The organism is Bacillus sp. FSL R5-0603 (genome assembly GCF_038050295.1).
Lineage (GTDB): Bacteria > Bacillota > Bacilli > Bacillales > Bacillaceae > Bacillus > Bacillus subtilis.
Window position 1 is genome coordinate 150,344 of sequence record NZ_JBBOYP010000001.1, and the last position, 57,671, is coordinate 208,014.

The window sequence follows — 57,671 nt, forward strand, 5'->3', positions numbered from 1 at the left end:
CGGGTTAAAATTCAGAAAGTTCAATCGATTTTATACAAACGTCCTTGGTTTCCTTAATGAGCACATTTACGACAGCCCGTTTTCCTTAACAGAAACACGGATTTTATTTGAGATTTATAATACGCCTAATTGTACGGCAAAAGCTCTTCAGGATAAGCTGGGGCTTGACCGGGGATATGTCAGCAGGATTGTGAAGCAGTTTGAAAAAGAAGATTTGATTTATAAACAGAGGAGCAAAGATGACGCCCGCCACCATTACATTTTTGTCACAGAAACAGGAAAAACGATTTATAAAAAGCTGGAGGAGAAAGCCAACGAACAAGTAGAACTGATGCTGAAGGAAATCAACCAAAAGGAGCAGCACAGGCTTGCCGAGGCGATGGCAGAGATTGAAGCGATCCTTTCACAGTCGCTTTCTGCCAGAACATCAGAGATATCGATTAGAGATTATTTTCTTTCGGAGGATCTTCAACTCCTTATTGAGAAACAAAGACAATTTTACGCGGAGGCTCACGGTTGGGATGACACGTTTTTAGCTTATCTTCAGGAGACATTTGACGCTGACATCGAAAAAATATGGATTGCGGAAAGCGGCGGGAAATTTGCCGGCTCTGTCGGGTTGGTCAAGCATGATGAAAAGACAGTCCAGCTCAGATGGTTTCTGGTTGATGCGGATTTTCGGGGCAGGGGGCTCGGCACGCAATTGCTGGAGCATCTGGTTGCATACTGCCAAGACATGAAGTTTGACCGCATTTTCCTTTGGACGGTGAGCACCATGGCTGAGGCTCGTCCGCTCTATGAAAAATTTGGATTCAGGATAAGTGAAGTAAAACAAGAAGCGCCATTATGGGGACAGCAGCTGACAGAAGAACGGTGGGATTTGGAGCTGTCATGAAAAGACTGCATTATGCGTGGATCATCGTCTCCGTCACCTTTTTGATCTTATTGGCGGTTCAGGGGGTGCGGCTGTCGTTTGGTGCGTTTGTGGAGCCGTGGGAACGGCAATTTTCAATGGATAGAAGCACCATCTCGCTGATTTCGACGATGAGTTTTATTGTTTATGGCATATCACAGCCTGTGATCGGTCGGCTTGTGGACAAATGGGGTGCCCGGGCTGTTTTGGCATGGAGTGCGTTACTGACAGGAGTCAGCATTTTCTTAACATACCTAGTGACTTCGCCTTGGCAGCTGTTTCTGCTTTATGGGCTGGGTGTCTCGCTTGGAGTGGGCGGAGCATCGAATGTGGCGGCAAGTGTATTGGTCGTCAATTGGTTCAGCAAAAAGCGGGGACTAGCCTTTGGGATCATGGAAGCAGGCTTTGGCGCGGGGCAAATGCTTCTCGTTCCCGGCTCACTCATGTTGATCCATTGGTTTAGCTGGAAGCTGACGGTTGTGGTGTTGGGACTGCTGTTAATCGTGATTGTCTTTCCGGCTGCGCTGCTGATGCTGCGGAACAATCCTTCAGAAAAGAATACAGAGCCGATAGGCGGACTGGCTGCATCAGAAAAAGAAACAGCACCCAAAACAACAGCTCTTTCAGTGGCCGGGATGTTTCGTATGAGGCAATTCTGGTTCTTGATTTTTCCGTTTTTGATCTGTGGATTTACGACCGTGGGGCTGATGGATACCCATTTGATTCCGTTTTCTCATGATCATGGCTTTTCAACGACAGTCACGAGTGCTGCTGTCAGTCTGCTGGCAGGCTTTAATATTGCTGGCATCTTGCTGTCCGGAATTGTAGCGGACCGGTGGAGCAGCCGGAAAATCCTGTGCTTTTTATATGCGGTGCGGGCGCTGTCGATCGTGATTCTTATTTACAGCCACGAGCCCTACTTGCTTTTAGCCTTTGCGATTCTGTTTGGATTAGTGGACTTTGCAACGGTAGCACCGACTCAAATGCTCGCCACCCAGTACTTTCAAAACTACTCGATCGGCCTCATGATTGGCTGGCTGTCACTCGCCCATCAGATCGGATCGGCACTAGGTGCGTATGTGCCCGGCGTCATCTACACGGTAACGGGTGAGTATACACTGGCTTTTTATTTGTCGATTGGAATGCTCGTGCTTGCAAGCGTAATGAATGTGATGCTGAGGGAGCCAGCGGCGGTTACGCGTGACAGTGCGGCTGTGGTAGAGAAGTGATGAGAGCAGAGGATAAGCATCTCTGATTTGGGATTATTCAGAGATGCTTTTTTTGTATTTTTGTTCTAATACGAAGTCGATCATACCGACTATGCGGGCGTTTTCGGATTTTTGTTTGAAGCGTTCAGAAATTTGAACTTTTCTTGAAAATGGGGAAACAATAAAAACCCAAAAAAGGCCGATCAAGGCAAAAAACATTTGTACAGCTAATTCTATTAATTCATTAAAACGAGTGCTGAAAAAATAGAAGTATAACGTTATTAATGTCACAGTACATACGATTTTGGAAAGTGTGTTTGAATGTAAGCTGTGGTTCACTAAAGAATACCTTTAATTGATTCAGCATGATTAAATCATATTTGTTTAGGAAAATAAGAAGTTCTTTATCATCTTTTTATGTTCTAAAATAAAGTTGCTGTTTCTGTTTCTTTATATGTATGGTGGTCTACATTCAATATATACATCTCTTAAAGTATAAAAATTGAGTATTTCTTAGTAAGGATGAAACAAAACTACATGATTTTTTTGTTATATCTTTCAGTTAGAATAAAATCTATAACTCCTCTCATTCGCAAATATTCGGCTCTCTGTGCAAAGTGCAGAACAGTATGTAATTGTCCTTTTCTAGATATATTTAAAAGCTTTATCAAATCAATAAGGATTTTCAAGAAAATAATTAATAATAGAAAGATAAAAATGTGTGGTATGTCAATGTAATTGATTTGTCCTGAAAATAAAGAAGTTGCATAGACAACAATAATACTTCCGCAAAACATCAAACTCATATAATGTGGAAGGGAAAATGGACGAGTTGAAAAATATGCTTTTAATTGGCTTAGCATAGCATTATCTCTTGTATCTAAGTAGCCCAAAAGCTCTTTATCATTTTTACTAATTGTAAGAACATGATTCAATACAGCACTAAAATTCATTGAATCTTCATTATCAGAGGCAGTATGTTTATTAGCCTGTATGTTTTGTTGATCCATTTTATATTTTTTATAAAGTATTGCATTAATTAACTTGTTTTTCTCATAGAATTCAGATCGTTGATTAAGGGATGCTTTTCCTTTGTTTTCATTTCCTTTTTTTATGATTTTAGTATAAGTCATAAAAATACAAATGACTGTAAAAATAGAAAACACTGCAGGTGAAATATCTGAAAGAATAGTATTGGTGAAGACTTCTTTTGCTTGGATGAAAAGGAAAGAAGCTAAAGTCATAGATATAAACATGCATAAAACTGCTACTTTCACAAGAAACTGAAGCGGAAGAGAAGGTTCCGAATAATAGTGCTTCAACTGGTTGAGTGTCAGAGAATCTTGGCGAAAAAGATAATCTATTATCTCCTGCTGATTTTGCATCTGATTGATATCATGAGCGATGTTTTTTGTTTTTTCAAAAACTATTTGATCATTTTTCATTTTTGATAAACCTCCAAAAGACGATAGATAAACTAAAAAAACTGCATGAGCATATTTTAACTTATGTTCATGCAGTTTTGTATTAAAGTTAGCTAGTATAATAAGCAAAAATGGCCAGTAACATAGCAGATAATGCGGTAGCTACTTTGACTCCTTTATTGTTCGTTAAATCACTGCCTATATTCCCAATTAGTAAAAGTGCAGCAACACCTACAACAGGGAATAAATATTGATCATAAGACGGCCAATCTAACGCTAATTCACTCTCGGGAGACGTAACTGGTATTCCCTTGTACGTCTTTATTTTAAACGTAATCGTAGTCGTTAGTCCAGTTGTGACATTGTCACCTACTGGAATATCAGGTGTATAGATTTTAATTTGAATATTTAAAGATTCAGCTGTTGGATTTACGTAAACCTCCAAATAACCGTTGCGTACTGATAAGCTCAGACTATTTAAAAGGTTTTGATAAGAGTCGATTTGTGACGCAGTGAGAGACGTTTGAGTGTCGCCCAATAAACCCGTGATATAGGCACCTGGTTTACCATTTGTAATGGTAATTGTGTTTGGTGAACCTTCACTTGGTATGGTTGCCAGAAGTGAAGTTGATAGAATAATATCCAACTCAGGTGATGTGAAAATGGTTTCTGTCGTATCAAATTCAAACATTGCGTTTGCCAAACTTGTTAGATTTTCTAAAGCCGGAATGGTAGATAAAATGTCTGTCAGTGTACGCAGCCTTGCATCATATACCGGATCAGACGGCGGATTTACATTGCTTGCACCTGAGTCTCTTCCTGAAAATCCGTCTTTATCAATCCCGATGCTTCCAGAACCGCTTCCGATGGTTCCTTCATAAAATTGATCAAAGGCCCAGTTGTTTGGCATCGGATAGCCGAGATTGCCGCTAAATCCTGTTGACATATTTGCCACAAAACTATACTTTGTCAGTCCTGCTTCTGCTGTACGGATACAAATGTTTCTTGGTCCGTAAACCCCTATTTCATACTTAGGTGCTGTTGGAAATGTCTGCATTTTTGTAAATGCTGACTTAATCTCTTGGAAATAAGGAATGATTTTATCGGTCACTTCATAATCGTATGCATCAAAATCGACAGCGAAATAAATGGTCGTGCCTGACGGAAAACCTAATCTTCTAGCAGCAGAAGCGGCGCTATATGCATCTCTTGTGCCTTGGTCTTTGACAAAATAAGAAGATTCATAGCCGCCGTCTTGATAAATTGGGAAAACCTTCAATCCGGCATCGAGAATAACTGCAAGCTCTTTAGATGTCAGGGCTTTTGATGTGAGGCCGCTGCTTGTCCGCACATTTCCGGTCAAATATCTGCCAACCGTTTTATAACCGTTATTCCGCAGTGTTTGAGCTTTTTCTGCGGTTATAATTGTAGCAGTGTCACAAGCAGAAGCGGCGCGAGTTGTGTCTCCTGAGCTTGATAATAAAGCTTTAATGGTTGGCATATCTGCATAACCTGTTTGCGGCAGGCACATGAACTCTTGAAATGCTTTAACAGCTGAAACAACACCCACACCATATTTGCCGTCAAACTCACCAGGATCGAACGATTTTCCGTTACAATAGAGGGCGTACTGAACAATTAAGACAAATCCTGTTCTTGAATCGCCGGGAGTTAAAGTAGGGCACAAACTTGTGGTGCCGTTTCCGAAAAATCCATTGGCAACACTTGTGCTCATGCCTTCTTCTTTTTGTAGGGCATAAATAAGAGCTTTATTTGTATCGCGGCCATACAGTCCGTCACAAGGCATTAACCCGATATAGTCATTGTAGTCCCGATTTAAGTTTTGTTGAATCTGGCGAATTCTTGAATCACCCCCAGACACCAGCTTAAAAGCGCTCATGTCTAATAAGGCTTTCATAATTAACGTGGTGACAATCCCATCCTGTGTTGTCAGTCCGGCAGCTTTTTGAAATTCTTTTACCGCATTTTCTGTTTTTTCGTAAAAGACGCCTGTAAAACCGCCGGGATTAAAGCCTTTACACCATAAAGCCCCTTGTAAAATAAAATTCATGTTGCTTGGTTTTGAATCTGGAGCTTGGCGTTTAAGAGGTTTAAATAAGCGCTGTGTTGTCGGCCCGAAGTTATCGGCTGGCTCTGAGATACCCAATTCAATTTGAAGCGCCCGAGTCAGACCGTAGATCGTATCCCACCCAGTTTTCCCGCTTTCTTCTACAGGGTTATACCCATGTTTGCCGCTGTACGTATCGTTCAGCCATTGCTGTGTGATTAAGACCATTTCATCAACCATTTCGATTCCTCCTTTGTTAGATTGCGTTCATTTATAGGTGGCAAACGTAGGACAAAATAAAAAAATGGATGCCGTTAAGCATCCATTTTACATCCGTTTTCCAACAGCTTCGCTTTCGGTTTCATCTCCGAGATGTAGAGGCCTAAAAGCGTAAGGGCGCCTCCTAGAAGAGCGATCCATGTCATGTTTTCATGCAGGATCAGGACGGAGGCGGCGATTGTGATAACCGGGACCATGTATATATACGCACTGGATTTGACGGCTCCGAGCACGCCGACTGAATAATTCCAAGTGGCGAAGCACAGGGCAGAAGCGCCAATCCCTAAGAAAAGCATGTTGAGTATATTTGAAGCAGATGAAAATCGGCTTAGGTCAAAATGGAAGTCGAACAAAAATAAAGCGGGAACCATAAATAATAGGCCATACAAAAATACTCTCTGTGTCAGCTCGATGATGTGGTATTCGTAAGCGCTTAATTTTTTCATGAATATCGAGTATCCGCCAAACACGAGAGCAGCCCCGGCTGCCATGATGTCTCCGAGCGGATTTAGACGCAGTACCACATTGCCGTTAAACGTAATCAATAAAAGCCCGATCAGTGCCGAGACAAATCCAATCAAAAAAGTCAGACGCAGTTTTTCGCCTTCGAGCAGAAAATGGGCCAAAACCGCAGTGATCATCGGTATAATGGACACGATCATGCCGACATTGGATGCGTATGTATAGGTGAGAGCTATATTTTCTAATAGAAAGTATAAGGTTACGCCAAATAAACCAGCCCCGGCAAACAACAGCTCCTGCCGCCAATTTCTGAACGGAATCATGTTGGGACGGACGAGGATAAGAGCGATAAAGCCCATCAAAAACCGATAAAATAATATTTCCATTGGAGAGAAGTCAGCCAGCAGAACTTTTGTCGAAATAAAGGTCGTCCCCCAAATCAGAATGGTCACAATGGCTGCGATATGCCCCGAAGTTTCTCTTTGTATGTTCATCTGTGAAGCTCCTTTTCAAAAATCTTCATGTATTGCTTCGGCGTCAGCCCCACCTGCCGTTTAAAAAACTTCGTCATATGACTCTGATCGCTGAATCCTGTCTGAAATGCCGCATCAATCGGTCTTACTCCTTGTTCAAGGAGTTTTTTGGCTTGATTAATCCTGATTGTTTCCATGTAGCTATTAGGGGTAATGCCTTTTTGTTTTGTAAATGAACGCAATAAATGATACTTGCTCCAGCCTGTTAATTCACTCAAATCATTGAGTGTGACATTTTCGGCATAATGCTCTTCTAAAAATTCACAAACCATTTTGACTTCGTCTGATGGTTCTGGAACGCTGCTAAGGAACGTGACATCTGAATAATGGCGGATCAGCTCCTCTAATAGATGAAGAAACAGCTCCTCCTTACGCAAAGCTTGTTTTTCCTCGGATATCAAAATATGCAATTCCTGCAGGCTGGCTGTCAGCTCATGGCGGAATAACACATGCTGGGAGAAATAAGGGAGATGCCCGGAGCCAGTAATCTCTTTCACCGCCTTCTCCATGATATCCGGCATGACATTGATACACCGATAATCAAGCGTCCGGCCGTCAATCTGTTCACAGCTATGCGTGTCACGAGGGTTAAAGAGGAGAAGATCACCTGGATTGATGATATATTCTTGATCCTGACAGGCCAGATACCGTTGCCCTTTTTCAATAAATCCAATCACATAATAATCGTGAAAGTGGTTCGGGAACTTTTGCATAATTCCCTTGAAACGGTAGGCTTCTATATGAAGGTGTGGGTCAAGCTGCAGTGTGCGGGTTTCATTTTGCATGGGATGCCTCCTGTCGGTGTGGTGGACTTGGATTAAGTGTAGCATGATTTTGGGAGATTTCTTGTATGATGTTGCTGTTTAGGAATAGAGAAAGCAGACCGTTATTGGTCTGCTTTCGTTACCTTGTATGATTAAGTATTTTAACGTAAATCTAAATATCCCCATATTGCTCGATAATCGCTTTATCTGCACAATACTGATAAAATTCTTCTATTAATTTATCAACATCTTGCTTACGAGCTATTTTTTCTAACCAATCTCCTGGGATCCCATCTAGCTTATAATACATTCCTGCTATCGATCCTGTTATTGATGCTACAGTATCAGTATCTTCTCCTAAGTTCACTGCTGTTAGTACAGCCTCGGTAAATGAAGATGTAGTGCCGAAACACCAAATTGCCGCTTCTAAAGTATGAACGACATACCCGTCTGATCGAATTTCTTCTCTTGGTGTATTCAAAAAGCTTTTTTCAAAAATTCTTTTATAATGTGTTAACTCTTTATGGTATATATGTTCTTTTTTGAAATTCTCGTCGAAAAGCTCTTTCACTTCTCTTAAAGATGTATCAATTGAATTGTTATAATATAGCCTTAGTAATAGTTCAACATAAATAATGGAACCAACTATAGCACGCGGATGGGCATGGGTTATTTCAGTGTATTTCTTGATCATCTCTGCTTTTTTCACAAAATCGAATTCCTTATGCAAAATAAACACTAATGGTGAAATTCTCATTAATGCTCCATTTCCGTTATCAAATTCTGACTGACCGCCGCATTTTTCTGGCAGAACACCTTTCCTAAATCGGGTAATTGCTTCAACGGTCGTCCTGCCAATGTCAAACATTTCACCATACGGCGTCCAGTAACCTTCATCTTGATACAGTTTAAATTTCTGCATTAAATCATTTATGTTCCCTTTTTCAATCATATTCTCCATCAGGCACAAGGTCAGAGATGTATCGTCAGACCAGGTTCCAGGAGGTTGATTATAGGTGCCGTATCCTACCATATCCTGCACATGAAAATCTCCTCTTTTTTTGAATTCAACAGGGACTCCTAACATATCTCCTATAATGCCACCGTATATTGTTGGAAGAACTTTGTTTTTTATATTAAGTTTAAGAAAGCTCTTATTGTCATCTTCCCATCTATCTATCATTCTTCTGCCTCTCATTTTTTCACCCACTTAAATTAAGTCTAAAATAATATGTAACTTATTGTTGCTATCAACATGTGCGCTTTTAATAACCATCTCTTGCCCAAAATTTAAAAGTAACTCAGCTTCATTAGGAAAGTGGCTTATCTTTCCGAGATAGGCTGCATTGGTTCCTGCTGGAACATTTATTTCCCATGAGACTTCCATGTGATCAAAGGATGATTCCTTAACAATTGCTGTACTAACAAAACCATTGTCTCTGAAAATCTTTCCAATTAATGATTCAGCATTAATGTCTCCATATTTGTTAATTTCAATTAATGACTCTAAAGGTCTTAGGTCTGTTCCTCTATAAACTTGTAAATTGTGTGGAACTCGCGCTTTATCCAACCCATTCTTTATATTATAGATTGTATCTAAATCAATGCCATCTAAAGAATCACTAATTCCTCTTAGATAATCATTTATTTTTTTATAATCATCACCAGTATATTGCTTAATTGCTTCTTGTTCACTTGGGGTTAATGATTTAATCCAATCGTCATAATACTTGCTCCCCCATTGGTGTGCTTCCTCTACGGTTTTAATATCACGTGTAATTTTAGAATTTTCATTTGGTCCTACGCCACCTGATTTGCTATGGTCGCTGCTATTAATCTGGACAAAGTTTTCAAGTTTCTTATCAAAACCCTTCTCTAGTTTCGGAATAGGGCTTTCAATGTTCCCAACTCCTTGTATTGCAGATTCTAGTTGATTGTTACTTGGCAATTTGAAATAAGGTTTTGCTTTTTCAGTAATGTTCTTTGCTATAGATTTATGATCGTTCACAAAAGCCTTTGTTTCTTTTGTCACGAATTTCCCTGCTTTTGTTGCAGATGCCACTTTTCCGAGTCCCTTGGCGCCAAAAAGGGAAGCAACTGCGTAGGTGATGTAGTGGGAGCGGCTATAGACATCACCATGAACCATATTGTCGTTCCAAGATTTTTTAAATGAATCGACCATGTATTCAAAAGTTTCGGGAGCGCTATAAATGATATTTTGGAGTTCCTGTCCGGCTTTGACTTGTTCTTCGATGCCCATCTTGCCCTGTGCTCTATACGACCATATAGCAAGATCGTAAGCACCGACTGCGAGGTCGCATGCACCGGTAACGATATCCTTTCCGGCATCCCAAAGCCCGACAATTACACCTTTTCCTCCTTCGACAAGCATTTTTCCTGTTTGCTGCTGTGCTTTCATTTGAACGATGCTTGAATAATATTGTAATTGCTCAGCGCTCAGGTTGTCAGTGCCAATCTTTTCTGCAACTTTCAGGTATTCATCAGGATCAGTAGTTTTGTCGAGTTTTTTCTTGAGATACTCGATTTCTTCCTGTTTTTTTGCTTTGATGAACTGCTGAGCTTGTTTGTGTATATCCGCTTTGTTTTGATAAACATCTGTTTCGTGAAAGGCTTTTGCATTAAAACTTATTGGGTTGGTACTTCCGCCTTTGCTGGTGGCACCGGTCAGCGCTTCGAAAAATGCCCGAACCTCATGTTCTACAACTTCGGAGGCCTCGTAATCACTGTTCAGTTTCTCATCAAGGTTATGCAGATGTGTAATCGTTTTTTTTCGTTTTTTATCTGCTTTATCCAGTTTATCGGTGACTGTGGAATTGTCAAAGAGGGACAGCGGTAAAATGTCATCAATAGAATTCAGAATTGATTTAATTTCTTTTTGCTGTGCCTCTATAATACCGTCTGCTTTGACTAGACCATTATACAGTTCGTTATCGAGATAAGATTCCTCGATATATGCATCGTCATCAAATGTTGCTGCTTCAATAGCGGATGGAATATTTTTGAAAAAAGCGATTCTCATGTCAATGAGGTCCAGCCACAGATCCGCCCCTGTCGCTTGTTCCTTATAGAAGGCTTTAATTGCGTTAGCTCCTTTGCCTGTCATGGCATCATCCAAGTTTGCCATCTTTTTGAACTGTTTTTTCAATGTAGCCATGTGCTCTCTCAATGTTTGGTAGGCTTTAAGGCGCGTTTCGGCAGTTTCTAAAATCGTACTTACTTCAAGAATCTTCATTTAATACATGTCCTTTCGCCTGAATTTTCCTGTAAATATGGTACCATGGTGAATTTAGGAAAGGAGCGCAAACTGAGAAATCAAGGAAAAACAGTACTTTTTTACTGATTCTAATTATTCATTTTACTCGCAGATATAAAATCTACTGGAATCAGCTGTCGTACCCATTCTTGGTGGCTTCAAGATCTCAGTTTTTATATTGAAGATTTCAGGTGGTACTGTACGGTATGTGCGGAGTTCGCCAGCCATTTTTTTGTGGAAAGCCTTCTAATCATGCAACTCGTGATGAATTCTTATTTTATCTTTTTTAATAAAAATTTATTTTTCAAATATTTCAGTTATAATGGTTTGGAACAGATAGGAGGGGCAAAGATGTATCAATCAAAGAAGGTTTTATTGTTAGGTTCAGGTGAGTTAGGTAAAGAGGTAGTGATTGAAGCCCAGCGTCTTGGGGTACAGACGGTGGCAGTTGACAGTTACGAGCATGCTCCGGCGATGCAGGTCGCGCATAACAGTTATGTCGTTGATATGCTGGACCCAGAGCAGATCAGAACCATTATTGAGAAAGAAAAGCCGGATTTGATTGTGCCTGAGGTGGAGGCGATCGCGACGGATGAATTGCTGAAGCTTGAAGAAGAAGGGTTTCACGTCATCCCGAATGCCCGTGCGGCCAAGCTGACGATGGATCGGGAAGGCATCAGACGGCTTGCGGCGGAAACGCTTGGGCTTGCGACGGCTGGCTATGAATTTGCGAATACATATGATGAATTTATACAAGCGGCAGCACAGATCGGTTTTCCTTGTGTCGTTAAACCATTGATGAGTTCTTCTGGAAAAGGTCAAAGTATCTGCCGCTCTGAAGCGGATTTAGAGAGCTGCTGGGAGACGGCGATGGAAGGCGGACGGGTGAAAAACGGCCGCGTGATCGTTGAGGAGTTTATCCCATTCGAATCAGAAATCACACTCTTAACAGTACGTGCGGTTAACGGTACGGCATTTTGTGAGCCGATCGGTCATGTGCAAAAGGACGGGGATTATATCGAATCGTGGCAGCCGCATGATATGACAGAGCAGCAAATAGAAGAAGCGAAGCATATTGCGAAAACGATCACGGATGAGCTTGGCGGATACGGCCTGTTTGGTGTTGAGCTGTTCCTTGCGAAAGATAGGGTATATTTCAGTGAGGTATCTCCTCGTCCGCATGATACGGGTCTTGTCACGCTGGTGACGCAAAATTTGTCAGAATTTGCACTGCATGTCCGGGCGGTTCTCGGCTTTCCGATTACAGAAATCACACAGCTTTCTCCTGGCGCCAGCAGGCCCCTCAAAGCGCCGGAAGAATTAGCGGATTACACTGTTGAAGGATTGGAAAACGCACTGGCAGTCCCAAAGACTCAAGTGCGCGTCTTTGGAAAGCCGATAACGAAAGCCGAACGTCGTATGGCAGTTGCGCTCTCTGCTGCTGATTCAGTTGAAACGGCAAGAGAGAATGCAAAGAAAGCGTTGGACCAGCTAACGATAAAATAGAGTTTGAGCAGGTCTTGTCATGGGACAAGGCCTGTTTTTTTCTTTCTCCGTAAAAGTTTTATCATAAGAATCAGAAACCCGATTATAATGTAAAAGTCTTCCATCGATACGGGTGGTTGACACTAAAGGAGGGAGATGACAAAATGAAATTAGTTCCAAGATTCAGAAAACAATGGTTCGCTTACTTAACGGTTTTGTGTTTGGCTTTGGCAGCAGCGGTATCTTTTGGCGTACCGGCAAAAGCGGCAGAGAACCCGCAAACTTCTGTATCGAATACCGGTAAAGAAGCTGATGCTACGAAAAACCAAACGTCAAAAGCAGAACAGGTTTCCGCCCCTTATGAGGGAACCGGAAAAACAAGTAAATCGTTATACGGCGGCCAAACGGAACTGGAGAAAAATATTCAAACCTTACAGCCTTCGAGCATTATCGGAACTGATGAACGCACCAGAATCTCCAGCACGACATCTTTTCCATATAGAGCAACCGTTCAACTGTCAATCAAGTATCCCAACACTTCAAGCACTTATGGATGTACCGGATTTTTAGTCAATCCAAATACAGTCGTCACAGCTGGACATTGTGTGTACAGCCAGGATCATGGATGGGCTTCGACGATAACCGCCGCGCCGGGCCGCAATGGTTCGTCATACCCGTACGGTACTTATTCAGGCACGATGTTTTACTCCGTCAAAGGATGGACGGAAAGCAAAGACACCAATTATGATTACGGAGCTATTAAATTAAACGGTTCTCCTGGAAACACGGTTGGCTGGTACGGCTACCGGACTACAAACAGCAGCAGTCCCGTGGGCCTTTCCTCGTCAGTGACAGGATTCCCGTGTGACAAAACATTTGGCACGATGTGGTCTGATACAAAGCCGATTCGCTCCGCTGAAACGTATAAGCTGACCTATACAACCGATACGTACGGCTGCCAAAGCGGCTCGCCTGTTTATCGAAACTACAGTGATACAGGGCAGACAGCTATTGCCATTCACACGAACGGAGGATCGTCATATAACTTGGGAACAAGGGTGACGAACGATGTATTCAACAATATTCAATATTGGGCAAATCAATAAATACAGCAAACTAGCCATATTCATGTCTATTTTGTTTTTATGCGGGTGCAGTTCGCAGACGCATTCTTCTCCAAAAGAAACGACTATTCCTGTCACTCTTCATGTGGAGGATGCTAAGGGGCTGCCGGTCGAAGGGGTTCAAGTGACGATTGTCAAAGCGCCCTCTTCAGATGAGGAGCCGAGTACAGAGATTGGCGAGATACTCGGTAAAACAGACAAAAACGGAGATATAAAATGGGATACCGGCAGAAAAGGCGATTACTCAGTCGCGTTGACGAAGGGTGAAACATCAGTAACCCATCACATCTCGTTAACAGAGGATAAAAAAGATCATGCCATTCCATTAGTCTTCAAAGAATAGCAGTTTCCTTGATTTTAAGGAAACTGCCTTTTTTATTTATTGCAGGAAACCAAACTATATACTGGAAATTTATTATGTGAGATAATAAGAAATAGGTATTTTTTCTTACGAGACAAAAGGGGCGCTATCCCTTATTTTATATCAATCAAACCCGGAGGAAAAAGAAGAAAATGATACAAGATTCAATGCAGTTTGCCGCGGTTGAAAGTGGTCTGCGCTTTTACCAGGCATATGATCAAAGCCTTTCTTTGTGGCCGATTGAGTCGGAAGCATTCTATGTTTCTACTCGTTTTGGAAAAACACATATCATTGCAAGTGGGCCAAAGGACGCACCTTCGCTCATTTTGCTTCACGGAGGCCTTTTCAGCTCTGCGATGTGGTATCCGAATATCGCGGCGTTGAGCCGTCAATTTCGTACATATGCGGTCGATATAATAGGAGACAAAAATAAAAGTATACCATCAGCAGCCATGGAAACGAGAGCTGATTTTGCAGAATGGATGAAAGATGTCTTTGATTCTCTTGGACTTGAGACGGCACACCTGGCCGGCCTTTCGCTTGGCGGGTCCCATATCGTGAATTTCTTACTCCGCGCGCCTGAAAGAGTAGAGCGGGCGGTTGTTATGAGTCCCGCTGAAGCGTTTATTTCATTTCATCCGGATGTCTATAAATACGCTGCAGAGCTTACAGGGGCAAGAGGAGCTGAATCATATATCAAGTGGATCACAGATAACAGATATGATCTGCATCCTTTACTGCAAAGACAAATTGTGGCGGGCGTGGAATGGCAGGAGGAACAAAGGAGCCTGAAGCCGACAGAAAACGGCTTTCCGTACGTGTTCACAGACCAGGAATTGAAATCGATACAAGTCCCGGTACTTCTGATGTTCGGTGAGCACGAGGTCATGTACCATCAGCAAATGCCCTTTGAGCGGGCTTCGGTATTGGTGCCGGGAATTCAGGCTGAAATCGTAAAGAACGCCGGACATCTGTTATCTCTGGAGCAGCCAGAGTACGTCAATCAACGCGTCTTGTCCTTTTTATGCGGGGGGATAAAATAGTAAGGAACATGAAAAGATTGGCATTCATTTTTCAAAAGGTAACAAATGTTGTATAATAATAGAATTTGAATGCTGCTTTTTTTGGGAGCATTCTATGTTATCATGCTTATTGGAGAAAAATTTTTCCTGTAACGCTATTCGATCACTATCGTCAAATAATATAGATGGTTTTACAATTGGAGGTTTGGTTACACTGTGAATTACATCCCCTGTATGATTACGATAGGAAACTTCATTTGCGGATTGCTGGCGATTCATTCCTTGCTATATCACAACATTCATTCAGCAGTGCTTTTCATTTTTACAGGCATGTTCCTTGATTTCTTTGACGGGATGGCTGCTCGTAAGCTGAATGCCGTTTCTGATATGGGGAGAGAACTGGATTCGTTTGCCGATCTGGTTACGTTTGGAGTGGCTCCTTCTATGCTTGCTTACAGTGTCGCGTTGTATACCCTGCCATTTATCGGGATCTTATGCGCATTGACGTACAGCATTTGCGGAATGCTTCGCCTCTCTAAATTTAACATTGAACAAAGCAAGCTCCCGACATTTATCGGTATGCCGATTCCGTTTGCGGGCATGTGTCTCGTTATTCTAAGCTTCACCTATAACCCGATCCTTCTGGCAATCGGCACTTGCGGACTCTCATATTTGATGGTGAGTAAAATAAAATTCCCTCATTTTAAAAAACATGCGGCAGAAAACCTGGAGTCTGGGAGATGGAATTAGTTCAGCAGCTCATAGCGGATTACGGTTATCTCGCTATTTTTTTGATGCTGGTATTAGGAATTGTAGGATTGCCGATTCCAGATGAAGTGATGATGACCGTTGTTGGCTATTTCACGCATACCGATGTATTGAATTATGAGCTTTCGATATTGATTAGTTTTGTCGGGGCTTTGTTAGGTATGCTGATCAGCTACATGATTGGCAGAAAAGCTGGACGCCCGTTTATCGACAAGTACGGCAAGTGGGTCGGCTTAAAAGAAAAAAGAATGATGAAAGTGGAAAAATGGATGAAGAAATACGGTCCATATTCTCTTATTTTAGGTTATTTTATTCCCGGCGTCAGACATGTGACGTGCTACTTTTCGGGGATCGGCAAAATGGATCTGAAAACGTATGTTGCGTTTGCGGCAATCGGCGCCTTTTTATGGTGCTTTGTTTTTATTACAATCGGAAGGGTTATAGGGATTATTCATGTTTAATACGGCTGTAAAGATTCTGTATCGATCATTGATAGAGCTGACGAATCATCGTCTGTCATCCTATCTGATTAAAGGATTTTGCGAGTCGAAAATCAGCAAACCGGTCATTCCGCTTTTCTCAAAACATTTTCGGCTGAATTGGGATGATGTGGACGGTACGGCTGCTGATTACGGATCGCTGTCCGAATTGTTCATTCGTCAAATAAATCTGGAGCGGCGCCCTGTGTCAAAAGAGGCGCATGCGGTGGTCAGCCCTGTTGACGGTGTGGTTCAGACGGTAGGAATCATCAACCCGAATCAAACCTTTACGGTGAAGGGAAAAGATTACTCATTCGCTGAGCTGACCGGCTGTAAAAGCGCAGACCATCAATACAACGGCGGATATTTCGTCGTGCTGTATCTAAGCCCGAGGCATTATCACCGTTTCCATTCTCCGATCAGCTGCAGGTATCAAAAGCTGGCCGAGCTCGGAAATCGCTCATACCCGGTAAATCAACTAGGCTTAAAATACGGGAAAGATGTGCTGTCGAAAAATTATCGGTTTGTGTACGAGCTGAATAGCGGCAGCCGAAATGTCCTGATGATTCCTGTCGGCGCGATGAATATTAATTCTATCGTGCAGACGAATACCCGTGCTGAATTGGAGATCGGTGAGGAGCTGGGATACTTTTCATTCGGGTCAACCGTCATTTTGATTTTTGAAAAAGACGCGTTCCAGCCGTCCGCCCATTTAGCAGAAGGCCAAGAAGTCCAAGTCGGAGAACTGATAGGTTACGAAGAGTAAAAAGAGGAGCTTGCATAAACGCAGCGCCTCTTTTTTTGAAGAAAGGTGAGACTTATGGAGAAACAAATCATCAGCTGGATTACAGATTATCAGAACACCGGAGATGAAGCTGTCCTGCGGCAAGTGCGAGAAGTGTGCTGGCCGATCGTTGAAGCGGTTTTGCAAGAGAAGGCAATAGATGATGAACAAGCGAACAATTTGCGCGAAAAAGGAATCGAGCGGTTTCCATTCATCATCAGCAAATACCAAGCGGAGGTGCAGCTTCCGGTTGAGACATTTTTACGAAATACGTATCGGTTTTACTTTCATCAGGTGATGAGAGAATCCAGCTAAAGCTTCTTTCAACAGAGAAGCTTTTTTTGTTGGCAGGAAAAGGAAACTTTTTCTATATCTATCTCGTAATGACTAGAGAACCTAATTGGGGATTCACAGAAGAGCAGATGATCCTAAAGGAACAATATGACGGTGTCATTTGGCTGGAGCATATCACGCCATCTGTCATTATCAAGTGAGCGGTATCCTCTGTGCTATAACAGGTGGAGTGCACCTTTTGTTTGGTAGTTTTCAGATAACTACATCGATTAGTAAATGAATGGAAAATACTTGTGTGCCATGAGAAACCCTTGTGCCGCTTAGGTTTGTAAGAGCTTGGATATTTTTATCAGTCTGGGCGGATCTGTTCATCTTTGCGGCATTTTCCTGTATGATATAGTAAGAGTGTGCATAGCAACTAACTATAATTGAACAGGGTGTTTAAAACATGGAAAAACAATACAGAGTATTACTTTACTATAAATATGTTCCGATTGAAGATCCAGAGGCGTTTAGAGAGCAGCATCTGGCTTTTTGTAAGGAGCTTGGTTTGTTAGGCCGTATCCTTGTTTCTTCTGAAGGAATTAACGGTACGGTATCAGGTACGGTTGAACAGACTGAAAAATATATGGAAACAATGAAAGCTGATCCTCGTTTTGCGGACATGGTATTTAAAATTGATGAAGCAGAAGGCCATGCCTTCAAAAAAATCTTCGTCCGCCATAAAAAAGAGCTTGTAACGCTTCGTCTTGAAGATGATGTCGATCCGAACGAAACAACAGGCCAGCATTTGAAGCCTGCAGAATTTTATGAGAAGATGCAGGATCCAAACACAATTGTCATCGACGCGCGTAACGATTACGAGTATGACCTTGGCCATTTCAGAGGTGCGGTCCGTCCTGACATCGAAGCCTTCCGCGAATTACCTGAATGGATCGAAGAGCATAAAGATATGCTTGAAGGCAAAAAGATTTTAACGTACTGTACAGGCGGCGTACGCTGTGAAAAGTTCTCAGGATGGCTGGTGAAGCAAGGCTTTGAAGATGTAGCACAGCTTGACGGCGGAATCGTGACATACGGAAAAGATCCAGAGGTGCAAGGCAAGCTTTGGGACGGCCAGTGCTACGTATTTGATGAAAGAATCAGCGTGCCTGTCAACCGTGTCGAGCATGTGATTGTCGGCAAGGACTACTTTACAGGAGAACCGTGTGAGCGTTATGTGAACTGCGCAAATCCATCTTGCAATAAAAAAATGATATGCACACCGGAAAATGAGTATAAATATATGCGCAGCTGCAGCCACGAATGCCGCACGAACCCAAGAAACCTGTATGTGAAAGAGCATAATATGACAGAAGAAGAAGTAAACGCAAGACTGGCAGCGATTGAAACAGAAGATCACGCTGCTGCTGAATAAAAAAAGAACACCTCGGATTGAGGTGTTCTTTTTTTTCTATATGCTTTCAGTTTGGCTGTTTGCGGAAACCCATTCTTTTTGGCGGAAGGCCTTTTCCCATTTTGATACCACGATACAGGCGATCGCATGTCCCGGTACGTTCACGCCTGTTCTCGCCATGTCCATGACGCGGTCAACACCCGCGATAATGGCAACGCCTTCAGCCGGCAGTCCTACAGCATTGGCAGTCGCCAGAAGAACTACAAGCGATCCTGAGGGTACGGCTGCAATGCCTTTACTGGTCATCACAAGCACAAGCATCATGAGCAGCTGCTGGGACAATGTCATGTCTACTTGAAAGGCCTGTGCGAGAAAGATACAAGAAACCGATAAATATAAGCTGGAGCCGTCACAGTTCAATGACAAGCCGGAGGGAACGACAAATGATACCACTCGTTTGGGACAGCCGTATTTCTCCATTCTATCCATCAGCTGAGGGAGAATGGTTTCAGTGCTGGTGGTGGAAAATGCAATTAAAAACAGATCCCATATCATTTTCAATACTTCGAAATACTTAATCTGAAAGATGAGACCGACAAGCGGAAAGAGGACAAAGAGGATCAGGAACAGGCCAAGGAATACGGTGCCAACCAGCTTAAACATAGGGAGGAGGAGTTCAATGCCATATTGGCCCACAGAAGCTGCCATCAGGGCTAACACGCCGATAGGAGCAGTGACCATGACGATTTGCGTGAGCTTGAACATAATCTGAGCGGTAGATTCAAAGAACTTCATTACTGGTTCAGAAGCTTTGCCGATACCAGCTGCGGCGACACCAAATAAAATGGCGAAGAAAATAACGGCAAGCAAATCATTTCTGGCCATGACATCAATAATGTTTGTAGGGATAATATCCAGGATCATTTGCTTGAAATCAACAACTTTGTCTGTGTAGCCGGAAAGTTCATGAATATCTTTTTTTGCCAAATGGGAGAGGTCAAGCCCGACACCTGGTTTTAAGACATTCGCTAATAAAAGTCCAAGCCCTAATACCAACGTTGTAATCACTTCGAACCAAATGATCGTCTTGATACCGAGGCTGCCCATTTTTTTCATGCTTCCGCTTCCTGCGGCTCCAATGACAATGGTAGAAAACACAATCGGCACAACAATCATTTTAATCAGGCGGATAAATCCATCCCCGACAGGCCTCAGTGCCATCCCGAAATCAGGAAAAAAGTGGCCGATCAACGCGCCGACAGCCAAAGCGATTAAAATTTGAAACGCGATTAATTTTTTCAAATGAATCCCCCTTTAGAACGATAGAATGTAGGCATATTCATATCATTCGTGATTCAAATGCAAACACCTTTTTTCAAGTTATTTTATTTTGATAGCGCTTTCATTATGTTGGCGAAAAAGTCCCCCGAAGCAGGGGGGACTTTTTTACTTCATTTGAATGTGCTTTAGATCTTCTTCAGAGGTATTTGTGAAAATAACCGGTGTTATAGCTGAAGCGGCATGCTGCTTGATGTAATCGAGATCAAAGGTGAGAAGCAGTTCGCCTTGTTTGACGGCTTGTCCGCTTGTGACATGTGCTTCAAAGCCTTCCCCATTCAGTTTGACGGTATCGATGCCGACATGAATCAGGATTTCAGTGCCGCCGGCGCTCATAAAGCCGATGGCGTGTTTTGTCGGAAAAATCGAGACGATCTCGCCGTCCGCAGGGGCAACGACTTTTCCTTCTGATGGTATAATCGCAAATCCCTCGCCCATCATTTTTTCTGAAAAGACTTGATCAGGCACATCCCCTAAAGAGACTGTTTCTCCTTTAATCGGATAAATAAAGGTCTCACCGGAATCGGACTTCTGCTGTTTGTCAGTTACCGTGTCAAGCGTGGCGGCGGTGGAAGGGACGCCTCCGGCCATGATTGTTTTGATGTCGTCTTTTAAGGCATCGGACTTGGTTCCGAATATTGCCTGGAAGTTGTTGTTGACCTCCAGCACACCTACTGCACCAAGCCGTTTTAATTCATCCTTTCTGACTTGGCTTGGCTGATGAACGGTCACACGAAGCCTTGTGATACATGCATCCAGGTTAGCGATATTTTGCTGTCCGCCCAAGGCCTGCAACACGTGAAAGGCAAGTTGGTCTTTTGCAACTGGAGTTTTCTCCTCATTCTGACCGTCTTCATCTGTCTCACGGCCGGGCGTTTTCAAATTCCATTTCAGAATCGCAAATCGGAACAAATAATAATAAATGAAAGCAAACACGATCCCGACAGGAATGACAACCCAGCCGTTTGTAGACAGTCCGTAGTTCAAGACGTAGTCAATTCCGCCGCCTGAGAACGTATAGCCGTGGCGGACATGGAATAAATCACAAACGACAAAGATGACGCCGGCAAGAATAGAGTTAATCAAATAGAGCACAGGCGCAACGAACAAGAAAGAAAACTCAACCGGCTCTGTAATTCCGGTCAGCATAGATGTGAGTGCCGCAGAAATCATCACGCCGGAGATCATTTTTTTCTTTTCCGGACGCGCGGTATGGATAATGGCAAGAGCAACTGCCGGCAGACAGAAAATCATGTAAGGGAAATCCCCCATCATAAAGCGCCCGGCTGTCGGGTCTCCCGCGAAAAACCTTGTCAGGTCTCCGGTTACGGTGTTGCCTGTTGATGGGTCTGTGTATTCTCCCATCATAAAATAGAAAGGCGTATAAAAAATATGATGCAGGCCAAAAGGAATCAGCAAACGATAGATCGTTGCATAAAAGAACAGGCCGACTGTTGAATCGGCAATTAAACTGCTGGCTGCGTTAATTCCGTTTTGGATCAGCGGCCAAACGAATGAGAAAATGACGCCGATCACCAATGAACTGACGGAAGTAATAATCGGGACAAAGCGTTTTCCAGAGAAAAATCCAAGGACCGGATGCAGCTCGATTGATGAAAATCGCTTATATAAATAGGCGGCGAGAAGCCCGATGATGATTCCTCCGAAAACCCCCATATCAATCAGGTGCTCGGCTCCTTCATACGGAGGCTGAAGGCCGAGTAATTTTCCCATATTGTCGAGGGTGACGGTTAAAATTAAGTATCCGATGACAGCGGCAAGTCCGGCTACACCTTCTCCGCCGGCTAATCCGATCGCGACCCCTACGGCGAAAATCAGCGGGAGATTATCGAATACAACGCCGCCTGCATCCTTTATAATAGGGATGTTCAGTAAATCCTTGTCTCCGAAACGGAGCAAAAGACCTGCTGCCGGCAGGACGGCAACCGGAGTCATCAACGCGCGGCCAAGCTGCTGCAGAATTTGAAATGCCTTTTTAAACATGACAGTCTCCTTTTATTGTTTTATGAGCATGGTGCACTCTTTAATTTTTGAGCTGCTTTATAATCGGCGATAACGGTTACATAATTGTGTTTTTGAAGAATGGAGGCTGGTACTTCTGTCGTGACAGGACCTTCAGCCATCTTTTGAATAGCGTCTGCTTTTTCCTCGCCGCTTGCTAAAAGCACAATATGTTTGCTGAATTCCATGATGGTTTTAATGCCCATTGAAATCGCGAGTCTCGGCACCAGCACTGGATCACCGCCGAAGAATCTGGCATTTGCCTGTATCGTGCTTTCCGAGAGCTTCACAACACGTGTCCGGTCCTCAAAATCAGATCCCGGTTCATTGAAACCGATATGGCCATTGGCGCCGATGCCGAGAATTTGGACATCAATGCCTCCCGCCTGGCGGATGAGATCCTCGTATACTTTGCATGCCGCCTCAAGCTGCGGATTGTCTCCTTGCGGGATATGAATATGATCAGGCTGCATATTGATATGCTGAAAAAGATGCTCATGCATAAAATGGTTATAACTTTGCGGATGAGATGGAGAGAGACCAGCGTATTCATCCAAATTAAATGTAGTAACCTTTGAAAAATCAATTTCGCCTGCCTGATAGTCTGAAATCAACTGCTTATACAAGCCGACCGGTGTGCTTCCTGTTGCCAGGCCGAGAACGGCATCTTTCTTAGCTTGTATTTGTTCTTTAATAATGGCAGCGCTTAACTTACAGAGTTCTTCGTAGTGCTCGGCGATCAGAATCTTCATGTGACACCCCCTCAAAGAGATAGACAAGCACCTTATTTGTTATGACCAATTTATGATACTTGTCATTACGAATTTAGCACCGCCCTATCAAACTGTCAATATTAATTTCTGAAAATTTGTTATAAAAGAAGGATACAAATCTTTCATATTGGGATGGCAAATGGTATTATGGTCTCAATTAAAAAGAACGGAATGCATACAGAATGGGGAGAATGAAATGACAGCTTTATATTCTGTTATCAAGTTTAAAATCATTGAGTTAATTAAATCGGGCAAATATCAGGCGAATGATCAGCTGCCGACGGAGAGTGAGTTTTGCGAACAATATGATGTCAGCAGAACAACTGTGAGACTGGCTCTGCAGCAGCTAGAGCTTGAGGGATATATTAAAAGAATTCAAGGAAAAGGGACATTTGTATCGGCGGCAAAAATACAAACGCCGATTCCGCATAAGATTACGAGCTTTGCAGAACAAATGAGAGGCCTTCGTTCTGAATCAAAAGTGCTTGAGCTTGTTGTGATTCCTGCCGATCACTCCATTGCCGAGCTTTTGAAAATGAAAGAGAATGAACCTGTCAACAAGCTTGTCAGAGTCAGATACGCCGAGGGGGAACCTTTGCAGTATCATACCTCATATATTCCCTGGAAGGCGGCACCGGGGCTGGTGCAGGAGGAATGCACCGGCTCGCTGTTTGAATTGTTAAGGACAAAATACAATATTGAAATCAGCAGGGGCACGGAATCGATCGAACCGATTTTAACGGATGAAACGATCAGCGGCCACTTATTAACCAATGTCGGAGCGCCTGCGTTTTTATCAGAATCCCTTACCTATGATAAAAATGAAGAAGTGGTGGAATATGCGCAAATTATTACCCGGGGAGACCGAACGAAATTCACCGTAGAACAGTCATATCATTCATAAAGCAATGTGTTTTAAGAAGGGAATGGTGGTTCTATGTTTTTATTGACGAATGGAAAAGTGCTGTGGGGAGCAGTGATTGCTGCATTCATCCTTTCAATTGTATTTTACCCTTCTCTGCCGACGCAGATGCCGATTCATTATGATGTTGCGAACAGTCCGAATCTGACGGTTAACAAGCTGGCGGGGACTGTGATGCTGCCTGTTTTGATGGTGGTGTTTGCATGGGCGCGGAAGATCAATTGGCAATTAGTGTTCGCAGTGTATATTTTGCTGATTTGCCACATTGTCGTCCTTTGTTTAGCGGTCTAAATCAAACAGCCAGAATAAAACTGGCTGTTTTTCTTTAATTTCAGCTTCATCTGACAATGAATGTGGTGTATAATAGCTGATGATCCTAAAGAATATTCTGAAATTTATAGGTGTGAAGCGGCGTATTATTAAAGGAAAGGCTGTATACTTTTTGCAGCTTTAAAAAGACTGAATATTTAAACAATTATGTGAAAGGTGTGCTGATTAGATTGAATAAGCTTATTGAACGAGAAAAAACTGTATATTATAAGGAAAAGCCCGACCCGTCTTCCTTGGGGTTTGGACAATATTTTACAGATTATATGTTTGTGATGGACTACGAAGAGGGGATTGGATGGCATCATCCGAGAATTGCGCCGTACGCACCGCTTACGCTTGATCCATCTTCATCTGTTTTTCATTACGGCCAGGCTGTTTTTGAAGGATTAAAAGCATACAGAACAGACGACGGCAGGGTGCTGCTGTTCCGTCCGGATCAAAATATCAAACGGCTGAACAGATCGTGTGAGCGCATGAGCATGCCCCCTTTAGACGAAGAGCTGGTGCTTGAGGCATTGACGCAATTAGTTGAGCTGGAGAAAGATTGGGTTCCAAAGGAAAAAGGAACGTCACTGTATATTCGTCCTTTTGTCATTGCCACAGAACCGAGTCTCGGTGTGAAGGCATCCAGGAGCTATACATTTATGATCGTGCTTTCGCCTGTCGGCTCCTATTATGGCGACGATCAGCTGAAGCCGGTTAGAATCTATGTCGAAGATGAGTATGTGAGGGCGGTCAACGGAGGAGTCGGGTTTGCAAAAACGGCTGGAAACTATGCCGCCAGTCTTCAGGCACAGCGGAAAGCGAATGAACTGGGCTATGACCAGGTACTGTGGCTGGACGCCATCGAAAAGAAATATGTGGAAGAAGTAGGGAGCATGAACATCTTTTTCGTCATAAACGGGGAAGCTGTCACACCTGCTTTAAGCGGAAGCATTTTAAGCGGGGTTACACGTGCGTCTGCGATTGAATTGATTCGAAGCTGGGGCATTCCGGTTCGTGAAGAGAGAATATCGATTGATGAGGTGTATGCGGCCTCTGCACGCGGAGAATTGACAGAGGTCTTCGGCACAGGCACGGCAGCCGTCGTTACGCCTGTCGGTGAACTCAACATTCATGGAAAAACGGTGATTGTAGGAGACGGGCAAATCGGGGAGCTATCAAAAAAGCTGTATGAAACGATAACAGATATTCAGCTTGGCAAGGTGAAAGGCCCGTTTAACTGGACAGTGGAAGTGTGAAAATCGAAAAAGAACCTGCCCGAAGGCAGGTTCTTTTTATTTTGAATGAGTCATATCAGCAGCCGGCTGGCTTTTGCGGTTTTTCACATAATATATTGCATAGCAAATGGCCATAAACGGAACGCCGCAATACAGTGCGATTCTTTGATTCGGATCAAAGGCAATGCCAACAACGGAAGCCAGGCATAACAGGAACGCGGCAATCGGCACGAACGGATACAAAGGGGTCCTGTATTTCAAATCAGTAACCTTGTTTCCCGCTTCGATATAACGTTTTCTGAACATGAATTGAGAAGCAGCGATTCCCATCCACACGACAACGACGGCAAAACCGGAAATCGACACGAGCACAACGTATACAGTGTCTGGCGCAAATACGCTGGACAGCAACGACAGAATGCCGCCAATCATGCTGAACACCAGCGCGTTAAAAGGGGTTCCTTTTGACGTCAGCTTTGCAAATATCGGATGAAGCGTTTTTTCTTTTGATAAAGACCACAGCATCCGGGAAGAAGCGTAGAGTCCGGAATTAGCCGCTGACAGGATCGCTGTTAGGATAACAAAGTTCATGATATCGGCTGCGTATGGTACACCGACTCTGTCAAAGACAGCGACAAACGGGCTTTTGATGACACCTGCATCTTGAATCGGAATCAGCCCTGACAGCACAAAAATTGTTCCGACAAAGAAGAGTGAGAGACGCCAGACCGTTGTTTTAATCGCTTTTGGTATTGTCTTGTCAGGATCAACGCTTTCACCGGCTGCGATTCCGATTAGTTCCGTTCCCGAAAAGGCAAAATTGACGGACAGCATCGTCATCAAAATCGGGACAAATCCATTTGGAAAAAGCCCGCCTTCCGCCATGAAGTTGGATAGCATCGGAGCGGCTTCTCCGCCTTTGATCGGGATGATGCCGAACATGGCAGAGCCGCCTAAAAGAATAAATAATACAATGGCTAATACTTTGATGCTGGAAAACCAAAATTCTGATTCAGCGAAAAACTTGACCGAAAATGCGTTAAGCAAGAAAATGAACAGCGCAAAGACGGCACTCCACATCCAAACCGATGTATGGGGGAACCAGCGCTGCATTAACAGGCCGGCTGCTGTGAATTCTGATCCCAATGCCACGGTCCATGTCAGCCAGTACAGCCAAGCAACCGTAAATCCGGTGCCCGGCCCTATGTATTTAGCTGCATAGGTGTGAAAGGCGCCGGTCACAGGCATGGCGACTGACAGCTCACCGAGGCATAGCATGACCAGATAGACGATGCCGGCCCCGACTAAGTAGGCGACTATCGTTCCGGCCGGGCCTGCTTGCTGAATGGTATAACCAGAGCTTAAAAACAGCCCGGTTCCGATGACACCTCCCAAGGAAAGCATAAAGAGGTGCCGGCTTTTCATACTTCTCTGAAAGGTTGTCTCATTCTTGTTGTGGGCAGAGTTCATCTTTTTCCAACTTTCTATCAGCGATTTATTTCCTCCTAATAAAAAATCTCATGTCAGAAAGTGACACGAGACTCCGGCGAACCGGCTTTAAGTTAGAATATACAAACTATTCCGATAAGTCAAGTTGTTTTTAAAGAGCGGGCCCAAGCCGCAACTTCTTGAATATCTTCGGGTTTTGTCCGGCAGCAGCCGCCAATCAGCCTCGCCCCTTTTTCATGCCAGGTGCGGGCGCTCGCCCCGTAAGATTCTGCGCATGCTGCGCCGTTCCACGTTTTTGTTTCCGGATCATATTGCTCACCTGAATTCGGGTAGACAATGATCGGTTTTGACGTGTTCTTTTTTAACTCCTCTATCAAGGAAGGGATATGCTGAAGCGGCGTGCAGTTGATGCCGAGTGCTGCAATTTGGCGGTGTTCATCAAGCCACGATGCGCAGTCAGCTGCAGGTGTTCCGTCACTGATATGCAGGCCGTCTTTAGCACTGAAGCTGATCCATGCATACGTTTCAGGAAATTCCTTCAACAGCCGAACAATCGCTTTGGCTTCAGTCAGACACGGAATCGTTTCGCATGCCAAAACATCAGCCCCGGCTTCAATCAGCGCCTTCATCCGGGGGCGATGAAATTCAATCAGTTCATCTTCTGATATTGCGTAGTTGCCGCGATACTCAGACCCGTCTGCAAGATAAGCGCCATAAGGGCCTATAGAAGCCGCAATGATCGGTTTTGGCCGATTCAAACGGTTCTCTTTAAGCGACCAAAATTCATCACGTGCTTCAGCTGCGATGCTGACGGACAACTCGATGAGCCGGCGTGCTTCCGCTTCGCTCAGCCCGCGTGCGGCAAAGCCTTCAAATGTAGACTGATAGCTGGCGGTGATTGCACAATCGGCGCCTGCCGCGAAATAATCAGTATGTACTTGTTTAATCAGATTTGGCTCTTCCATCAGGATTTTTGCCGACCACAGACTGTCATTCAAATTACAGCCCTTGCGTTCAAGCTCGGTCGCCATGGCGCCGTCTAGCACAATAAGCGGGTATGTATCTAAAATGTGTTGGATAGGATTCATAGAATGTACCGATGCCTTCTTTCAGATTTTTTTGAAAAAGATATGAAAATCGTAATGGAGGCTTACGTGTTTGTCAATAAACGCAAAAAGGGAAAGGTGTTCAGCCCATATGTCTGAACACCCTTTTCTTATGATATTTGTTTGTTGTGCGTGTCAGTCTTTTTGTCTGAAACCGGCCAGCACTCAATGCCATTATGGTTTTTGAGCACATCTTTATAAAAGACCGGATCTTTGCCTGCTTTTTTCTGGCGTGTATAGTCTTTCAGCGCCGTAAAAACGACCTTTGATAGTAAGAAAATCGCGATTAAATTCACGACGACCATCAAACCCATGAACAAATCAGCAAGATCCCAGACGAGCTGGACTTTGGCAACACAGCCAAACACGATCATTGCCAGCACGCCGATACGGTAGACAAAAATCAGTTTTTTGCTTTTGTTCAAAAAGCCGATATTGGTTTCGCCATAATAATAGTTTCCAATTAGAGCACAGAATCCGAATAACAAAATCAGAATGGCGAGAAAGCCTGATGCCCATGATCCGACATGGGAGCTGAGGGAGGCTTGTGTCAAGGCGATTCCGCTCAGACCCGGAGTATGATAGGCATCCGAAAACAGGATGATAAAGGCGGTGCTTGTACAAATAACCAGTGTATCTGTCAGTACACCAAAAGCTTGGATCAGCCCCTGTTTGACGGGATGGCTTGTTGTGGCGGTGGCAGCGGCATTCGGTGCGCTTCCCATTCCCGCTTCGTTTGAAAAGATTCCCCGTCTGACGCCTTGCATGAGTGCCGCGCCCAAAGCCCCGCCGGCGGCCTGGTCAAAACCAAACGCATTTTTCACGATTAGCGCAAGCACACCTGGCAGCTGCGTAATGTTGGAGAAAATGACGAAAAACGCAACTCCGATATACAGGACAGCCAATACGACGACAATGGATTCAGCCAGTTTTGCAATGCGCTTGACTCCGCCAAAAATAATCGTGCCGAATACAGCAATTAAAATGAGTCCCAATGTCAGGCGGTTTGTGCCAAACGCGTTTTCAAAGGCAAGGCTGACTGTATTGGATTGAACCGAGTTGAAGACGATACCGAACGATAAGGTGATTAACACAGCGAACAGCGCGCCCATCCACCTTTTGTTCAGCCCTTTTTCCATGTAATACGCCGGCCCGCCGCGGAAGCCGTTTACATCTTTTACTTTATAAATCTGAGCCAGTGTGCTTTCCACAAAGCTAGATGCTGATCCGATAATGGCGATAATCCACATCCAGAAGATTGCACCGGGCCCGCCGAGTGCAATGGCGATAGCAATGCCCGTAATATTTCCCGTTCCGACACGGGCTGCCATGCTGATGCAAAAGGCTTGAAACGGAGAAATGCTGTTTTTTGACCGGGAAGCAGCACCTTCTCTTAATACCCTGACCATTTCTTTCAGCATGCGAACCTGTAAAAACTTAAGCCTGAACGTAAAATAGATTCCCAGAGAAAGGAGCAAAACAATTAATAGCTTTGACCACAAAAGATCATTTGCAATACCGACGATATGTTCCAGGATTTGCTGCATACAATCACCTCTTTTTTCATATTTAAAAAATGCTGAGCTCCCATTCCTGCGCCATATGCTTTAGCAGCATACCGCCAGTGAGGCTGTTGCCGTATTCATCAATGGCAGGCCCGTAAATGCCGATGCCGCATCCGGATTGAAAAGGTTGTTCTCTTCTGGCGCTTGGAGGCACCAGCGCCATGATGCCGCCGGAGACGCCGCTTTTGGCCGGCACGCCGACAAACGCCGCATATTTGCCTGAAGCGTTGTACATGCCGCACGTCAGCATTAATGCCTTGGCCAATTTTGCCACATCTTTTGGAATCACCTGCTCGCGTCGAATCGGATGATACCCGTCATGAGCAAGGATCAGGCCGATCAACGCAATGTCTTCTGTGGTGCTCTCCATAGCGCATTGCTTCAAGTACACCTCAAGTGTTTCTTCTACTTCAGCTTCTAAAAAGTTTGTTTCTTTTAAATAGTAGGCCAGCGCTCTGTTGCGGTGGGCGGTTTCCCATTCAGAACGGAACACTTCCTCATGAATTCTCGGCCGTTTTCCTATCAAAGTTTCCATCACCGAGTAAAGAAACTCGAGCTTTTCGTATGCCGATTCTCCGGGAAGAATCGAAGCGATGGTGAGGGCACCCGCGTTGATCATGGGATTGAAGGGCTTTCCCGGCTTGTTTATTTCGAGCCGAATGATTGAATTAAAGGCGTCACCTGTCGGCTCGACATCTACGCGGTCAAGCACATAGGGAATGCCGCGGCTCATGCAGGCGGCAATAAAGCTAATCACTTTTGAAATGCTTTGCAGGGTAAAAGAGACGTTCCAGTCGCCGGCGTGTATCATCGTTCCATCAGGCTCCAATACACAGATGCCGAGCTGTGAATCATTGACTTTTCCTAAAGCGGGGATATAGTTTGCGCTTTGTCCATTGGCGGCAAAAGGGCGATAGTATTCAACCCAATCATGAAGCTGTAACGCCGGGTTTATGTCTTTCTGGTGCTCTTTTATCAATTCTTTCATCGAATTCCTCCTCACTGATTTTTTTCTTAAAGGACTGAGGTGTATCAAAACGAAGGCTAATGGGGCGTTAAACGCTTTCATAATAGCGGAAGGTATAATTACTGTATAATGGAGACTACAGAATCATACAAAATACGACAAAAACATTTTGAAAATAAGCAGTAAGATTTATAAAAACCTCATGTTCTGGGTCAAAAGCAATTTGCAGGTTTTCTCCCGATTCCCCAAAATTAAAAGCGAGGATGTGATCAACATAAAACTGGAACGGTTTATTGAAAAAGACGGATATATATTGGCCCTCATGCTGATTACGGTGCCGCTGGCCGGTGAACTGAAATTTTATCCCCTCAATGAAGAATTCCGGGTCAGCTTTGGGGCACCGGTTTTTTTCTTCTTTTTATCATTGTTGCGGCATGTGCCCGCTGTGCTGCCGGGTTTTCTGACTGGAGCGGCTGTTTTCATCTTTCGCGTCTTTCTGGAATTATGGGGCGGAGGACACAATGGACTGACTCCGATTCTGTATGATCAAGCGTCTGGCTTTTTCTTTTATATGACTTACGCCTGTCTGTTTTCCATATTAAAGGCCAATCGTTTCCGTGAACGGCCGATTATGCTCGGTTTCATTGGGTTTATGATTGAAGTTGTGTCAGATTGTGTCGAGCTGGCTGTACAATTTCTCATTTTTCATACGGTTGTCACGCCTGAGAAAATCACTGACATTGCGGTGATTGCGATTTCTCACACATTTATTGTGATGAGCTTTTATAGTGTGCTGAAGCTATATGAAACACAATCGAGAGAAAAACAGACAAGGCAGCAGCACGAGCACATGCTGATGATCGTTTCCAATTTATATGAAGAAACGGTGCACCTAAAAAAGACATTGAAAACGACAGAGAAAGTGACAAACGATTCGTATCAGCTCTATCGGGAAATGAAGGGCAAGGATGTTCAGCTGAGCGGCAGAATCCTGAGACTGGCCGGAGAGATTCATGAAGTGAAAAAGGACAACCAGCGAATATTCGCAGGGCTTTCAAAACTGATTTCGAATGAGAGTTTGAGAGATTATATGAGGGCTTCTGATTTGCTGCAGCTCGTGATTCGAATGAATGAAAAGTACGCTGAAGCACTAGGAAAGCAGATTGGTTTTTACTGCTCCATAGAGGGAGAGCATGACGAATATCACGTATTTATCGTGCTTTCGATCATTAATAATCTAACAGCAAATGCGGTAGAGGCTATGGATGAAGAGGGAATGGTCAGCCTGAGGCTCCGTAAGCCAAATGAGAGTATGGTAGAATTCCAGGTGGAAGACAATGGCCCCGGGATTTCCGAGAAAATCGGAGACATTGTGTTTGACCCGGGCTTTACTTCAAAATATGACGAATTTGGCACGCCTTCTACAGGTATCGGACTTTCCTACGTAAAGGAAATCGTGACAGAGCTAGAAGGGGATATCACGTTTGATAATCAGCAGCGGGGAGTGGTGTTTGCCATCAGGCTGCCTGTCCGGCATTTGATTCAGAAAGGGTGAACCGAAAGCTATGCGTTTTTTTATTGCAGATGATGACCGTGCGGTGCGGTCAATTTTAAGGCAGATTATTGAGGACGAAGATCTCGGGGAAGCTGTTGGTGAAGCAGACGACGGAAGCCAAGTGGAAGGGCATATGCTGCAATTTAAGCAGATTGATATTTTATTAATCGATCTGTTAATGCCCGGAAGAGACGGCATTGAGACGATTCGTCAGATCCAGAATACGTACTCCGGCAAAATCGTAATGATCTCTCAAGTGGAGGCGAAGGAAATGGTCGGGGAAGCGTACTCGCTCGGCATCGAATATTTTATCCATAAGCCGATTAACCGCATTGAAATTGTCACGGTTCTCCAAAAGGTGAAGGAGCGGATCGAGCTTGAACACTCGATTGGAGCCATTCAGCATTCTCTAAGCCGGCTTGTCAATCGGACTGAACGGAAAGCGCGTCCCCAGCAGAAGAGTGACAGCGGTTTAAAAGAGGCAGGAACATTCCTGTTGTCCGAGCTGGGCATGATGGGAGAAGGCGGCGCACATGATCTCATGGCGGTCCTGCAGTATTTAGCAGAACACGAGCAATCCGAGCCGCACGAAAAACAAAGCCCTTCGCTAAAACAAATATTCACCCAAGTAGCGGTACGGAAGCTGGGAGCAGGGGCCTCACAGACGGAAGTCAATCGCGAAATGAAAGCCTCGGAGCAGCGTATCCGCAGAGCGATTATTCATTCGCTGCACCATTTTGCTTCACTGGGCACAACTGATTTTTCGAATCCAAAATTTGAAACCTATGCATCGAAATTCTTTGATTTTCCGGTTGTCAGCCAGAAAATGAAAGAACTCCAATCCAAGGATGCAAAACCCCTTGCACCTGCTAGAATAAATATGAAAAAATTCATCCACGTGTTTTTTTTGGAAGCAAAGCTTTTGCATGAGACGATGAAACAAAGAAAGATATAAACCAAACAGCCGGCTGACCAGGCTGTTTTTTTGCTGCGCAGAATCCCGGCCGGACAGTGATTCACCGCTTTTTTATAAAATATCAGAAAATAAAGATATTGACTTATTGTTTATTTGTCTTACAATTAAACAAAAGGATATATGGGGAAGGAGCGGATGTGGAAGAAAAATTAATAAAAGCGCTTACAGATAGAGGCTGTATACACAAATAACAGGAGGTTATGTTGATGAGCCGTATCAGAAAAGCACCCGCTGGAATTTTAGGTTTTCCGGTTGCTCCTTTTAACACACAAGGAAAACTGGAGGAAGAAGCTCTTTTTCAAAACATTGAGTTTTTGCTGAATGAGGGCTTGGAAGCGATATTTATCGCTTGCGGGTCTGGTGAATTCCAATCTCTCAGCCAGAAGGAATATGAGCAAATGGTGGAAGTCGCAGTCTCGGCAGCCGGAGGAAAGGTGCCGGTCTACACGGGGGTGGGCGGCAACCTCAGCACAGCGCTTGATTGGGCGCAGCTGTCGGAGAAAAAAGGCGCCGATGGCTACTTGATCCTGCCTCCGTATTTGGTGCATGGCGAACAGGAGGGGCTGTACCAGTATGCGAAAACGATTATTGAAAGCACTGACTTGAACGCGATTCTTTATCAGCGCGATAACGCAGTTCTCTCTGTTGAACAGATCAAACGTCTGACCGAATGTGAACAGCTTGTCGGTGTCAAAGACGGGGTAGGAAATATGGATTTGAATATCAACCTCGTCTATACGATCGGCGACCGCTTGGGATGGCTCAACGGAATGCCGATGGCTGAAGTGACGATGCCGGCATATCTGCCGATCGGGTTCCACTCTTACTCTTCAGCGATTTCAAATTATATCCCGCATATTTCGCGAATGTTCTATGATGCATTGAAAAACGGAAATGACGAGTTGGTGAAGGAACTCTATCGGCATGTGATTCTGCCGATCAACGACATTCGCAAACAACGAAAAGGCTACGCCGTATCCTTGATTAAAGCCGGTATGGAAATCATGGGTTTGAATGTAAGGAATACAGCCAGACCGCCTGTCGGCCCGGTTGAAAAAGATCATTATCAGCAATTGGAAGCAATTTTGAAGCAGGCGGCTGACCGTTTTCCGAAAAAAGCCGCGACGGTTTGACCAGAAAAAACACGAAAGGGGCAATGGGCATGTCTGTGATCACGGAACAAAACACGTACCTCAACTTTATTAACGGAGAGTGGGTTAAGTCTCAATCAGGCGATATGGTCAAGGTCGAAAACCCTGCCGATGTGAATGATATTGTCGGATATGTACAGAATTCAACGGCTGAAGATGTGGAACGTGCCGTCGCCGCCGCCAATGAAGCCAAAACGGCTTGGAGAAAGCTGACGGGTGCTGAGCGCGGCCAATACTTATACAAAACAGCGGATATCATGGAGCAGCGCTTGGAGGAAATCGCCGCCTGTGCAACGCGTGAAATGGGGAAAACATTGCCGGAAGCGAAGGGAGAAACAGCCCGGGGGATTGCCATTCTGCGCTATTACGCCGGAGAGGGCATGCGAAAAACGGGTGACGTCATTCCGTCTACTGACAAAGACGCGCTCATGTTTACCACCCGTGTTCCGCTCGGTGTGGTCGGCGTGATTTCTCCGTGGAACTTCCCAGTGGCGATTCCGATTTGGAAAATGGCGCCGGCATTGGTATACGGCAATACCGTTGTCATCAAACCGGCGACAGAAACAGCTGTGACATGCGCGAAGATCATTGCCTGCTTTGAAGAAGCGGGGCTCCCGGCAGGGGTCATCAATTTGGTGACAGGCCCGGGTTCTGTTGTCGGGCAGGGGCTTGCTGAGCATGACGGTGTAAACGCCGTTACGTTTACCGGTTCAAATCAAGTCGGAAAAATCATCGGGCAAGCCGCTTTAGCGAGGGGAGCCAAATATCAGCTTGAGATGGGCGGCAAAAACCCTGTCATCGTAGCTGATGACGCTGACCTTGAAGCTGCGGCAGAAGCAGTCATAACAGGGGCCTTCCGTTCAACTGGCCAGAAATGCACCGCGACAAGCCGTGTCATCGTACAAAGCGGAATTTACGAGCGCTTTAAAGAAAAACTGCTCCATCGCACAAAAGATATTACAATCGGAGACAGCTTAAAAGAGGATGTCTGGATGGGACCGATAGCCAGCAAGAATCAGCTTGATAACTGCCTGTCATACATTGAGAAAGGCAAACAGGAGGGCGCTTCCCTTTTAATTGGAGGAGAAAAGCTGGAGAACGGAAAGTATCAAAACGGCTATTATGTTCAGCCTGCCATCTTTGACAATGTGACATCTGAGATGACAATTGCCCAGGAGGAAATTTTCGGTCCGGTGATCGCCTTGATCAAGGTGGACTCGATGGAGGAGGCGCTGAACATCGCCAATGATGTGAAGTTCGGTTTAAGTGCATCCATCTTCACGGAAAACATCGGCCGAATGCTTTCTTTCATTGATGAAATCGATGCCGGACTGGTTCGGATCAATGCAGAAAGCGCAGGTGTTGAGCTGCAGGCGCCTTTTGGCGGCATGAAGCAGTCGAGCTCCCACTCCCGAGAACAGGGTGAGGCAGCGAAGGACTTTTTCACAGCGATCAAAACCGTTTTTGTGAAGCCGTAATGGTGCTGGAAAGAGGCGTGCGTCTCTTTCCCGGCTTTATCACAGCCAGCATATGATTCTCTACTTTGAAAAGGAGAAGATACTATGAAAAAAGACTTTGCGAGTGTTACACCGGCGGGCAAAAAAACGTCCGTGCGCTGGTTCATCGTGTTTATGCTGTTTCTTGTGACCTCTATTAACTACGCGGATCGAGCGACGCTTTCCATCACCGGAGATTCCGTCCAGCATGATTTGGGATTGGACTCGGTCGCCATGGGATATGTCTTTTCTGCCTTTGGCTGGGCCTATGTCATCGGACAGCTTCCGGGCGGCTGGCTGCTGGACCGTTTTGGTTCAAAGACTATCATTGCGTTAAGCATCTTTTTTTGGTCGTTTTTTACGCTGCTGCAAGGGGCGATTGGCTTTTTCTCCGCCGGCACAGCGATTATCTTGCTGTTTGCACTGCGTTTTCTGGTTGGTTTATCAGAAGCGCCTTCATTTCCCGGAAACGGCAGAGTTGTTGCCTCATGGTTTCCAAGCTCCGAGCGCGGGACAGCTTCAGCCTTTTTTAATTCAGCACAATACTTCGCAATCGTCATTTTTTCTCCTTTAATGGGCTGGCTTACCCACTCTTTCGGCTGGCATTCCGTCTTCGTTGTCATGGGTATTGCGGGCATTCTTCTGGCTGTCATCTGGCTAAAAACGGTGTATGAACCGAAAAAACACCCAAAGGTTAATGAAGCTGAGCTTGCGTACATCGAACAGGGCGGCGGGCTGATATCCATGGATGACAGTAAAAGCAAACAAGAAACAGAATCGAAATGGCCGTATATCAAACAGCTGTTAACGAACCGCATGCTAATTGGCGTGTACATCGCGCAATACTGTATTACGACTCTCACCTATTTCTTTCTCACATGGTTTCCGGTATATTTGGTTCAGGCCCGCGGCATGTCTATTCTTGAAGCTGGGTTTGTCGCTTCCCTGCCGGCGCTGTGCGGATTTGCCGGCGGCGTCCTTGGGGGCATTGTGTCAGACATCTTACTCAAAAAAGGCCGTTCACTGACCTTTGCAAGAAAAGTCCCAATCATTGCCGGCATGCTGCTGTCTTGCAGTATGATTGTCTGCAACTATACAGATTCAGCGTGGCTTGTCGTTGTTATTATGTCGCTCGCGTTTTTTGGAAAAGGCTTCGGCGCACTGGGCTGGGCTGTCGTGTCGGACACGTCTCCGAAAGAGTGTGCAGGATTAAGCGGCGGTTTGTTCAACACTTTCGGCAATATTGCCTCGATTACAACACCGATTATTATCGGATACATTGTTAATGCCACTGGATCTTTTAATGGCGCGCTTGTGTTTGTCGGCGCTAACGCGATTGCGGCGATCCTCAGCTATTTGCTGCTGGTCGGGCCGATCAAACGGGTCGTGTTAAAGAAACAAGAACAAGACCCCGATCAATCATTGCCTGTCTAATATTTATGAAAGCGCTTTATAAAGGGAGGAAAATGCATGAGTTCACCGATACAAGAGCAGGTTCAAAAAGAGAAAAGATTGAATATTCCCTCAATTTCTGAAATGAAGGTGATTCCTGTTGCGGGACATGACAGCATGCTGCTGAACCTAAGCGGAGCACACAGCCCGTTTTTTACCCGGAATATCGTAATCTTAACGGACAGCAGCGGAAATCAGGGAGTCGGCGAGGTGCCTGGCGGAGAGCATATTCGCCGCACACTGGAGCTGGCAGAGCCGCTTGTTGTCGGAAAATCTATCGGTGCGTACCAGGCGATATTGCAAACGGTCAGAAAGCAGTTTGGCGATCAGGACAGGGGAGGGCGAGGAAACCAGACGTTTGATTTGCGCACCACTGTGCACGCCGTCACCGCACTGGAAGCGGCTTTGTTAGATTTGCTTGGAAAGTTTCTTCAGGAACCGGTCGCGGCTTTGCTGGGCGAAGGGAAGCAGCGTGATGAAGTAAAAATGCTCGGTTACCTCTTTTACATCGGCGACCGAAAGCGGACGACCTTGCCGTATCAAAGCGATGAGCAGTCAGATTGTGCGTGGTTCCGTCTGCGCCATGAGGAAGCGCTGACGCCGGAGGCCATTGTGCGTCTTGCCGAATCCGCACAGGAGCGCTATGGCTTTCAGGATTTCAAGTTGAAAGGCGGGGTGCTGCGGGGAGAAGAGGAAATCGAAGCTGTTACCGCATTATCGAAACGTTTTCCAGAGGCAAGGATCACTCTTGATCCGAACGGGGCATGGTCATTAGAGGAAGCTATTGCATTATGCAAAGGAAAGCAAGATGTGCTCGCGTATGCGGAAGATCCGTGCGGGGATGAGAATGGCTACTCTGCTCGTGAAGTAATGGCTGAATTCCGCCGTGCGACAGGGCTTCCGACTGCGACAAATATGATTGCGACTGACTGGCGGGAAATGGGTCACGCGATTCAGCTCCATGCGGTGGATATACCGCTGGCTGATCCGCATTTTTGGACGATGCAAGGGTCGGTGCGGGTTGCGCAAATGTGCTATGATTGGGGTTTGACATGGGGCTCGCATTCCAACAACCACTTTGATATTTCCCTAGCGATGTTTACCCATGTGGCAGCAGCGGCTCCGGGGCGGATCACGGCGATTGATACCCATTGGATCTGGCAGGACGGGCAGCGATTAACGAAACAGCCTTTTGAGATTTCCTCTGGCTGTATCAAGGTGCCGGATAAGCCTGGACTAGGCGTCGATATTGATATGGAACAAGTGGAAAAAGCGCATGAGATCTACCGGAAAATGAATTTAGGCGCACGGAATGACGCGATCCCAATGCAATTCCTGATCAACAACTGGAAATTTGACCGGAAGCGCCCGTGTCTTGTGCGATAAGTTTTATTGTAAATATTGTCATATCTGCTATTTTGTCTTACAATTGAACAACTGAAGGGAGAGTTGTTCGTGTACGAAGGTTTAGAGGATTTGAAAGTCGATACAGTCAATCGGAAAACATTAGCCAAGCAGGTCATCGAACGGATTGTCCATTTATTATCGAGCGGACAGTTGAGGGCTGGAGACAAATTGCCGACAGAAATGGAACTGATGGACATTTTGCATGTCAGCAGGCCGGTGCTTCGGGAGGCACTCAGTTCACTTGAAACGCTGGGCGTCATTACGAGAAAAACACGAGGGGGCACATATTTCAACGATAAAATCGGCATGCAGCCATTTTCCGTCATGCTTGCCTTGGCCACTGATAATCTTCCGGCTATCATTGAAGCGCGGATGGCGTTAGAACTCGGACTCGTGACAATTGCCGCGGAAAAAATCAATGGGGATGAGCTTCAGCGTTTGCAGAAGACGATCGACGATATTGCCAACAGCACTGACAATCTTTATGGTGAAGCGGATAAAGAGTTCCATCGAATTATTGCGTTAAGCGCCAATAACCCCGTCGTTGAGGGAATGATTCAGTCCCTCTTAATCACCCATGCGAAAATTGACAGCCAAATTCCGTACAGGGAGAGAGATGTAACGGTCGAATATCACAAAAAAATCTACGACGCTCTTGCTAAAAGAGATCCTTACAAAGCGCATTACCACATGTATGAGCATCTGAAATTTGTCCGTGACAAAATTCTAAAAGGAATGGATGAAAAATAATGGTGAACAACCGCAGTTGAAACGTAAGAGCTGCGGTTTTTTTAAAACCAATTTAGAAAACGCTTACTAAGATATGAGGAGTGATTTTCATATGGCGATGAACCTCAGGAAGAACCAAGCGCCCCTTTACATCAAAGTGCATGAAATAGATAACACCGCGATTATTGTAAATGATGGAGGACTGCCAAAGGGGACTGTTTTCTCATGCGGGCTCGTACTTGAAGAGGATGTTCCTCAAGGCCATAAGGTGGCCCTAACCGATCTCAATCAAGGGGACGAGATCGTGCGTTACGGAGAGGTAATTGGATTTGCTGATGAGACGATCAAACGCGGGAGCTGGATACGGGAAGCCCTCGTGAGAATGCCCGCTCCTCCTGCGTTAGACGATCTTCCTCTCGCAAATAGAGTGCCGCAGCCGCGGCCGCCTCTTGAAGGCTACACGTTTGAAGGATACCGAAATGCAGATGGCAGTGCGGGGACAAAAAATATTCTCGGCATCACGACAAGTGTTCAATGTGTTGTTGGCGTTTTGGATTATGCAGTCAAACGAATAAAAGAAGAGCTGCTGCCGAAATACCCAAATGTCGATGACGTTGTGCCGCTGCATCATCAATACGGATGCGGCGTGGCGATCAATGCGCCCGACGCTGTCATTCCGATCCGCACGATTCAAAATCTCGCGAAGCATCCGAACTTCGGCGGAGAAGTAATGGTAATCGGATTGGGATGTGAAAAGCTCCTCCCGGAAAGAATTGCCTCCGAAAATGATGATGACATTCTATCACTCCAGGATCACCGAGGTTTTGCGGCGATGATCCAATCCATTTTGGAAATGGCGGAGGAACGGTTAATCAGGCTGAACAGCAGAACCCGGGTGTCATGCCCTGTTTCGGATCTGGTTATCGGTCTGCAATGCGGCGGAAGTGATGCGTTTTCCGGCGTGACGGCGAACCCTGCCGTGGGGTATGCGGCTGATTTATTGGTTCGCGCAGGTGCGACGGTTTTGTTTTCTGAAGTGACAGAGGTGCGTGATGCCATTCATTTATTAACGCCGCGGGCTGTCAGTGAAGAGGTCGGACAATCGCTGATCGAAGAGATGAAGTGGTATGACAGCTATCTCCGGCGGGGAGACGCAGACCGAAGCGCAAACCCGTCACCAGGCAATAAAAAAGGCGGATTATCCAATGTGGTGGAAAAAGCGTTAGGATCGGTAGCGAAATCAGGCACAAGCCCCATCTCCGGCGTGCTCGGCCCTGGTGAAAGAGCAGAGCAAAAAGGCCTGCTGTTCGCGGCGACACCGGCAAGCGATTTTGTGTGCGGCACCCTGCAGCTGGCTGCGGGCATGAATCTGCAGGTGTTTACGACAGGGAGGGGAACACCATATGGCCTGGCTGCTGCGCCGGTGCTGAAAGTATCGACGCGGCATTCCTTATCAGAGCATTGGGCTGATTTAATCGATATCAATGCCGGCCGAATCGCGACAGGAGAGGCCAGTATCGAAGACGTAGGCTGGGAAATCTTCAGGACGATTTTGGATGTGGCAAGCGGCCGCAAACAAACGTGGGCAGACCGTTGGGGTCTTCATAATGATTTGTGCTTGTTTAATCCTGCTCCAGTGACTTGATTCATGTTTTTATAGCGGGAAGATGGAATATGCTGTAAAATACAATTAACGTATAGGAAACGGAGGGGTTACAGCATGGCTTTCATTAGATTCCGAGTGACACGAATTCAATAGTGAACAACTCTCGCCTGAATGCGAGAGAATCGGGATGAATCCGCCTATGTATGAGCCCTTATATGGTTATCGAAAAAGAGGGTGGCGTGCCTGCCCTTTTTTTGTACCTTCAAGCATCCCTTCTCTCTACTGCAGGTCGGAGCATGAGAAAGGGGAAATGGGATGACAAACCTTAACGAAAAACAGCTTATCACTGAGATTGTCGGGCTTGCACGCAGCCAAGGTTTGACGGTTCATTCTGAGAACGCGCAATTGAATGAAACCGGAATGGACTTTCAAGTTGTATTTGCCAAGGACGACACAGGTATGCCATGGGTGCTGCGAAAACCGCGGCGAAGTGATGTTGTGGAAAGAGCATCTGCAGAAGGCATAACGCTTGCCTTTCTCCGCGCGAATCTGACTGCTGATGTGCCGGATTGGAGAATTCACACGCCGGAATTGATCGCTTACCCAATGTTAAAAGGAACGCCGGCGGCCGGGATTGATTTGGAACAAAAGCAATATGTTTGGAATATGAATCATCAGCCGCCATCAGACGATTTTGTCCGTACACTTGCTGGCATACTGGCTGAATTACATGGCACGGATCAAATATCTGCTGGGCAATCCGGAATAGAAGTGATAAGGCCAGAAGATTTCAGGCAAATGACAGCAGACTCTATGGTTGATGTGAAGAATAAGCTTGGTGTATCTAGTCAGCTTTGGGAAAGATGGCAAAAGTGGATAAATGATGATGCATACTGGCCTGGTTTTTCTGCACTGATACACGGCGATCTCCACCCGCCGCATATCCTTATCGATCAAAATGGACGTGTCACAGGACTTCTGGATTGGACAGAAGCGAAGGTTGCTGACCCAGCTAAGGATTTTGTTCTTTATCAAACCATTTTCGGAGAAAAAGAAACTGCCCGTTTGCTTGAATACTATGATCAAGCAGGCGGCCGGAAATGGGCAAAAATGCAGGAACACATCTCAGAGATGCAGGCGGCGTATCCGGTGGAAATCGCCAAGCTAGCTCTGCAAACACAGCAGGAGGAACACATCAATATGGCGCTAGAAGCACTCGGTGTAACATCGGATTAAGAATTGACTTCGTTTCATGAACCGAGTATTATAAACTCTACAAATAATAGAACGGATCAACAATCGTGAGGAAGAGCAAGTACGCATCAGAATGGAGGTTCAGAGAGTCGGTGGCAGGTGTGAACCGATCCTCCCCTGATGCCGAATGGGCTTCTGAATTGCTTTGCTGAACGGATAGTAGGCGATGCCGGGTTTCTCTCCCCGTTACCAAGAGAGGAGTATCGAAACATAGGTTTTCTGTACTTAGAGTGAACGGCTGTATAGCTGTTAATAAAGGTGGTACCGCGAGACCCTCGTCCTTTGCATAGGACGTGGGTTTTTTGTGTTTCTTAAAGGAGGTGACGGCCAATGGACGATGGCTGGTGGTGGCATAGCAGATGAGTTAGAAAGGAGGATATCAAATGGTCATTGCAACTGATGATCTTGAGGTCGCATGTCCTAAATGTGAAAGAGCGGGAGAAATCGAAGGAACACCTTGCCCGGCCTGCAGCGGAAAAGGTGTTATTCTGACTGCTCAAGGATATACGCTTCTGGATTTTATCCAAAAGCATTTGAATAAGTAAAGGAGAAAAGCTGAGCTGAGATGAGAGCAGAAGAGCAGAGTAAGATTCGTGAGGCCGCAGCAGGTACGATTTTTTTGCTGATCGGAACAGTTTGTTTTGCGTCTAAATCGATTTGGATAAAATGGGCATACCAAATGGGTGCTGAGCCAGATGCCGTGCTGCTATACAGGCAGCTGCTGGCTGTTCCGCTGTTTTGGCTGATTTTTTTAATATACCGACCTCCAATGCCAGACGGTAAGAAAAAAGGAGACCTATGGAAGTGTATCCGCAATGGTTGAACGTATATTGCTGATGAGCTATCCGTTGTTTGTGTTTGGATTCGCCGCGTGTCGTGACCGGAAAATGTCCTCAATTCAGGACCTTTTCGCAGTTCTGGCGGTCATGTTTGGGCTTTTCTTGGCGCTGGGCGGCTGGAATGCTGAGCTTTTCCAGGCGAATATGATTGGAGCTGTATTCATTTTGTTATCTTCGGCCGTCTATGCTGGTTATCTTGTCCTTTCCGGGCATCTCGTCCATCAAATCGGGGGGATCCGTCTCAATGCATACGGGATGACAGCTGCTGGAGCTGCCATGATGCTTTACACAGGGATAAAATCGGCGGCTGGCATGAATACGCCAATGGCAGCATATCCGCTTTCTATGTATGGTTTGTTCGCGGTAATTGCAGTCGTAACCACTGTGATTCCATTTGTGCTAATGCTTGAGGGCATAAAACGAATCGGGGCACAGCGAGCCGCCGCCATTTCAATGGCAGGGCCTATCCTGACGATTTTCTATGGAGCTTTATTTCTCGGTGAACGGCTCCGGCTTATTCAAGTCATTGGATGCGCTGCTGTATTCTTTGAATACATGAAGCTGAAAACAGGAAAAAAAGAATAATTTATATAAAACACACACGTTTTTCAATTACAATAAGTGTAATTACGTGTGTGTTTTTTGATTTTGTAAAGGTTAGGTGAGAAGATGCAGCGCATATTGCTTGTAGAAGACGACCACTCAATCAGTGAAATGGTGGATCATTATTTAACAAAAGAAGGCTTTGGAATTGTGCATGCTTTCGACGGAGAAGAGGGCATCCGGCTGTTTCAGCAGGATTCATACGATTTGGTCCTCCTTGATATCATGCTCCCGAAGCTGAACGGAATGGATTTTCTGAAAATCATCCGGGAAAAAAGCAATATACCGGTCTTAATGATTTCGGCAAAAGACGGAGATGTAGACAAGGCATTGGGACTGGGTTTTGGGGCGGATGATTATATCGCCAAACCGTTTTCGATGATTGAGCTGACAGCCAGAGTAAAAGCCGCGATACGGCGGGCGACGCAATATTCGGCAGAGGAGCCGGCTGTGAATAAGGTGATCCGGATTCACCAGCTTGCGATAGATATAGACAATGTTTCCGTTTTGAAAAACGGAGAGCCGCTTCAGCTGACGTCAACAGAATGGCAGCTGCTGTGCTTATTCGCATCAAATCCTAAAAAAGTGTTTACGAAAGAACAAATCTACCGTTCCGTTTGGAATGAAGAGTACTTTGATGATCAGAACATCATTAACGTACATATGCGGCGGCTCAGAGAAAAGATTGAGGATGACCCCTCCTCCCCTCAATATATTAAAACGCTATGGGGCATCGGTTATAAATTAGGAGAGTTTTAGAATGACAGTGCTATGGGTGGCCGCTGTCATCGCTCTGGCGTGTCTGAATGTGATTCAATTCATAATGAAAAAGAAGCGGGACGGGAATCTGGCTTACACGGCTGACCAGCTTAGCTACATGCTCAGCCGGGATTCGGCAGGACAAATTTTGCTTCCTACAGACGATCATGCGCTCAAAGACTTGCTTGTTAACATCAATCTTTTCCTTGAGAATTGTCAGCAAATCAGTGCCCGGTTTGCGAAAACAGAGCAATCCATGAAGCGGATGCTGACCAATATGTCGCACGACCTGAAAACGCCGTTAACGGTCATTCTCGGTTATATCGAAGCCATTCAAAGTGACCCGAACATGCCGGACGAAGAGCGGGAAAGATTGCTGGGGAAGCTCCGCCAGAAAACAAATGAACTTATTCAGATGATCAACTCCTTTTTTGATTTAGCGAAATTAGAATCTGAAGATAAAGAGATCCCGATCACCAAAGTACATATGAACGACATATGCAAACGAAATATCCTGCACTATTATGACGCTGTTCAGTCAAAAGGCTTTCAAGCAGCCATCGATATCCCGGATACGCCGGTGTATGCGCAGGCGAATGAAGAGGCTTTGGACAGAATCCTGCAAAACCTATTGTCCAATGCGATTCAATATGGCGCGGCCGGCAAGTTAATCGGCATGACGCTGTCTTATGATGAGAGGAACATCGCCATCACCGTATGGGATCGCGGAAAAGGGATTAGTGAAACCGATCAGCAGCGGGTGTTTGAGAGGCTGTACACACTTGAAGAATCCAGAAATAAAGCATTTCAAGGAAGCGGACTGGGTTTAACCATCACAAAACGGCTTACAGAAAAAATGGGAGGCACCATATCCGTCCAAAGCAAGCCGTACGAACGGACTGCATTTACGATCACATTGAAACGCATGACATATTAATCGTAAGAATTTCTTAAGGTTTGAGAAATAAAAATGACAGGGCTCGCCGCTACAATTGAAAACAGGAAAAGAGAGGGAAGGAGAAACAAAGTTGACTTATATCGTACAAACAAACGGGCTGACCAAAACGTATCAGGGCAAAGAGGTCGTATCCAATGTCAGCATGCATATTAAAAAAGGTGAAATCTATGGCTTTCTCGGCCCGAACGGCGCGGGGAAAACAACCATCATGAAAATGCTGACGAGTCTTGTCAAACCGACAAGCGGTGAAATCATCATTCTTGGGAACAAGTTCACCCACACGTCATATGAGGTGCTGGGGAACATCGGCAGCATGATTGAATATCCGATTTTTTATGAAAACCTGACAGCTCAAGAAAATTTAGATCTGCATTGTGAATATATGGGATACCACAATAAAAAAGCCATTCAAGAAGTGCTGGATATGGTGAATTTAAAACAAATCAACGAGCAGCCCGTCAAAACCTTTTCGCTCGGAATGAAGCAGCGCCTTGGAATTGCGCGTGCCATCCTCACGAAGCCGGATCTGCTCATTCTGGATGAGCCGGTGAATGGTCTTGACCCTCTCGGCATTAAAAAAATCAGGCAATTGTTTCAAGTGCTGAGCAAAGAGTACGGGATGACACTGCTGATCTCAAGCCACTTGCTGAGTGAAATCGAACAAATCGCGGACACAATCGGCGTCATTCGGGACGGCAGGCTGCTTGAAGAGGTGTCAATGGAAGATGTCAGAGGCCAGAACACTGAATACATCGAGCTTGTTACATCGAATCAGACAAGGGCCTGCTTTGTGCTGGAGAAAGAGCTGCAATTAACCAACTTTAAAATTTTAAATGAGAAAACGATTCGAATTTACGAGGCTGAAGCCTCTCAGGCTGCCATATCCAAAGCATTGATTTTAAATGATGTAGACATTGAATCAATGAACAAAAAGTATACGTCGCTGGAGGATTATTTTATCAAATTGATCAACGGCAATAGCATCAGTGCGTAAAGGAGGAGAGACACGTTGATGAATTTGATCAGAATCGAATTAAGAAAAATGAAAATGGGCTGGTATATCAGAGGTGCCCTCATTGCCAACGTGATCATTATGGGCTTTATGTGGTTGATCAGTTATTCCGAAAAAGCCGAGGGCGGGGTTTCGTTCCAAAGTACGGATGAAGCATTCCTCATCATCGGCACCTTCGTCAGAGCGGTATTTATCGTATTTGGCGCTGTGCTGATCGTAAAATTGGTGATTTCGGAATATAAAAGCAAAACCATTCTTGTGATGTTCACGTACCCGATCAGCCGTAAAAAGCTGCTCACCGCTAAGCTCATGATCGCGGGCGGACTGACGTTTATCACGATTTTACTTTCAAATATACTCATAGCCGCCGGTTTCTTTTGGCTGAACTCGATCTACCATTTCATACCGGGAGAGCTTACTTCCGAGATCATTTCTCAACAGGCGGTCAAAATGGCGGTTTTCGCTTTTGGCGCCGCTGGAACCAGTTTAGTTCCCATCTTTTTTGGGATGCGTAAACACTCGGTTCCGGCAACCATCATTTCGTCTGTAGTGATTGTTATGCTCATCAGTTCAACAAGTCCGGGCTTCTCGATTTCATCTGTTGTGTATATCCCGTTATCGTTAGCGGCATTCGGATTGTTCTTTTCCTACATGGCGATCAGGAATGCGGACAAGCAGGATGCGTAAACAAAGGCGCCCAATATGTATAAAAGGCCGATGCTTCAGCACCGGCCTTTCTATTATGAGTCTGTTCTTGTTTCAAGATAATGCTTCTTGCCAATCTCTTTGCTCATCATATAGAAATGGAAGCAATATTCACCGATTGCCATGACGATTGCGCCGAATAAAGCCGCCAACGCAACTTCACCGCCAGTCATCCCCAGGGAAAGCGGCATGCCCATCAGCCAGATCACAAGAAAGGCCAAGCCAAAATCAGCCAAAGTTGCAATCATATTATTCCATCTCGGCAATACATAAAGATCGCCCAGCAAATAAGAAATAACCCCTAACACAATCGTCATTAGCAGCGTATCACCAAACGTGAAACCAAAGCCCAGACCAAGCACCAGATACAACACAATAATCGTCATAATACCTTTAATCGCGAGCGCTTTCACATGTGTCATTACAATTCCTCCTTTTGTCATTTGATTTGTTATGTATAATTCCTCAAATGTAAAAAGTTAAACCTTATTTCTTTTCGGAGGCGGGTGCAAATCTGCTGGGGAGGGGTCAATGATGTGAATCAGGAATTGAGGCTGCGGCGCTTCGACAGCGGAAACGTGAAGCTTGTATCGCACCGGACGCTGCTTTGACGCCCAACAGCCCATTATGTTTGCTGTTTTTAGATGAATAAATTTAAAAACTTCTCCTGTCCCTCCGTCATCACTTTTGAAGTAATGAAATATGATGAAAAGAGATCAAGGGGAGGTGACGTGATGGCGGTCGTGAGAGCAACGAGTGCGGATGTCGATCTGATGGCAAGGCTGCTCAGAGCGGAAGCGGAAGGCGAAGGCAAGCAGGGGATGCTGCTTGTCGGCAACGTAGGAATTAATCGGCTGCGGGCGAATTGCTCAGATTTTAAAGGCCTCCGCACCATCAGGCAGATGATTTATCAGCCACACGCGTTTGAGGCTGTGACTCATGGATATTTTTATCAAAGGGCGCGAGATAGCGAGCGTGCTCTTGCACGGCGGTCGATTAACGGTGAAAGACGCTGGCCGGCAAAATTTAGTTTGTGGTACTTCAGGCCGGAGGGAGACTGTCCAGCCCAGTGGTATAACCAGCCGTTTGTGGCCAGATTTAAGTCACACTGCTTTTATCAGCCGACGGCGGAGACGTGTGAAAATGTATATAACACATTTTAGAGACAGGACACCGTTCAAATTGAACGGTGTTTTTCTTTGAAAAGATGCAATGGAAAATATTCCTGTGAGATAATCGAAGAAAAAAGAGCTGACGGAGATGACAGAATGGCAACAATTGACCTGCAAAAGAAAAGTGTAAAGATCGTACTGGAGAAAAAGCAGTTAACGAAGGTGACGGCTCGTGTTGGACTGGTTCTTGATATGACGGGATCGATGAGACCGCTCTACAAAAACGGGACGGTTCAAAATGTGGTGGAGCGGATTTTGGCAGTGGCTGATCAGTTTGATGATAACGGTTTGCTGGATGTATGGGTGTATGATAATGAATTTTCCCGATTAAAGCCAGTTTCAGAAAAGGATTTTTCGGGCTATGTCGATCGTGAAATTTTAAATAATGACCGCTTGCATAAATTCGGCAGAAATGATGAGCCGCCAGTCATGAAGGACGTGCTGCGCAAATATGTTGCGGAGGAACCGAGCTCGTATCCTGCTTTCATTGTTTTTATCAATGACGGGGGCTGTAAAAAGTCAATCAAACCGATAATTGAAGCTTCTTCTGATAAACCGGTGTTCTGGCAGTTTGTCGGCATCGGAAACGGAAACTTTGATTTTCTCAATAAACTGGATACGTTAGAAGGGCGTGTCATTGATAACACGAACTTCCTGCATATCGAAGAGATTGACCGCATTTCTGATGATGAGCTTTATGATGCTCTGCTTGCTGAATTTCCATTTTGGCTGAAAGAAGCGAAGGAAAAAGGGATTGTAAGAGAACAAGAGCCTCCTGCTGAAAAGCCGAAAAAGAAGGGCTTTTTCAGCAGATTGTTTTCGAAATAACTGATAAGGCACTGAGCCATTCTGCGAAATGGCTCGGTGTTTTTGTTTTTTTAAGATCATGTGAAGAAAAATAGTCCGAATGGGCGGCTTGCAAACGACAGGATATGCAGAAAACGCGTCATTCAGCCAGCTTTCGGCATGTTTCAGCAGCAGGCTTGTGAGGGAAGACCTGTTTTTAATGTTCAGCGCTTACAATCGGTTCACACTTCTTCACAGTCGTTTAACAATGATTTCCTATAATGGAGACGATCAATGAGGAGAGAGGGGATCTTGAATGGCATACGACAGTCGTTTTGATGAATGGGTACAGAAACTGAAAGAGGAAAGCTTTCAAAACAATACGTTTGACCGCCGCAAATTTATTCAAGGAGCGGGGAAGATTGCAGGACTTTCTCTTGGATTAACGATTGCCCAGTCGGTTGGGGCCTTTGAAGTAAATGCTGCGCCTAAATTCTCAAGCTATCCGTTTACATTAGGGGTAGCGTCAGGTGATCCGCTTTCTGACAGTGTCGTGCTCTGGACGCGCCTGGCACCAGATCCGCTGAATGGCGGAGGAATGCCAAAGCAAGCCGTGCCTGTCAAATGGGAGGTCGCAAAGGATGAGCATTTCCGCAAAATCGTAAGAAAAGGCACTGAAATGGCTAAACCGAGTCTTGCCCATTCCGTTCATGTGGAAGCGGACGGGCTTGAGCCAAACAAAGTGTACTATTACCGTTTCAAAACCGGCCATGAACTAAGCCCTGTCGGAAAAACAAAAACACTGCCTGCCCCTGGCGCCAATGTGCCGCAAATGACCTTTGCATTTGCTTCCTGCCAGCAATATGAGCACGGATATTATACGGCCTACAAGCATATGGCAAAGGAAAAGCTTGATCTTGTCTTCCATCTCGGTGATTACATATATGAATACGGCCCAAATGAATATGTATCAAAAACAGGCAATGTCCGCACGCACAACAGCGCGGAAATCATTACGCTGCAAGACTATCGGAACCGTCACGCTCAATACCGTTCTGACGCCAATCTTAAAGCTGCACATGCGGCATTCCCTTGGGTTGTAACTTGGGATGACCATGAAGTTGAAAACAACTATGCCAATAAAATACCTGAAAAAGGACAGTCGGTTGAAGCATTCGTGCTCCGCCGCGCGGCAGCATACCAGGCATACTATGAACATATGCCGCTCCGCATTTCCTCTTTGCCGAATGGCCCAGATATGCAGCTGTACCGGCACTTTACGTACGGAAACCTGGCGTCCTTCAATGTGCTTGATACCCGCCAGTACAGGGACGACCAAGCCAATAACGACGGCAATAAGCCGCCTTCTGATGAATCGCGCAATCCGAATCGGACCCTGCTTGGAAAAGAACAGGAGCAGTGGCTCTTCAACAATTTGGGCAGTTCGACAGCCCACTGGAATGTGCTGGCGCAGCAGATTTTCTTTGCCAAGTGGAATTTCGGGACAAGCGCAAGCCCGATCTACAGCATGGATTCGTGGGACGGCTACCCGGCTCAGCGCGAACGGGTGATCAATTTCATTAAAAGCAAAAATCTGAATAATGTTGTCGTACTGACAGGTGATGTACACGCAAGCTGGGCATCAAACTTGCATGTCGATTTCGAGAAGACAAGTTCAAAAATATTCGGAGCCGAATTTGTCGGAACCTCGATCACTTCCGGAGGGAACGGAGCCGATAAGCGAGCGGATACGGACCAAATTTTAAAAGAAAATCCGCACATCAAGTTCTTTAACGACTATCGCGGATATGTCCGCTGTACAGTGACGCCTCACCAGTGGAAAGCCGATTATCGGGTGATGCCATTTGTGACCGAGCCGGGCGCAGCCATTTCCACGAGGGCTTCATTCGTTTACCAGAAAGACCAAACTGGGTTGAGAAAGGTATCATCCACAACAATCCAAGGCGGGGTGAAGCAATCCGATGAGGTCGAAGAGGATCGTTTCTTTGCGCACAACAAAGCCCACGAAAAACAAATGATTAAGAAGCGGGCAAAAATCACGAATTAAGGAGTGGAAATTATGTTTTCAAACATTGGAATACCGGGCTTGATTTTGATCTTCGTCATCGCCCTCATTATTTTTGGCCCTTCCAAGCTGCCGGAAATCGGGCGTGCCGCCGGACGGACACTGCTGGAATTTAAAAGCGCCACAAAATCACTTGTGTCTGGTGATGAAAAAGAAGAGAAATCAGCTGAGCTGACAGCGGTAAAGCAGGACAAAAACGCGGGCTGAATGCTGATGAGGCAGACACCGGGTCTGCCTCTTTTTCTATGAAAGGGAGGGCTTTTTTGAATGGATAAAAAAGAAACCCATCTGATCGGGCATTTAGAAGAGCTTCGCCGCCGGATTATCGTCACCCTTGCGGCATTTTTTCTATTTCTCATCACGGCTTTTTTGTTCGTACAGGACATTTATGACTGGCTGATCAGGGATTTGGATGGAAAGCTGGCTGTGCTTGGGCCGAGTGAAATCCTCTGGGTGTATATGATGCTTTCCGGCATTTGTGCCATTGCGGCTTCTATCCCTGTTGCCGCGTACCAGCTGTGGCGTTTCGTTGCACCGGCGCTGACGAAAACGGAGCGCAAGGTGACGCTCATGTACATACCAGGTTTATTTGCGTTGTTTTTGGCGGGCATCTCCTTCGGATACTTTGTCTTGTTTCCGATCGTGCTCAGCTTTTTGACTCATTTATCCTCCGGCCACTTTGAAACGATGTTTACGGCTGACCGCTACTTTAGGTTTATGGTGAATTTGAGCCTGCCGTTCGGCTTCTTGTTTGAGATGCCCTTGGTGGTGATGTTTTTAACAAGGCTAGGCATCTTAAATCCTTACAGATTGGCCAAAGCGAGAAAGCTGTCCTATTTTCTGCTGATTGTCGTGTCCATATTGATTACACCGCCTGATTTTATTTCTGATTTTCTCGTGATGATCCCGCTTCTTGTCCTGTTTGAAGTGAGTGTCACCCTATCGGCGTTTGTCTATAAAAAGAGGCTGAGGGAAGAAACAGCGGCGGCCGCTTAGTGCAGTGTACCGCCCGGTGACTTCACATCCTCATCATATTGTGCGGCCGTAACAGCGGCGATTCTCAATGCCCGGACAATCGTGTCCAGGCTGAGGCTCGGCGCTGTTTTGTCGATTGTTTGCTGCGGAATGTAAGGAATATGAATAAAACCGCCGCGAATGTGTGGGGATGTCCGGCTAATGTGATCCATTAACCCGTAGAACAAATAGTTGCATACAAAGGTCCCCGCTGTGTAGGAAACCGCAGCTGGAATGCCGTGTTCCTTCATCTTAGCAGTCATTCGTTTCACGGGAAGCCCTGTCCAGTAAGCGGCGGGCCCATCTGGAGAAATCTCTTCATCAATCGGCTGATGTCCTTCGTTATCGGGGATTCGCGCATCTGCAAGGTTGATCGCCACCCGTTCCGGTGTAATCTGCATCCGTCCTCCTGCTTGGCCGACACAAATTACGATATCCGGCTGATGTGTTTGAATGGCTTGGCGCAGAGTGCCCAGAGCGGATCTAAAGACGGTTGGAATTTGTTCCGCTGTAATTATGGCTTCTTCCGTCTCGAAGCCATTAAGCCGTTTCGCCGCTTCCCATGATGGATTGACGGTTTCTTTGTCAAAAGGGTCAAAGCCAGTGATCAGCACTTTTTTTCTCATTCTCCCATCTCCTTTTTCTTTTATTCTATTGTTTATTTATGGGTTTTTCATCAAAATAATGTAAAGGAGTGAATCATAATGGAGCATTTGCCGCAGCAGTATCGCCAGTTATTCCCAACCTTGCAGACGCATACGATGCTTGCCAGCTGTTCTCAGAGCGCATTGGCAGAGCCTGTATCAAGGGCGATCCAGGATTATCATGATAGCCTGCTGTATATGGGGACGAACTGGAAAGAAGCGATCGAAAAAACAGAGTTTGCGAGAAACGAGTTTGCAAAGCTGATCGGGGCTGAACCGGATGAAGTGGCGATTGTGCCGTCAGTTTCTGATGCACTGGTTTCTGTAGCATCGTCCTTAACTGCATTTGGAAAGAAGCACGTTGTATATACAGATATGGATTTTCCGGCGGTGCCTCATGTTTGGCAGGCACACTCCGATTATACCGTATCCGTCATTCCATCAATAGACGGCGTGCTGCCGCTTGAACAATATGAAACGCATATTTCGGATGAAACAGTACTGACGTGTGTTCCTCACGTTCATTATCGTGACGGCTATGTTCAGGATATAAAAGCGATTGCCGAGATTTCTCAGAGAAAGGGCTCTTTATTGTTTGTAGATGCTTATCAATCAGCCGGGCATATTCCCATTGATGTGAAGGAATGGGGCGTAGATATGCTGGCAGCAGGCACCCGGAAGTATTTGCTCGGCATACCGGGTGTGGCGTTTCTTTATGTGAGAAAGGAACTGGCTGACGCACTGAAGCCGAAAGCATCAGCTTGGTTCGGCAGAGAGAGCGGATTTGATGGGGCTTATGCAAAAGACGCGCGCCGTTTTCAAACGGGCACCCCAGCTTTTATCAGCGTATACGCAGCTGCAGCGGCTTTATCGCTGCTGAATCATATTGGGGTTTCTCATATCAGGGATCATGTGAAAACGATCTGTGCCGATGCAGTTCAATATGCCGCTGAAAAAGGCCTGCAGCTGGCGGCGGCACAAGGTGGGGATCAGCCAGGCATGGTTGCGATCCGGGATGAGCGGGCATCGGAAACGGCGGCGTTGCTGAAAAAGAAAAAAGTGATTTGCGCGCCGCGGGAAAATGTTATCCGTCTCGCTCCCCATTTTTATAATACGAAGGAGGAAATGCGTCACGCGATTGATGAAATCGCGGCGAAAACGATCCACAAGTAAACATAAAAAAGCCCCTGAACACTAGTCAGGGGCTTTTCATATTAATGATCTACCTTCACGCGCTTCATAAAGAAAGCGCCAATTAAACCGATAATGGCAACAATCATTGCAAACACAAATGCGTGCTGTACACCCGCTGTCAAAGCTTGCGGGATGACTGCCGGATCGGCAGGGTTTTTAACTGTACTCATATAATCATGCTGGCCTGCAGCCATAATGCTGACCGCAACCGCTGTTCCGATAGCGCCGGCCATTTGCTGCAGCGTGTTCATAATGGCGGTGCCGTCTGGATAAAATTCACGCGGCAGTTGGTTTAAACCGTTTGTCTGTGCAGGCATCATGATCATAGAAATCCCGATCATCAAGCAGGTGTGCAGGATGATAATCAGCACAGCTGTTGAAGTGGTCGTGACATTTGAGAAGAACCATAGTACAACTGTGACAATCACAAATCCCGGAATGACAAGCCATTTCGGCCCGTATTTATCGAACAAGCGGCCTGTAACAGGGGACATAAATCCATTTAAAATACCGCCCGGCAAGAGAACAAGACCAGATGCAAATGCAGTCAGGACTAAGCCGCCTTGCAGATACATCGGCAGAAGCAGCATAGATGACAGAATGACCATCATACAAATGAACACCATGATCACACCCAAAATAAACATCGGGTATTTGAACGCACGGAGGTTCATCATCGGCTGCTTCATTGTCAGCTGGCGGATTGAAAATAGGATAAGGCCGACAACGCCGACAATCAGCGACACGATAACAGTCGGGCTGGACCATCCCCCGGAGCCTTCACCCGCGTTGCTGAATCCGAACACAATGCCGCCGAAGCCAATCGTCGACAGGATGATAGACAATACATCGATTTTCGGCTTTGTCGTTTCAGATACATTCTGCATATATGCGATACCGAACACAAGCGCCAGCACAAGGAATGGAAGAGAGATCCAGAAAATCCAGTGCCAGTTGAGGTGCTCCAGAACCAATCCTGAGAAAGTTGGGCCGATGGCGGGCGCGAACATAATGACAAGACCGATCGTTCCCATTGCGGCGCCCCGTTTATGAGGCGGGAAAATCACCAAGATTGTGTTAAACATTAGGGGCAGTAAAAGACCGGTTCCAAGTGCCTGAACGATCCTTGCCGCTAATAAAAACGAGAAGCTCGGCGCAAGCGCCGCAATTAATGTACCTAAAATTGAAAAGATAAGTGACACGGTAAAAAGCTGTCTTGTTGTGAACCACTGCAACAGCAGTCCTGAAACAGGAACAAGGATACCGAGTACAAGCAGGTAGCCCGTCGTTAACCATTGGACGGTTGCCGCTGTAATGTTCAATTCCTTCATAAGGTCGGTTAACGCAATATTCAGGGCTGTTTCACTGAACATGCCGATAAAACCGGCCAACAGCAAGGAAATCATAATCGGCATCACTTTGTATTGCTGAGATGCTTTAGCTGTTGTTTCCAAAATCATTTCCCCTCTCTATCAACTGCATGTAGTATGTCGTTTTTTTATCTCTTCAGCAGGTCAGGAATGCAGCTGGAGATATGAAGGAGCGGCGTACTGTTTTTTGCCGTCAAAGATAAAAGGATGCCGCCTTCAATCATCGCGTTAACCACAGTGCTGGCTTCTTTTGCATGCCTCTCGCTGCAGCCAGTCTGCCGCAGTTTTTCCTCATACACAGAGGCCCATTCTTTGTAGGCTTCATGACAGGCTTCGCGCAACGGTTCGCTTTTCAATGACGTCTCAGCCGCTAGCAAGCCCACAGGCAAGCCTTCAATGTCTTCCGTACATGAAAACTGGCAGGAGAGCTCCTTCAAAAAGGCTTGAATGCCTTCCGCTGGATCGGTGCAGGATTCCATGCAGTCCGCGATTTTCTGACGGATATACTCCTTCATCTCATTCACGGCTTCGACCGCAAGCTGTTCTTTACCGCCGGGAAAGTGGTAGTAAAGAGAGCCTTTAGGCGCGCCGCTTTCCTTTATAATCTGGTTCAGCCCCGTGCCGTAATACCCTTGCAGCTGAAAAAGCCGGGTAGCTGCCGAAAGGATTTTCTCACGGGAATCTCCATAACTCATAACATTCCCACCTTACTGAATTGCAATCAAAAATATAGTGACTGGTCTATTATCTTGATTCAATCATCAATTGTCAAGAAAAATTCATTGTATGAAAAGACAAAAAAAGAAGGATATGACAACAAAAAATACTGAGAGAAAAGCTGACTGATCTTTTGACTGAATAGATAAAATGTACAATGATTAATCATCATATGGATGTAAGGAGAGAAATAGATGAAAAAACAACGAATGCTCGTACTTTTTACCGCACTATTGTTTGTTTTTACCGGATGTTCACATTCTCCTGAAACAAAAGAATCCCTGAAAGAAAAAACGCAGACACAAAAAGTCTCTTCGGCTTCTGCCTCTGAAAAAAAGGATCTGCCAAACATTGGAATTTTAGCGACAGGAGGCACGATAGCTGGTGCCGATCAATCGAAAACCTCAACAACTGAATATAAAGCAGGTGTTGTCGGCGTTGAATCACTGATCGAGGCAGTTCCAGAAATGAAGGACATTGCAAACGTCAGCGGCGAGCAGATTGTTAACGTCGGCAGCACAAATATTGATAATAAAATATTGCTGAAGCTGGCGAAACGCATCAACCACTTGCTCGCTTCAGATGATGTAGACGGAATCGTCGTGACTCATGGAACAGATACATTGGAGGAAACCGCTTATTTTTTGAATCTTACCGTGAAAAGTGATAAACCGGTTGTTATTGTCGGTTCGATGAGACCTTCCACAGCCATCAGCGCTGATGGGCCTTCTAACCTGTACAATGCAGTGAAAGTGGCAGGTGCCCCTGAGGCAAAAGGGAAAGGGACGCTTGTTGTTCTTAACGACCGGATTGCCTCAGCCCGATATGTCACCAAAACAAACACAACCACAACAGATACATTTAAATCAGAAGAAATGGGCTTCGTCGGAACAATTGCAGATGATATCTATTTTAATAATGAGATTACCCGTAAGCATACGAAGGACACGGATTTCTCGGTTTCTAATCTTGATGAGCTGCCGCAGGTTGACATTATCTATGGATACCAAAATGACGGAAGCTACCTGTTTGACGCTGCTGTAAAAGCCGGAGCAAAGGGGATTGTATTTGCCGGTTCTGGGAACGGGTCTTTATCTGACGCAGCCGAAAAAGGGGCGGACAGCGCAGTCAAAAAAGGCGTTACAGTGGTGCGCTCTACCCGCACGGGAAATGGTGTCGTCACACCAAACCAAGACTATGCGGAAAAGGACCTGCTGGCATCGAACTCTTTAAACCCCCAAAAAGCACGGATGTTGCTGATGCTTGCGCTTACCAAAACAAATGATCCTCAAAAAATCCAAGCTTATTTCAATGAGTATTGAAGAAAAGAAGGCGAATAAGCCTTCTTTTTTTTGGCTTTTTAGGACCAATAATGACCTCTGAATCTTAAAATTTCTTTAAAAATAAGCCGAAATTACCCTTTACTTAATTAATTTGGTAACGTAATATAATTGGAGAATTTGTTACAAAAAAGGAGGATATTATGAAATTTATAAAAAGAAGGATCATTGCACTTGTAACAATTTTGATGCTGTCTGTTACATCGCTGTTTGCGTTGCAGCCGTCAGCAAAAGCCGCTGAACACAATCCAGTCGTTATGGTTCACGGTATTGGAGGGGCATCATTCAATTTTGCGGGAATTAAGAGCTATCTCGTATCTCAGGGCTGGTCGCGGGACAAGCTGTATGCAGTTGATTTTTGGGACAAGACAGGCACAAATTATAACAATGGCCCGGTATTGTCACGATTTGTGCAAAAGGTTTTAGATGAAACGGGTGCGAAAAAAGTGGATATTGTCGCTCACAGTATGGGGGGCGCGAACACACTTTACTACATAAAAAATCTGGACGGCGGAA

General features: G+C 45.4%; 54 protein-coding genes, 3 pseudogenes and 1 other annotated feature (2 of these 58 running past the window's edge). Of the genes and pseudogenes, 39 read left to right on the forward strand and 18 right to left on the reverse strand.

From position 1 onward, the window contains the following. Both NYE56_RS00790 and NYE56_RS00795 read left to right on the forward strand, forming a co-directional pair. Positions 1–895, forward strand: partial view of a bifunctional helix-turn-helix transcriptional regulator/GNAT family N-acetyltransferase gene (locus tag NYE56_RS00790; protein ID WP_085187833.1) — the 3' portion only. It extends 23 nt beyond the left edge of the window; only the last 895 of its 918 coding nucleotides appear in the window; its start codon lies beyond the left edge, outside the window; the stop codon is at positions 893–895. Continuing rightward, a complete protein-coding gene (locus NYE56_RS00795) occupies positions 892–2,142 on the forward strand; it encodes an MFS transporter (protein WP_133953793.1) in 1,251 nt (416 codons plus the stop codon). The genes NYE56_RS00790 and NYE56_RS00795 overlap by 4 nt, the downstream gene beginning before the upstream one ends. A gap of 512 nt (positions 2,143–2,654) precedes the next feature. Here NYE56_RS00795 and NYE56_RS00800 read toward each other — a convergent pair. The 6 genes from NYE56_RS00800 to NYE56_RS00825 form a co-directional block, all read right to left on the reverse strand. Next, positions 2,655–3,566: a hypothetical protein gene (locus NYE56_RS00800; protein WP_268555797.1), complete on the reverse strand. Its 912-nt coding sequence runs from the start codon at positions 3,564–3,566 to the stop codon at positions 2,655–2,657. Between the two features lie 88 nt (positions 3,567–3,654). Continuing rightward, positions 3,655–5,853 carry a glycoside hydrolase domain-containing protein gene (locus NYE56_RS00805; RefSeq protein WP_341283325.1) on the reverse strand — a complete coding sequence of 733 codons (2,199 nt, stop codon included), beginning with the start codon at positions 5,851–5,853 and terminating at the stop codon, positions 3,655–3,657. Between the two features lie 74 nt (positions 5,854–5,927). Continuing rightward, the gene (locus NYE56_RS00810; protein ID WP_031600098.1) at positions 5,928–6,848 is read right to left on the reverse strand and encodes a DMT family transporter; all 921 of its coding nucleotides are present in this window, start codon (positions 6,846–6,848) and stop codon (positions 5,928–5,930) included. Further along, a complete protein-coding gene (locus NYE56_RS00815; protein ID WP_003246321.1) occupies positions 6,845–7,672 on the reverse strand; it encodes an AraC family ligand binding domain-containing protein in 828 nt (275 codons plus the stop codon). Before NYE56_RS00815 ends, NYE56_RS00810 begins: the two co-directional genes overlap by 4 nt. 151 nt (positions 7,673–7,823) lie before the next feature. Continuing rightward, positions 7,824–8,849: an ADP-ribosylglycohydrolase family protein gene (locus NYE56_RS00820; RefSeq protein ID WP_015252933.1), complete on the reverse strand. Its 1,026-nt coding sequence runs from the start codon at positions 8,847–8,849 to the stop codon at positions 7,824–7,826. Positions 8,850–8,861: 12 nt separating this feature from the next. Further along, on the reverse strand, positions 8,862–10,904 hold the full coding sequence (locus NYE56_RS00825) for a T7SS effector LXG polymorphic toxin (protein ID WP_021481904.1): 2,043 nt from the start codon (positions 10,902–10,904) through the stop codon (positions 8,862–8,864). 282 nt (positions 10,905–11,186) lie between these two features. Between NYE56_RS00825 and purT the strand changes: the two genes are divergently transcribed. The 10 genes and pseudogenes from purT (at position 11,187) to trhO (ending at position 18,659) form a co-directional block, all read left to right on the forward strand. After that, complete coding sequence (gene purT / locus NYE56_RS00830; protein WP_341284370.1) at positions 11,187–12,431, forward strand: phosphoribosylglycinamide formyltransferase 2; 1,245 nt, start codon at positions 11,187–11,189, stop codon at positions 12,429–12,431. Positions 12,432–12,574: 143 nt separating this feature from the next. Further along, complete coding sequence (gene mpr / locus NYE56_RS00835; protein WP_015252930.1) at positions 12,575–13,516, forward strand: extracellular metalloprotease Mpr; 942 nt, start codon at positions 12,575–12,577, stop codon at positions 13,514–13,516. Beyond that, positions 13,479–13,877 (forward strand): YbfJ family protein, encoded by a 399-nt coding sequence (locus NYE56_RS00840; RefSeq protein ID WP_015715171.1) that lies wholly within the window; start codon positions 13,479–13,481, stop codon positions 13,875–13,877. The genes mpr and NYE56_RS00840 overlap by 38 nt, the downstream gene beginning before the upstream one ends. 170 nt (positions 13,878–14,047) lie before the next feature. Then, positions 14,048–14,938: an enantioselective carboxylesterase CesB gene (gene cesB, locus NYE56_RS00845; protein WP_341283326.1), complete on the forward strand. Its 891-nt coding sequence runs from the start codon at positions 14,048–14,050 to the stop codon at positions 14,936–14,938. A gap of 195 nt (positions 14,939–15,133) precedes the next feature. Further along, a complete protein-coding gene (gene pssA / locus NYE56_RS00850) occupies positions 15,134–15,667 on the forward strand; it encodes a CDP-diacylglycerol--serine O-phosphatidyltransferase (RefSeq protein ID WP_009966430.1) in 534 nt (177 codons plus the stop codon). After that, the gene (locus tag NYE56_RS00855) at positions 15,658–16,146 is read left to right on the forward strand and encodes a DedA family protein (RefSeq protein ID WP_003234861.1); all 489 of its coding nucleotides are present in this window, start codon (positions 15,658–15,660) and stop codon (positions 16,144–16,146) included. Before pssA ends, NYE56_RS00855 begins: the two co-directional genes overlap by 10 nt. Next, a complete protein-coding gene (locus tag NYE56_RS00860; RefSeq protein WP_160244326.1) occupies positions 16,139–16,930 on the forward strand; it encodes a phosphatidylserine decarboxylase in 792 nt (263 codons plus the stop codon). The genes NYE56_RS00855 and NYE56_RS00860 overlap by 8 nt, the downstream gene beginning before the upstream one ends. A 54-nt stretch (positions 16,931–16,984) precedes the next feature. Then, on the forward strand, positions 16,985–17,263 hold the full coding sequence (locus NYE56_RS00865) for a hypothetical protein (protein ID WP_133953761.1): 279 nt from the start codon (positions 16,985–16,987) through the stop codon (positions 17,261–17,263). An 86-nt stretch (positions 17,264–17,349) separates the two neighbouring features. Next, positions 17,350–17,442: pseudogene (locus NYE56_RS00870) on the forward strand (hypothetical protein); the annotation flags it as partial. A 248-nt stretch (positions 17,443–17,690) separates the two neighbouring features. Continuing rightward, positions 17,691–18,659: an oxygen-dependent tRNA uridine(34) hydroxylase TrhO gene (gene trhO, locus NYE56_RS00875; RefSeq protein ID WP_003246287.1), complete on the forward strand. Its 969-nt coding sequence runs from the start codon at positions 17,691–17,693 to the stop codon at positions 18,657–18,659. 36 nt (positions 18,660–18,695) lie between these two features. Here trhO and gltP read toward each other — a convergent pair whose 3' ends face one another. From gltP to nagB, 3 genes are all read right to left on the reverse strand, one after another. Beyond that, positions 18,696–19,940 carry a glutamate-aspartate/proton symporter GltP gene (gene gltP / locus NYE56_RS00880; RefSeq protein WP_086343394.1) on the reverse strand — a complete coding sequence of 415 codons (1,245 nt, stop codon included), beginning with the start codon at positions 19,938–19,940 and terminating at the stop codon, positions 18,696–18,698. A 144-nt stretch (positions 19,941–20,084) separates the two neighbouring features. Further along, entirely contained in the window at positions 20,085–21,980 is a 1,896-nt protein-coding gene (ptsG, locus tag NYE56_RS00885; RefSeq protein ID WP_268555802.1) for a glucose-specific PTS transporter subunit IIBC, read from the reverse strand. Positions 21,981–22,000: 20 nt separating this feature from the next. Beyond that, on the reverse strand, positions 22,001–22,750 hold the full coding sequence (gene nagB / locus NYE56_RS00890) for a glucosamine-6-phosphate deaminase (RefSeq protein ID WP_268555803.1): 750 nt from the start codon (positions 22,748–22,750) through the stop codon (positions 22,001–22,003). A 217-nt stretch (positions 22,751–22,967) separates the two neighbouring features. Here nagB and gamR point away from each other — a divergent pair, with 217 nt between their 5' ends. The 3 genes from gamR to NYE56_RS00905 all read left to right on the forward strand — a co-directional run bounded on the left by gamR (position 22,968) and on the right by NYE56_RS00905 (position 25,264). Beyond that, complete coding sequence (gene gamR, locus NYE56_RS00895; protein ID WP_133953758.1) at positions 22,968–23,675, forward strand: transcriptional regulator GamR; 708 nt, start codon at positions 22,968–22,970, stop codon at positions 23,673–23,675. A gap of 33 nt (positions 23,676–23,708) precedes the next feature. Continuing rightward, entirely contained in the window at positions 23,709–23,984 is a 276-nt protein-coding gene (locus tag NYE56_RS00900) for a DUF1648 domain-containing protein (protein ID WP_064672058.1), read from the forward strand. 209 nt (positions 23,985–24,193) lie between these two features. Beyond that, entirely contained in the window at positions 24,194–25,264 is a 1,071-nt protein-coding gene (locus tag NYE56_RS00905) for a branched-chain amino acid aminotransferase (protein WP_041335230.1), read from the forward strand. A gap of 36 nt (positions 25,265–25,300) precedes the next feature. Here NYE56_RS00905 and mmuP read toward each other — a convergent pair whose 3' ends face one another. The 4 genes from mmuP to NYE56_RS00925 all read right to left on the reverse strand — a co-directional run bounded on the left by mmuP (position 25,301) and on the right by NYE56_RS00925 (position 30,351). Next, complete coding sequence (mmuP, locus tag NYE56_RS00910; RefSeq protein ID WP_341283327.1) at positions 25,301–26,713, reverse strand: S-methylmethionine permease; 1,413 nt, start codon at positions 26,711–26,713, stop codon at positions 25,301–25,303. 119 nt (positions 26,714–26,832) lie between these two features. Next, entirely contained in the window at positions 26,833–27,780 is a 948-nt protein-coding gene (mmuM, locus tag NYE56_RS00915; protein ID WP_341283328.1) for a homocysteine S-methyltransferase, read from the reverse strand. Between the two features lie 128 nt (positions 27,781–27,908). Further along, positions 27,909–29,345 (reverse strand): alanine/glycine:cation symporter family protein, encoded by a 1,437-nt coding sequence (locus NYE56_RS00920; RefSeq protein WP_341283329.1) that lies wholly within the window; start codon positions 29,343–29,345, stop codon positions 27,909–27,911. A gap of 22 nt (positions 29,346–29,367) precedes the next feature. Continuing rightward, complete coding sequence (locus NYE56_RS00925) at positions 29,368–30,351, reverse strand: glutaminase (protein WP_014475676.1); 984 nt, start codon at positions 30,349–30,351, stop codon at positions 29,368–29,370. Positions 30,352–30,652: 301 nt separating this feature from the next. On the opposite strand from NYE56_RS00925, the gene glnK reads away from it, so the two are divergent. The 15 genes and pseudogenes from glnK to NYE56_RS01000 all read left to right on the forward strand — a co-directional run bounded on the left by glnK (position 30,653) and on the right by NYE56_RS01000 (position 46,814). Next, positions 30,653–31,885 carry a two-component system sensor histidine kinase GlnK gene (glnK, locus tag NYE56_RS00930; RefSeq protein ID WP_080121047.1) on the forward strand — a complete coding sequence of 411 codons (1,233 nt, stop codon included), beginning with the start codon at positions 30,653–30,655 and terminating at the stop codon, positions 31,883–31,885. Between the two features lie 10 nt (positions 31,886–31,895). Then, entirely contained in the window at positions 31,896–32,840 is a 945-nt protein-coding gene (gene glnL, locus NYE56_RS00935) for a glutamine utilization two-component system response regulator GlnL (protein ID WP_341283330.1), read from the forward strand. Positions 32,841–33,067: 227 nt separating this feature from the next. After that, a complete protein-coding gene (kdgD, locus tag NYE56_RS00940) occupies positions 33,068–33,994 on the forward strand; it encodes a 5-dehydro-4-deoxyglucarate dehydratase (protein ID WP_003246372.1) in 927 nt (308 codons plus the stop codon). A gap of 29 nt (positions 33,995–34,023) precedes the next feature. Next, positions 34,024–35,490: an alpha-ketoglutaric semialdehyde dehydrogenase GucD gene (gene gucD, locus NYE56_RS00945; RefSeq protein WP_251218049.1), complete on the forward strand. Its 1,467-nt coding sequence runs from the start codon at positions 34,024–34,026 to the stop codon at positions 35,488–35,490. Positions 35,491–35,574: 84 nt separating this feature from the next. Beyond that, positions 35,575–36,942: a glucarate transporter GudP gene (gudP, locus tag NYE56_RS00950; protein ID WP_003234818.1), complete on the forward strand. Its 1,368-nt coding sequence runs from the start codon at positions 35,575–35,577 to the stop codon at positions 36,940–36,942. 36 nt (positions 36,943–36,978) lie between these two features. After that, positions 36,979–38,346 carry a glucarate dehydratase gene (gene gudD / locus NYE56_RS00955; protein ID WP_341283331.1) on the forward strand — a complete coding sequence of 456 codons (1,368 nt, stop codon included), beginning with the start codon at positions 36,979–36,981 and terminating at the stop codon, positions 38,344–38,346. Positions 38,347–38,415: 69 nt separating this feature from the next. Continuing rightward, a complete protein-coding gene (locus NYE56_RS00960; RefSeq protein ID WP_341283332.1) occupies positions 38,416–39,117 on the forward strand; it encodes a FadR/GntR family transcriptional regulator in 702 nt (233 codons plus the stop codon). Between the two features lie 91 nt (positions 39,118–39,208). Further along, positions 39,209–40,741: a galactarate dehydratase gene (gene garD / locus NYE56_RS00965; RefSeq protein WP_014475683.1), complete on the forward strand. Its 1,533-nt coding sequence runs from the start codon at positions 39,209–39,211 to the stop codon at positions 40,739–40,741. A 276-nt stretch (positions 40,742–41,017) separates the two neighbouring features. Beyond that, positions 41,018–41,938 (forward strand): macrolide 2'-phosphotransferase MphK, encoded by a 921-nt coding sequence (mphK, locus tag NYE56_RS00970; RefSeq protein WP_341283333.1) that lies wholly within the window; start codon positions 41,018–41,020, stop codon positions 41,936–41,938. A 56-nt stretch (positions 41,939–41,994) separates the two neighbouring features. Continuing rightward, positions 41,995–42,242: a binding site (T-box leader), on the forward strand. A 97-nt stretch (positions 42,243–42,339) separates the two neighbouring features. Next, positions 42,340–42,501 carry an anti-TRAP regulator gene (gene rtpA, locus NYE56_RS00975; RefSeq protein ID WP_003234807.1) on the forward strand — a complete coding sequence of 54 codons (162 nt, stop codon included), beginning with the start codon at positions 42,340–42,342 and terminating at the stop codon, positions 42,499–42,501. A gap of 20 nt (positions 42,502–42,521) precedes the next feature. Beyond that, positions 42,522–43,380 (forward strand): annotated as a pseudogene (locus NYE56_RS00980) (DMT family transporter). Positions 43,381–43,476: 96 nt separating this feature from the next. Then, the gene (gene ycbL, locus NYE56_RS00985; protein ID WP_080010608.1) at positions 43,477–44,157 is read left to right on the forward strand and encodes a two-component system response regulator YcbL; all 681 of its coding nucleotides are present in this window, start codon (positions 43,477–43,479) and stop codon (positions 44,155–44,157) included. Between the two features lies 1 nt (position 44,158). Further along, positions 44,159–45,094 carry a two-component system sensor histidine kinase YcbM gene (ycbM, locus tag NYE56_RS00990; RefSeq protein ID WP_341283334.1) on the forward strand — a complete coding sequence of 312 codons (936 nt, stop codon included), beginning with the start codon at positions 44,159–44,161 and terminating at the stop codon, positions 45,092–45,094. 91 nt (positions 45,095–45,185) lie between these two features. Next, positions 45,186–46,109, forward strand: coding sequence for an ABC transporter ATP-binding protein (locus NYE56_RS00995; protein ID WP_341283335.1), 924 nt, complete (start codon positions 45,186–45,188; stop codon positions 46,107–46,109). An 18-nt stretch (positions 46,110–46,127) separates the two neighbouring features. Next, the gene (locus tag NYE56_RS01000; protein WP_341283336.1) at positions 46,128–46,814 is read left to right on the forward strand and encodes an ABC transporter permease; all 687 of its coding nucleotides are present in this window, start codon (positions 46,128–46,130) and stop codon (positions 46,812–46,814) included. Here NYE56_RS01000 and NYE56_RS01005 read toward each other — a convergent pair. After that, a pseudogene (locus NYE56_RS01005) lies at positions 46,775–46,908 on the reverse strand (hypothetical protein). The gene NYE56_RS01000 and the pseudogene NYE56_RS01005 sit on opposite strands and share 40 nt — an antisense overlap. Continuing rightward, positions 46,868–47,254: a YndM family protein gene (locus NYE56_RS01010; protein WP_014478718.1), complete on the reverse strand. Its 387-nt coding sequence runs from the start codon at positions 47,252–47,254 to the stop codon at positions 46,868–46,870. The pseudogene NYE56_RS01005 and the gene NYE56_RS01010 overlap by 41 nt, the downstream one beginning before the upstream one ends. Before the next feature lie 312 nt (positions 47,255–47,566). Here NYE56_RS01010 and cwlJ point away from each other — a divergent pair, with 312 nt between their 5' ends. From cwlJ to tatC, 6 genes are all read left to right on the forward strand, one after another. After that, a complete protein-coding gene (gene cwlJ / locus NYE56_RS01015; protein WP_015715185.1) occupies positions 47,567–47,995 on the forward strand; it encodes a cell wall hydrolase CwlJ in 429 nt (142 codons plus the stop codon). Between the two features lie 105 nt (positions 47,996–48,100). Next, positions 48,101–48,832, forward strand: coding sequence for a vWA domain-containing protein (locus tag NYE56_RS01020; RefSeq protein WP_339246856.1), 732 nt, complete (start codon positions 48,101–48,103; stop codon positions 48,830–48,832). Between the two features lie 79 nt (positions 48,833–48,911). Beyond that, positions 48,912–49,088, forward strand: coding sequence for a hypothetical protein (locus NYE56_RS01025; RefSeq protein ID WP_065423452.1), 177 nt, complete (start codon positions 48,912–48,914; stop codon positions 49,086–49,088). 18 nt (positions 49,089–49,106) lie between these two features. Then, positions 49,107–50,858, forward strand: coding sequence for an alkaline phosphatase PhoD (gene phoD, locus NYE56_RS01030; protein ID WP_014475691.1), 1,752 nt, complete (start codon positions 49,107–49,109; stop codon positions 50,856–50,858). A 12-nt stretch (positions 50,859–50,870) separates the two neighbouring features. Then, positions 50,871–51,083, forward strand: a complete 213-nt coding sequence (tatAD, locus tag NYE56_RS01035; protein WP_003223835.1) for a sec-independent protein translocase protein TatAD — start codon at positions 50,871–50,873, stop codon at positions 51,081–51,083. Positions 51,084–51,143: 60 nt separating this feature from the next. Beyond that, entirely contained in the window at positions 51,144–51,872 is a 729-nt protein-coding gene (gene tatC / locus NYE56_RS01040) for a twin-arginine translocase subunit TatC (protein WP_014475692.1), read from the forward strand. Here tatC and pcp read toward each other — a convergent pair. Further along, on the reverse strand, positions 51,869–52,516 hold the full coding sequence (gene pcp, locus NYE56_RS01045; RefSeq protein ID WP_070548470.1) for a pyroglutamyl-peptidase I: 648 nt from the start codon (positions 52,514–52,516) through the stop codon (positions 51,869–51,871). The genes tatC and pcp overlap by 4 nt on opposite strands. Positions 52,517–52,594: 78 nt before the next feature. On the opposite strand from pcp, the gene NYE56_RS01050 reads away from it, so the two are divergent. Next, positions 52,595–53,707, forward strand: a complete 1,113-nt coding sequence (locus NYE56_RS01050; RefSeq protein ID WP_268555816.1) for an aminotransferase class V-fold PLP-dependent enzyme — start codon at positions 52,595–52,597, stop codon at positions 53,705–53,707. A 41-nt stretch (positions 53,708–53,748) separates the two neighbouring features. Here NYE56_RS01050 and lmr(B) read toward each other — a convergent pair whose 3' ends face one another. Beyond that, positions 53,749–55,188 carry a lincomycin efflux MFS transporter Lmr(B) gene (lmr(B), locus tag NYE56_RS01055; RefSeq protein WP_268555817.1) on the reverse strand — a complete coding sequence of 480 codons (1,440 nt, stop codon included), beginning with the start codon at positions 55,186–55,188 and terminating at the stop codon, positions 53,749–53,751. Positions 55,189–55,226: 38 nt separating this feature from the next. Continuing rightward, positions 55,227–55,793, reverse strand: coding sequence for a transcriptional regulator LmrA (gene lmrA / locus NYE56_RS01060; protein WP_268555818.1), 567 nt, complete (start codon positions 55,791–55,793; stop codon positions 55,227–55,229). 216 nt (positions 55,794–56,009) lie between these two features. Between lmrA and ansZ the strand changes: the two genes are divergently transcribed. Together ansZ and lipA are read left to right on the forward strand one after the other, a co-directional pair. Further along, positions 56,010–57,137, forward strand: coding sequence for an asparaginase AnsZ (ansZ, locus tag NYE56_RS01065; protein WP_268555819.1), 1,128 nt, complete (start codon positions 56,010–56,012; stop codon positions 57,135–57,137). Positions 57,138–57,298: 161 nt separating this feature from the next. Continuing rightward, positions 57,299–57,671: the 5' portion of a lipase LipA gene (gene lipA / locus NYE56_RS01070; RefSeq protein WP_341283337.1), read on the forward strand. The gene runs 266 nt beyond the window's last position; the window shows 373 of its 639 coding nt (coding positions 1–373); its start codon is at positions 57,299–57,301; its stop codon lies off the right edge, out of view.

Bases quoted from the DNA above. Each gene is read 5' to 3' on its own strand.
- NYE56_RS00795 (WP_133953793.1), top strand. From the start codon at position 892: ATGAAAAGACTGCATTATGCGTGGATCATCGTCTCCGTCACCTTTTTG.
- NYE56_RS00800 (WP_268555797.1), bottom strand. From the start codon at position 3,566: ATGAAAAATGATCAAATAGTTTTTGAAAAAACAAAAAACATCGCTCAT.
- NYE56_RS00805 (WP_341283325.1), bottom strand. From the start codon at position 5,853: ATGGTTGATGAAATGGTCTTAATCACACAGCAATGGCTGAACGATACG.
- NYE56_RS00810 (WP_031600098.1), bottom strand. From the start codon at position 6,848: ATGAACATACAAAGAGAAACTTCGGGGCATATCGCAGCCATTGTGACC.
- NYE56_RS00815 (WP_003246321.1), bottom strand. From the start codon at position 7,672: ATGCAAAATGAAACCCGCACACTGCAGCTTGACCCACACCTTCATATA.
- NYE56_RS00820 (WP_015252933.1), bottom strand. From the start codon at position 8,849: ATGAGAGGCAGAAGAATGATAGATAGATGGGAAGATGACAATAAGAGC.
- NYE56_RS00825 (WP_021481904.1), bottom strand. From the start codon at position 10,904: ATGAAGATTCTTGAAGTAAGTACGATTTTAGAAACTGCCGAAACGCGC.
- mpr (WP_015252930.1), top strand. From the start codon at position 12,575: ATGAAATTAGTTCCAAGATTCAGAAAACAATGGTTCGCTTACTTAACG.
- NYE56_RS00840 (WP_015715171.1), top strand. From the start codon at position 13,479: ATGTATTCAACAATATTCAATATTGGGCAAATCAATAAATACAGCAAA.
- cesB (WP_341283326.1), top strand. From the start codon at position 14,048: ATGATACAAGATTCAATGCAGTTTGCCGCGGTTGAAAGTGGTCTGCGC.
- NYE56_RS00855 (WP_003234861.1), top strand. From the start codon at position 15,658: ATGGAATTAGTTCAGCAGCTCATAGCGGATTACGGTTATCTCGCTATT.
- NYE56_RS00860 (WP_160244326.1), top strand. From the start codon at position 16,139: ATGTTTAATACGGCTGTAAAGATTCTGTATCGATCATTGATAGAGCTG.
- NYE56_RS00865 (WP_133953761.1), top strand. From the start codon at position 16,985: ATGGAGAAACAAATCATCAGCTGGATTACAGATTATCAGAACACCGGA.
- trhO (WP_003246287.1), top strand. From the start codon at position 17,691: ATGGAAAAACAATACAGAGTATTACTTTACTATAAATATGTTCCGATT.
- ptsG (WP_268555802.1), bottom strand. From the start codon at position 21,980: ATGTTTAAAAAGGCATTTCAAATTCTGCAGCAGCTTGGCCGCGCGTTG.
- nagB (WP_268555803.1), bottom strand. From the start codon at position 22,750: ATGAAGATTCTGATCGCCGAGCACTACGAAGAACTCTGTAAGTTAAGC.
- gamR (WP_133953758.1), top strand. From the start codon at position 22,968: ATGACAGCTTTATATTCTGTTATCAAGTTTAAAATCATTGAGTTAATT.
- NYE56_RS00900 (WP_064672058.1), top strand. From the start codon at position 23,709: ATGTTTTTATTGACGAATGGAAAAGTGCTGTGGGGAGCAGTGATTGCT.
- mmuP (WP_341283327.1), bottom strand. From the start codon at position 26,713: ATGAACTCTGCCCACAACAAGAATGAGACAACCTTTCAGAGAAGTATG.
- mmuM (WP_341283328.1), bottom strand. From the start codon at position 27,780: ATGAATCCTATCCAACACATTTTAGATACATACCCGCTTATTGTGCTA.
- NYE56_RS00920 (WP_341283329.1), bottom strand. From the start codon at position 29,345: ATGCAGCAAATCCTGGAACATATCGTCGGTATTGCAAATGATCTTTTG.
- NYE56_RS00925 (WP_014475676.1), bottom strand. From the start codon at position 30,351: ATGAAAGAATTGATAAAAGAGCACCAGAAAGACATAAACCCGGCGTTA.
- glnK (WP_080121047.1), top strand. From the start codon at position 30,653: ATGCTGATTACGGTGCCGCTGGCCGGTGAACTGAAATTTTATCCCCTC.
- glnL (WP_341283330.1), top strand. From the start codon at position 31,896: ATGCGTTTTTTTATTGCAGATGATGACCGTGCGGTGCGGTCAATTTTA.
- kdgD (WP_003246372.1), top strand. From the start codon at position 33,068: ATGAGCCGTATCAGAAAAGCACCCGCTGGAATTTTAGGTTTTCCGGTT.
- gucD (WP_251218049.1), top strand. From the start codon at position 34,024: ATGTCTGTGATCACGGAACAAAACACGTACCTCAACTTTATTAACGGA.
- gudP (WP_003234818.1), top strand. From the start codon at position 35,575: ATGAAAAAAGACTTTGCGAGTGTTACACCGGCGGGCAAAAAAACGTCC.
- gudD (WP_341283331.1), top strand. From the start codon at position 36,979: ATGAGTTCACCGATACAAGAGCAGGTTCAAAAAGAGAAAAGATTGAAT.
- garD (WP_014475683.1), top strand. From the start codon at position 39,209: ATGGCGATGAACCTCAGGAAGAACCAAGCGCCCCTTTACATCAAAGTG.
- mphK (WP_341283333.1), top strand. From the start codon at position 41,018: ATGACAAACCTTAACGAAAAACAGCTTATCACTGAGATTGTCGGGCTT.
- rtpA (WP_003234807.1), top strand. From the start codon at position 42,340: ATGGTCATTGCAACTGATGATCTTGAGGTCGCATGTCCTAAATGTGAA.
- ycbM (WP_341283334.1), top strand. From the start codon at position 44,159: ATGACAGTGCTATGGGTGGCCGCTGTCATCGCTCTGGCGTGTCTGAAT.
- NYE56_RS01000 (WP_341283336.1), top strand. From the start codon at position 46,128: ATGAATTTGATCAGAATCGAATTAAGAAAAATGAAAATGGGCTGGTAT.
- NYE56_RS01010 (WP_014478718.1), bottom strand. From the start codon at position 47,254: ATGACACATGTGAAAGCGCTCGCGATTAAAGGTATTATGACGATTATT.
- cwlJ (WP_015715185.1), top strand. From the start codon at position 47,567: ATGGCGGTCGTGAGAGCAACGAGTGCGGATGTCGATCTGATGGCAAGG.
- NYE56_RS01020 (WP_339246856.1), top strand. From the start codon at position 48,101: ATGGCAACAATTGACCTGCAAAAGAAAAGTGTAAAGATCGTACTGGAG.
- NYE56_RS01025 (WP_065423452.1), top strand. From the start codon at position 48,912: ATGGGCGGCTTGCAAACGACAGGATATGCAGAAAACGCGTCATTCAGC.
- phoD (WP_014475691.1), top strand. From the start codon at position 49,107: ATGGCATACGACAGTCGTTTTGATGAATGGGTACAGAAACTGAAAGAG.
- tatAD (WP_003223835.1), top strand. From the start codon at position 50,871: ATGTTTTCAAACATTGGAATACCGGGCTTGATTTTGATCTTCGTCATC.
- tatC (WP_014475692.1), top strand. From the start codon at position 51,144: ATGGATAAAAAAGAAACCCATCTGATCGGGCATTTAGAAGAGCTTCGC.
- pcp (WP_070548470.1), bottom strand. From the start codon at position 52,516: ATGAGAAAAAAAGTGCTGATCACTGGCTTTGACCCTTTTGACAAAGAA.
- NYE56_RS01050 (WP_268555816.1), top strand. From the start codon at position 52,595: ATGGAGCATTTGCCGCAGCAGTATCGCCAGTTATTCCCAACCTTGCAG.
- lmrA (WP_268555818.1), bottom strand. From the start codon at position 55,793: ATGAGTTATGGAGATTCCCGTGAGAAAATCCTTTCGGCAGCTACCCGG.
- ansZ (WP_268555819.1), top strand. From the start codon at position 56,010: ATGAAAAAACAACGAATGCTCGTACTTTTTACCGCACTATTGTTTGTT.